Source organism: Caballeronia choica, assembly GCF_001544535.1.
GTDB classification, from domain to species: domain Bacteria; phylum Pseudomonadota; class Gammaproteobacteria; order Burkholderiales; family Burkholderiaceae; genus Caballeronia; species Caballeronia choica.
Window position 1 is genome coordinate 1 of the sequence record NZ_FCON02000037.1, and the last position, 57,671, is coordinate 57,671.

Sequence of the window (57,671 nt, forward strand, 5' to 3'; positions counted from 1 at the left end):
GCGCGCACGTCGCACCGCGACAGGGAGTGGAACAGCAGTCATTCATCCGTCTTGGCACTGCGTGCCCGACGACAGGTCTGCCAAGCGGTGAATTGAAGCATGCAGCAAGCACGAACATAGGATGTAGATATAGCGATGGGTTTCGGGTCTCGGTTTTGCCCGACGGGTGAGCGCGTTGCGCGAGGCTGGATGAATGACTGCTGGTCCACTCCGTATGGCGGTGCGATGCCCGTGCCTCTTCTACATGCCAACAACGAGGAAACCCCGCTAACGACACTCCCCCGGTTGGACCACTCCGACATAACGGGCTAGCGGCGCATGGCAAGGATTGGCGGTGGGAAGCTGCTTTCTTTGCTTACTTTCTTTGCAGCAGCAAAGAAAGTGAGTCCCGCCCCGGACAGGGGCAGAGCAAATAAACCACAAAGAAAACAAGTTCCACAGAAGCCCGAGCACATCAAACGGCGTAAACCCCACCCAACTTCCACCGAAGCCCGAGCACATCAAACGGCGTAAACCCCACCCAACCCGAGCGCCAGCGATGACCCCCTCCGATGTGCTGCAACGAGAAGACGAGCAGCGCCATCGCGGGCGCCTGAAGATCTTCTTCGGCGCGTCGGCGGGCGTCGGCAAGACGTATGCGATGCTGCAAGCCGCGCGCCGCCGCCACGACGAAGGCGACGACGTCGTGATCGGCACCGTTGAGACGCACGGCCGCAGCGAAACGGCAGCGCTACTCGCGGGCCTCGAAGTCCTGCCGCAAACGACCATCGAGTACCACAACCGCACGCTAAGCGAATTCGACCTCGACGCAGCGCTCGCGCGCCATCCGCAACTGATCCTCGTCGACGAACTCGCGCATTCGAACGCCCCCGGCGCGCGGCACCTGAAGCGCTGGCAGGACGTGCAAGAGTTCATCGACGCGGGCATCGACGTGTACACGACCGTCAACGTCCAGCATCTGGAAAGCCTCAACGACGTCATCGGTCAGATCACCGGCATCCGCGTATTCGAGACGCTCCCCGACCGCGTGCTCGATGGCGCCGACGAAGTGACGCTCGTCGACCTGCCGCCCGAGGAACTGCTCGAACGGCTGAGCCAGGGCAAGGTCTACATGCCGCAGCAGGCCGAGCACGCGGTGCGCAATTTCTTTCGCAAGGGCAACCTGATCGCGCTGCGCGAACTCGCGCTGAGACGCACGGCCGATCGCGTCGATGCGCAGATGCGCGAGTATCGCGCCGACCGTTCGATCGAGCGCATCTGGCAGGCGCGCGACCGGCTGCTGGTGTGCGTCGGCCCGGGCAGCGACGCGCCGGCGCTCGTCCGCGCGGCCGCGCGTCTTGCCACGAGTCTCAAGGCCGACTGGATCGCCGCGTACGTCGAGACGCCGCGTCTGCAAAAGCTCCCCGGCGCCCGTCGCGAACGCACGATGCAGGCGCTCAAGTTCGCCGCCGAACTCGGTGCGGAGACGGTGACGCTCGCGGGCGCGGACGCCGTCGCGACGCTGATCGGCTATGCGCAGGCGCGCAATGTGTCGACGCTGGTCGTGGGCGCTTCGTCACGGCGGGGCATGGCGCGGCTCCTGTTGCGGCCGTTCAGCGAACGACTCGCCGAGCGCGCCGGCGACCTCGATCTCACGCTGATCCGCGCCAGCGACGGCGCGCGCAGCGCGGGCGCCATGTCGCCGAATGTGCCCGATGCCGCCGCGCGCGCGTGGCGCGATGCGCTGTCCGCGGCGCGCGAGCAGCGCTCGCCGCCGCGTGCGTACGCCTATGCCGGCGCGATTTGCGCGGCGGTCACGATGGTCGCGAGCCTCGTGAGTGACCGCATCGATCTCGCCAATCTCGTGATGCTGTACTTGCTCGGCGTCGTGTTCACGGCGGTACGGCTCGGGCGCGGACCGGGCGTGATGCTGTCGTTCCTCTCCGTCGCGGCCTTCGATTTCTTCTTCGTGCCGCCGCGCATGTCGCTGTCGGTGGCGGATACGCAATACCTGCTGACGTTCGCCGGCATGCTGCTGACCTCGCTCGTGATCAGCCATCTCACGTCGAGCCTGCGGCGCGAGGCACGCATCGCCGAGAAGCGCGAGCGGCGCACGAGCGCGATGTACGCGATGGCCGGCGAACTGGGCGCGGCGCTCGCGACCGAGCAGATCGTCGGCATCGGCATGCGGCACGTGAGCGAAGTGTTCCGCGCGCAGGTCGCGATGCTCCTGCCCGACAGCGCCGATAAGGTGCGCCAGAAGCTCGACACGTTGGCCGACCGCGATTCGCAGGCGCCGCTGCTCGATGCGGGCGCGCTGGATCTCGACGTCGGCCAGTGGGTCTACGACCAGCAGAAGCCGGCCGGCCGCGGCACCGACACGCTGCCCGCCGCAGCCGCGCTCTACTTGCCGCTGAAGGCGCCGATGAGCACGCGCGGCGTGCTGGCCGTGCTCACGCGCGATCCCGCCGAACTCGACGTGCCCGAGCACAAGCGCATGCTCGACACCTTCGCCGCGCAGATCGCGCTCGCGCTGGAACGCGTGCATTACGTCGATATCGCCCGCGATGCGCTCGTCAGCATGGAGTCGGAGCGGCTGCGCAATGCGCTGCTGTCGGCGGTCTCGCACGACTTGCGCACGCCGCTCACGGCGATCGTCGGCTTCGCGTCGATGCTCGGCCGATCGAGCGGCGACACGCGTTCGCCCGCCAACGCCGAGCTGATCGAAGCGATCCACGACGAATCGCTGCGGATGGCGAGCATCGTCACCAACGTGCTCGACATGGCGCGCCTGCAGGCGGGCGGCTTGCGGCTGAACCGGCAATGGTCGCTGCTGGAGGAGACAGTCGGCGCGGCGCTCCGGGCGTGCCGGCGGACGCTCGGCGCGCGGGCCGTCGAGGTGCGCCTTCCCGCCGACTTGCCGCTCCTGCAACTCGACGCCGTGCTGATGGAGCGGCTCTTTTCGAACCTGCTGGAGAACGCCGCGAAATACACGCCCGCCGATTCGCGGCTCACGATCGGCGCGGAGCGTCTGGAAGCCGACGGCAAGCCTTTCGTGCGCGTCGATCTCGACGATACCGGTCCCGGACTGCCGCCCGGCATGGTCGACCGCGTGTTCGAGAAATTCACGCGCGGCGAGAAGGAGTCGGCGAAACCGGGCATCGGGCTCGGGCTCTCGATTTGCCGCGCGATCGTCGAGGCGCATGGCGGTACAATCGGCGCGGCCAACCGCGTGGACGAACACGGGCGCATCGAAGGCGCGCGCTTCTGGTTCACGCTGCCTGTCGATGCGCCGCCGCCCGCGCCGATCATCGAGGAAGACGAACGCGACACGGCGGCGCCTGAACCGCCGGCATCGAAAACCACGACATGAGTGAACCCACCGTTACCGTCGTCCTGATCGAAGACGAGAAGCAGATTCGACGCTTCGTGCGCGTGTCGCTGGAAGCGGAGGGCATTGCCGTGCACGAGGCGCCGACCGGCAAGCAGGGGCTCGTCGAAGCGGCGACGAGGAAGCCCGATCTCGTGATCGTCGATCTGGGCTTGCCGGACACCGACGGGATCGACGTGATTCGGGAGTTGCGAAGCTGGACCGAGTTGCCGGTGATCGTGCTGTCGGCGCGCACGCAGGAAGAGGAGAAGGTCGCCGCGCTCGATGCCGGTGCCGACGATTACCTGACGAAGCCCTTCGGCGTGTCGGAACTGATGGCGCGCATTCGCGCGCAACTGCGACGGCGCAATCAGGCGGCGGCGAGTGAGACGCCGCAGGTTTCTTTTGGGCCGGTCGTGGTGGATCTGGCGCTGCGGCAAGTGACGCGCGATGGCGCGCTCGTGCATCTGACGCCGATCGAATATCGACTGCTCGCGACGCTCGTGCGGCATGCCGGGCGGGTGCTCACGCACCGGCAATTGCTGCGCGAGGTGTGGGGGCCGTCGCATGTGGAAAGCCACCACTATTTGCGTATTTATATGGCGCATCTGCGGCAGAAACTGGAGCGCGATGCGGCGCAGCCCGAGCATATCGTGACGGAGACGGGCGTGGGGTATCGGCTGGTGGGGGCGGGTTAGGGCGCTGAAGTCATAGAAGCCGGAGCTTACGGCTCCTTTTGTTCCGATACCTTGATATACGGTTTTAGCTCTGGGTTAGTGATGGCTAGCAAGTTGAGCGTCGCACAGCCGAAACGGCGGGCGAACTCATCGTCGATCGTGTCGTTGTAGTCGGCTAGAGGAAGTTCCAGGGGGAACAAGCGTTGAGTGACCGCCAACACCTTCTGCACATCGATCGTGTATGACACCAGCGACTGGTTTTCTTCTGACCACATCACGACAACGCAGCGCCTTTCGGTATTAGCGGGCATTATTCGGGGCGCTTGATCGGTGCCCAGTCCATCGGCTCGGCCGTCGTGATTTGTAATTTTTCTCTTAGCCCAGGTTCACCCCCGGCGATCAACATGATGACGTACCCACCGATCTTGCGGGCGTCCTCGTCGGTAATTGCGTCATGCGAATCAAATGGCAAATCGACGCTTACGCGTTGCTGAATTACTGGCTCCAGCTTTGACAAGAAGGTGGCACATCCTTTGAGGACGCCAGTCTCGGCGTCGAAGTACACGATTACCGCTCTATCTTGTGGCTTCATTTTAGTCTCCGCGACCTTATCAGCCTTGCTGACTCCGCGCGACGCTATCTCTCTCATGTCATCTTAAGGCCTACGGCGTGGGCCTTATCAATCAAGATTCGAAAGGTGATTTCTTTCCGCCGGCTGTCAGGTCCATGAGATTTTGCCCCGCGCCATTCGTTATTCGTGCGAGCGCGCGCAGTTCGGGATATTGGGACACAAGCGACATTAGTACTGTCCCGCCGACACGATGCGCCAATTCGTCATCGAGCGGTGCGTCTGGGCCAACCGGGAACTGAAAGAAGGGACGCAACCGGCTTGCATTGATTGCATCTTCGGATAACCAAAACTGCTTGACCTGCTGGGTGTCCGGGTCGTAGCGCGTAATCAAATATTGCGTTTTCATCAATAGCCTCGGCAGGATTGGTAGTTGGAAAAGGCGTTCTGTCGACAAAGCGCGTAGGTGCGAGGATCGTTATACATTGCGCCGATAAAATTGCATTGCTCGAGTTCGAATTCGTATTCCGAAAGACACTCCGCTTCGTGCCCTTCGCTGACGCCGCGTGCTGCCATCTCCCTCACGTCGTCGGACACTGTGCTCTCGCCCAATTCGAACGGCTGTGCATCGCCAAGTGGCGTTCGGACGTCGACTTCGTCCGAGTCGCTGAATATGCTCAAGTCGGGCGTATTGCTGTCAGCGTCCGCATCAGCCTCTTGTCCCCAACGCGAAAGGTCCGGCAAACCATATTTGCTGATCCAGCCCGCGCGAGCGAACGTGGGCAGCATACCTAGAGGATCGATCAGAACCGCGGCGTGCATGAACTTCTGGTTGATGCTGTCGTTCATCGCCTCGATGTCGGACCACGGCGTTTCGTTCGCCTGCAGCTCCGCAATCTGAGCCAGATACCGTTCCTTTACGCTCGCGTAGCGTGGCGGATCGTAGTCTTCAACGCCCCAGAATGACGACGATGCGGGCTTCTTCGGCGGCCAGGCAATGCCGCCGCTGAGTATCGGCTTCTCGGGAATCACCACGACGCTGCCGCCGCGCACCATGTCCATCAGCGTCTGCACAACGGGTAGATCTCCGCCGCTCCTGGCAAGCCGATCGTGCCAGTGGAAATTCTCGCGGAGAAAAACGCGCACGCGCTTGACGAGTTCCGCATCCTTCGCCCATACATCGGCATAGGCCGACGCCGTGAATCTTTTGCCCGCTTCGACCGCTTCTTTTCGCTTCTCTTCGGGTTCGAACGTCATGTATCGCTCGCTGCTTCGATACAGCATATAGCGATGCCATGCGTCCGTTTTCAGTTCTGCCGCCATTGATGTTTCACCCCGATAAACGATGGCTTTGCGGATACAGAACGCTTGCAATCGGGATGACGATGGGCCTTGCGTTCGGTATCGGTTCAGACAATCAATGCCCGACGATACCGAACTTTCATCGGAAGAAATGTGAAGTTGTATGTTCCTTGGGTGCGATCGCGTCGAGACGGAATATCGCCTCTGCCGTTTTCGATGAGCGGTCTTGAAAGCGAAATAGGGCGTTCGTCGCGACTGTGGCAGGCCAGACGGAAGTGATAACAAGCCTGTCTGCGGGCGAGAAGGCCGGTGAACATTCGCTCCAGCCGACCCCCAAGTGCGTCCGACCGATTTCCACTCGACGTCCTCAGCAGATCGGCTCGGTACTCAAAACGCTGGTCAAAACCTCCTCGATCCCCCCATCCCCACCAACAAACCCGATCATCCGTTCCTTCAACCCGCGCTTCAAACTCTCCACCGCCAGGCGCGCCACGTCTTCCCGCGACACCGCCGGCGCATTCGCCACGCGTTCAGACGCCAGCGCGATCGTCCCGCGCGCGGGTTCATCCGAAAGCGGCCCCGGCCGCAGGATCACATACGGCACGCCGCGCCGCTGAACGTAGTCGTCGCTTTCGTGCTTCATTCTCGAATAGTGCCTGAGCGCGAGCGGAGTGGCATCGGGCCAATAAGCCGAGAGCGCGCTGATCACGACTAGCTGCTGCACGCGCCGGCGCTTCGCGTAATCGGCGGTGCGCTGCACGGCGTCGCGATCGATCAGGCGCTCCTCGTTCACCCCTTCCGATTCCGCCGACCCCGCGGCATAAATCACATGTGTGACATCGTCGAACGCGTGCGAGAAATCGTTCGTCAGGTCGCCGAGCACGATCTCCGCGCCGAGCGCGACGAACTCAGGCTTGTGCGCGGACTTGCGCAACAGCGCCCTGAACGGAATGCCTTCGCCTTGCAACTGCCGCGCGATATGGCGGCCGGTGCGGCCGTGTGCGCCGATCAGCAAAACTTTCATCGCTTTCATCAATCACGCTCCTCGGTCGAGAAAAATGGACTTCAACGTTAGGCGATTTTCGCGAATTCTGCCGCCGGCGGTTTGCGTCGCTTATTCGGTGACGCTGGCCGGCCGTGCTCCGCCACCCTTACGTGCCCGACGTGCCTCCGCCCGCACGCGGATGCGATCCATATAAAGATAGACCACCGGCGTCGTATAAAGCGTGAGCATCTGGCTCACGATCAGCCCGCCGACGATCGCGATGCCGAGCGGCGCGCGCATCTCCGAGCCTTCTCCCGAGCCGAACGCAAGCGGCAACGCGCCGAGCAACGCGGCCGCGGTCGTCATCATGATCGGCCGGAAGCGCAGCAGGCAGGCTTGCTCGATGGCCTCGCGCGAGGTCGTCGCGCCGTGCCGCGACGCCTCGATCGCGAAGTCGACCATCATGATCGCGTTCTTCTTCACGATGCCGATCAGCAGGATCACCGCGATCATCGCGATGATGCTGAACTCGGTCTTGAACAGCAGCAGCGCGAGCAGCGCGCCGACCCCGGCCGACGGCAGCGTCGAAAGAATCGTGATCGGGTGGATGTAGCTCTCGTACAGGATGCCGAGCACGATGTACACCGCCGCGAGCGCCGCGAGAATCAGGAGCGGCTGGTCGTTCATCGATTGCTGGAACGCCTGCGCCGTGCCCTGGAAACTGCCGTGGATCGTGCCGGGCACGCCGATCGTCGCCATCGTTTCGTAGATCGCGGCGGTCGCGTCCGACAGCGACTTGCCGGGCGGAAGGTTGAACGAGATCGTCGAGGCGACGAACTGGCTCTGGTGATTGACCGACAAGGGCGTGCTGCCCGGCCCGAACTTCGCGATGGCCGACAGCGGGATCATGGTCTCCTTCGCGGTGGAAACCGCCGCGCCCGACGACGATCCCGACTTGCCGCTCGCCGCGATCGCGTTGGTCGCGGAGTTGCGCACGGAGGCGAGCGAAAGCTGCGTCGCGGTGTCGGTGGCGGCACCCGCAGCCACGGCGGCCGCGGCGGACGAGTTCGACGTGGTGGTCGAATTGGTCGACGCCGCGCCGCTCGCGCTGCCGCCCGACGTGCTGATGTAGATCTGCTTGAGCATCTCCGGGTCCTGCCAGTACTTCGGCGCGAGTTCCATCACGACGTGATACTGCGAGAGTGCGTTGTAGATCGTCGATACCTGGCGCTGGCCGAACGCGTCGTAGAGCGTGTTGTCGATCTGCGCCGGCTTGATGTTGAAGCGCGCGGCCGTCGCGCGGTCGAACGTGACCATCGCTTCGAGGCCGCCCTGCTGCTGGTCGGAGTTCACGTCGGCGAGTTCGGGGCGCGACTGCAGCGCCTCGGTCAGCTTCGGCCCCCACTTGTAGAGATCGGCGGTGGAGTCCGAGAGCATCGTGAACTGGTACTGCGCATTCGATTGCCGGCCGCCCACGCGAATGTCCTGCACGGCCTGGAGGAACGTGCGCGCGCCCGCGACGTCGCCGAGCGGAGCGCGCAGGCGCTGGATCACGGTATCCGCCGACACCTTGCGCACGCTTTTCGGCTTCAGCGAGATGAACATGAAGCCCGAATTGGTCTGCCGCCCGCCGGTGAAACCCGCGACGCTGTCCACGGCCGGATCGGCCTGCACGATGCGCATCATCTCGGAGAACTTGCCCTTCATCGCCTGGAACGACGTGCTCTGGTCCGCCTGGATGCCGCCGACGATGCGCCCCGTGTCCTGCTGCGGGAAAAACCCCTTCGGCACGATGATGTACAGGTAGACGTTGAGGCCGATGGTCGCGAGCAGCACGAGGACGATCAGACGCGGATGCGCGAGCGCCCAGCCGAGGGTGCGCGCATAGCCGCGCTGCATCCGGTCGAACTGGCGTTCGAGCCAGCGCGCGATGCGTCCTTCTTCCGTCTTTTCGTGCGGCTCGCGCAAGAGGCGCGAGCACATCATCGGCGTGACGGTCAGCGAGACGACGAGCGACACGCCGATCGCAAGCGAAAGCGTCAGCGCGAACTCGCGGAAGAGCCGCCCGACGATGCCGCCCATCAGCAGGATCGGCAGGAACACGGCAACGAGCGACACGCTGATCGACAGCACCGTGAAGCCGACTTCCTTCGCGCCGAGAATCGCGGCCTTCATGCGCGGCACGCCGTTCTCGATGTGCCGTGAGATGTTTTCGAGCACGACGATCGCATCGTCGACGACAAAGCCTGTCGCGATGGTCAGCGCCATCAGCGAGAGGTTGTCGAGCGAGAAGCCGAGCAGGTACATTGCCGCGAACGTGCCGATGATCGAGATCGGCACGGCGACGCTCGGGATCAGCGTCGCGCGCCAGTTGCGCAGGAACAGGAACACGACCATCACGACGAGCGCCACCGCGATCATCAGCGTGAGTTCGGTGTCGTGCAGCGATGCGCGGATCGTGGTGGAACGGTCGGCGGTCGGCGTGATCTCGACGTCGGCGGGAAGGGCGGCCTGCAGTTGCGGCAGCATCGACTTCACGCGGTCGATGGTTTCGATGATGTTCGCGCCCGGCTGGCGATACAGGATCACGAGCACCGCGCGCTTGTTGTTGATCAGGCCGAGGTTGCGCAAGTCCTCGACCGAATCGACCACTTCGGCAACGTCCGAAAGCCGCACCGCCGAGCCGTTGCGGTACGCCACCACCAGATCGCGATACTGGTCGGCCTTGCTCGCCTGGTCGTTCGTGTAGAGCTGGAAGCGGTTGCCCTTGAATTCGATCGCGCCTTTCGGGCTGTTCGCGTTCGCGGAGGCGAGCGCCGCGCGCACGTCTTCCAGTCCGACGCCGTAGTGAAACAGCGCACCCGGTTCCAGTTCGACGCGCACGGCCGGATTCGCCGAACCGCTCACATCGACTTCGCCGACGCCCGGCACCGTCGAGAGCGTCTGCTGCAGCACGGTCGCGGCGGAATCGTAGAGCGAGCCGGCGGTGCGAGTCGGCGACGAGAGCGCGAGCACGAGGATCGGCGCGTCGGCGGGATTGACCTTGTGGTACGTCGGATTGCTTTTCAGGGCGGCCGGCAGGTCGGCGCGCGCCGCGTTGATCGCGGCCTGCACGTCGCGCGCGGCGCCGTCGATGTCGCGGTTCAGGCCGAATTGCAGCGTGATGCGGGTCGTGCCGACCGCGCTCTGCGACGTCATTTCGGTGACGTCGGCGATCGAGCCGAGGTGTCGTTCCAGCGGACTCGCGACGCTCGTCGCGACTGTCTCTGGGCTCGCGCCCGGAAGACTCGCCTGCACCGAGATGGTCGGGAAATCGACTTGCGGCAACGGCGCGACCGGCAGCTTCACGAACGCGAACATGCCGGCGAGCGCGACGCCGATGGCGAGCAGCGTCGTCGCGACCGGGCGGGCGATGAAGGGGCGCGAGAGGTTCATCGCGTTACTCCGCTTCGCTCACGGGACGCGGCGGCACGCCACGGTTGAAGCGGGCGCGCACGCGGCGGCCGAGCGAATCGAAGCCGAGATAGATCACCGGCGTCGTAAAGAGCGTGAGCAACTGCGAGACGATCAGTCCGCCGACGATCGCGATGCCAAGCGGATGGCGCAGTTCCGACCCCGCGCCCCAGCCGAGCATCAGCGGCAGGGCGCCGAGGAGCGCCGCCATCGTCGTCATCAGGATCGGGCGGAAGCGCAGGAGGCACGCCTGGAAGATCGCGTCGCGCGGCGACTTGCCTTCCTCGCGTTCGGCTTCGAGCGCGAAGTCGATCATCATGATCGCGTTCTTCTTCACGATACCGATCAAGAGCACGATGCCGATGATCCCGATGATGTCGAGATCGTGCCCGGTGATCATCAGCGAGAGCAGCGCACCGACGCCCGCCGACGGCAGCGTCGAGAGAATCGTGATCGGATGGATGAAGCTCTCGTACAGCACGCCGAGCACGATGTACATCGTGACGATCGCGGCGAGGATCAGGAACAGTTCGTTCGAGAGCGACGCCTGGAACGCGAGCGCCGCGCCCTGGAAGCGGATCTGGAACGATGCGGGCAGGCCGATGTCCTGCTTCGCCTGGTCGATCGCCTTCACCGCCGCGCCCAGCGACGCGCCCGGCGCGAGGTTGAACGAGACGGTCGTCGCGGGGAACTGGCCCAGGTGCGTGACGAGCAAGGGGGCCGCGCGTTCGTGGAACTTGGCGATCGAGGAAAGCGGCACCTGTCCGTTCGACGCGGTGGAAGAGGGCAGGTAGATGCCGTTCAGCGTTTCGCTGTAGTGCGCCTCGGTCGGCTCGGCTTCGAGGATCACGCGATACTGGTTCGACTGCGTGAAGATGGTGGAGATGATGCGCTGGCCGAAGGCGTCGTAGAGCGCGTTGTCCACGGTCGCAGGCGTGATGCCGAAACGCGCGGCAGTCGACCGGTCGATCTCCACGTACACCGATTGCCCGCTCTCCTGAAGGTCGGTCGCGACGTCGGCGAGTTCGGGCGCATGCTGCAGGCGGTCGATCAGCTTCGGCACCCACTCCGCGAATTCCGCCGCGTTCGGGTCGGTCAGCATGAACTGGTATTGCGTGGGACTGACGGTCGAATCGATCGTCAGGTCCTGCACCGGCTGCATGTAGAGCTTGATGCCCGGAATGTCCGCGACTTCGTTCTGCAAGGTGCGGATCACGTCGCTCGACGTGTTGCTGCGGTCGTCGCGCGGCTTCAGGTTGATCAGCATGCGGCCGCTGTTCAGCGTGATGTTCGTGCCGTCGACGCCGATGAATGACGTCAGGCTCTCGACATCGGGATTCTTCAGGATCTGCGCGGCGAGCGCCTGCTGCTGCGCGGCCACAGCCTGATAGGACGCGGCTTGCGGCGCCTGCGTGATCGCCTGGATCACGCCCGTGTCCTGCGTCGGGAAGAAGCCCTTCGGAATCACGACGTAGAGCACGGCGGTGAAAACCAGCGTGAGCAGCGCGACGAAGAGCGTCGCGTACTGGCGGTCGAGCACCCAGGTCAGCGCGACGGCATAGCGCCCGATCACGTAGTCGATGAACTGGTGCGCGCGCGCCTCGAAGCGCTTGCTTTCCTTCGGCGGCGTGTGGCGCAGAAGCTTGGCGCACAGCATCGGCACGAGCGTGAGCGACACCACCGCCGAAATCACGATCGTCACGGCGAGCGTGATCGCGAATTCATGGAACAGGCGCCCGACGACATCGCCCATGAACAGCAGCGGAATCAGCACGGCGATCAGCGACACCGTCAGCGAGATGATCGTGAAGCCGATCTGCTTCGAGCCTTTCAGCGCGGCTTCGAGCGGCGGGTCGCCGTCCTCCACGTAGCGCGCGATGTTCTCGATCATGACGATGGCGTCATCGACGACGAAGCCTGTCGCGATGGTCAGCGCCATCAGCGAGAGGTTGTCGAGCGAGAAGCCGCAGAGATACATCACGGCAAGTGTGCCGACGAGCGAGAGCGGCACCGACAAGCTCGGAATCAGCGTCGCCCAGACGTTCGCGAGGAACAGGTAGATCACGAGCACGACCAGCACGACCGAGAGCGCCAGTTCGAACTGCACGTCGCGCACGGAGGCGCGGATCGTGGTGGTGCGGTCGGTGACGACGCGCACGTCGAGCGCGGCGGGCAGCGACGACTGCAGGCCCGGCAACAGCTTCTTGATGCCGTCGACGACCTGGATCACGTTCGCGCCCGGCTGGCGCTGCACGTTCAGGATGATCGCGGGCGTCGAATCGACCCACGCGCCGAGCTTCGTATTCTCCGGCCCTTCGACGATCGTCGCGACATCGGTCAGCATCACCGGCCGGCCGTTCTTGTACGCGATGACGGCGCTCTGATACGCGTTCGCGTCGGTCAACTGGTCGTTGGCGTTGATCGTGTAGGAACGGGTCGGGCCGTCGAAATTGCCCTTCGGCGTGTTGACGTTGAGGTTCGAGATGGTGGTGCGCAGGTCGTCGATGTTGAGACCGTACGACGCGAGCGCGCGCGTGTTCGCCTGCACGCGCACGGCCGGGCGATTGCCGCCGCTCACCGAGACGAGGCCGACGCCCGCCACTTGCGAGATTTTCTGCGCGAGCCGCGTGTCGGCGAGATCCTGGACCTGCGTCATCGGCAGCGTCTTCGAACTGATCGCGAGCGTGATGATCGGCGCGTCGGCGGGGTTCACTTTTGCGTAGATCGGCGGCGCGGGCAGGTCGGACGGCAGCAGGTTGCCCGCCGCATTGATCGCGGCCTGCACTTCCTGCTCGGCGATGTCGAGCGGCAAATCGAGGCTGAACTGGAGCGTGATGACCGAGGCGCCCGCCGAACTCTGCGACGACATCTGGTTCAGGCTCGCCATCTGCCCGAACTGCTTTTCGAGCGGCGCGGTGACGGACGACGTCATCACATCGGGCGACGCGCCCGGATAAAAGGTCTGGACCTGGATGGTCGGGTAGTCGACGGCGGGCAGGGCCGAGAGCGGCAGGAAGCGCAGCGCGACGAGCCCGACCAGCATGATCGCCGCCATCAGGAGCGCCGTGCCGACCGGGCGCAGGATAAAAAGACGGGATGGGTTCATGCTTTACTTGCTCGCGCCGTTCATTGCTGCGGCTGCTGTCGGTGGCGTCCGCCATGATGCGCGCCGGATGCGCCCGAAGCAGCGCCGGCCGCGGAAGCGCCTGACGCGCCGGATGCCCCTTTGGGCTTGTCGGCCGGAATCGTGATCTTCGCGCCTTCCTTCAGGCGATCCGAGCCGTCGATCACCACGCGCTCGCCCACTTGCAGGCCCGTCTTGATGCTGGTGCGCTCGCCATCGACCGGTCCGATCTTCACGTTGCGCACGGTCACGGTGTTATCCGGTTTCACCACGTAGACGAACGCACCCGACGAGCCGTTCAGCACCGCGGAGGTCGGCACGATCGTCGCGTCCTTGATCACGTCGACGAGCAGCTTCGTGTTCACGAACTGGTTCGGGAACAGCATGGTCTCCTTGTTCGCGAACGTCGCGCGCAACTTGACGGTGCCGGTCGTGGTGTCGATCTGGTTGTCGACCGTTTCGAGGTAGCCGGCTTCGAGGGCCGTTGTGTTGGCGCGGTCGTACGCGGTCACCGACATCTTCGTGCCGGCGCGCATCGGCTTCAGGATCGCGGTGAGGTTGTCCTCGGAGGTCGTGAAGATCACGCTGATCGGCTGCAACTGCGTAATCACGACGACGCCGTTCGTATCGCCCGTGGTGACGTAGTTGCCCGGATCGACCTGCCGCAAGCCGACGCGCCCCGACACCGGCGCCGTGATGCGCGCGTAGGTCAGGTCGAGCCGGAAGGTATCGACGTTCGCCTGGTCCGATTTCACCGCGCCTTCATATTGCTTGACGAGCGACGCTTGCGTATCGACCTGCTGTTTCGCGATCGAATCCTGCGAGAGCAGCGTCTGGTAGCGCTGCAAGTCGAGCCGCGCGGTTTGCAGCAGCGCCTGGTCCTTCGCGAGCGTGCCCTGGGCATTGCGCAGCGAGATTTCATAAGGACGCGGGTCGATCTGCGCGAGCAGGTCGCCCTTCTTGACCATCTGCCCTTCCTGGAACGCGACGTCCATCAGCGTGCCGTTCAGTTGCGTCTTGACCGTGACGTTCGCGAGCGGCGTCACCGTGCCGAGCGAGTTGATCACGACGGGCATTTCGCCCTGCTTGACGGTCGCGACATGCACCGGTTGCGGCTGATTGGCAAGCCCCGCGCCGCCACGGCGCCCGCCCGCCGACGATCCCGCCTGCTGCGCCTTCGCCGGGTCGTTGCGGCTCCACGGATGCCACCACAGCAGCGCGCCGGCGATGATCAGGAGCGCGACGACGAGCCATCCGAAGCGGCGACGCCGCGCGGGAACGGGAGAGCTGGCGGAGGGCGGAGAGTCGGTCTTGTACGGCGGCGTGGGAGTTTTTGTGTGGTCGTCCATCGTTCGGTGGCTTGCGTGTTTCGGTGACTGTCGTTCGGTGCGCGGAGTTCGGAGCGGATGGCGGCGCGCCCGCTCCTGGATGCGGACGCCAGCGAGCGCGCGAGGTGTTCCAGGATGCATGGCGACTAATCCCGGGCGAGCCGGGGCGGTCCCTCTGGAAAGCTTTGAAAGCAACCGGTCCGCGCGAAGCATGATGCTACGTCCCGCGCTTCGTATGAGTCCAGCTAACTTTCTTTCGGATGATTACGAGTGTTACATCGTGGCTTCTTCACAGCGAGGCTTCATTCGGCGAGGCGCGCGGAAGGCGTGCCGCCGATCTCGTTGACGATTCTCGCGATGCAATCGAGCAGCGCGGGCGCCACGCTCTGGATCAGCGTCTCGCGCGGGCACTGGTGCGCGGCGCCGCCGCAATTCACGGCATAGCGCTGCCCCGACGGCCCGACGAACCCCGCCGCGACAGCGTTCAGCCCGTGATGCCATTCGCCGGTCGAGATCGCGAAGCCGAGCTGACGGACGTCATCGAGGCCGTTCTGCAATCCGCCGATGATGCTCGGCCAGTCGTCGCCGGATGCGGTCTGCACGCTCGCGATCAGCGTCTGTCGCTCCGTGGGCGGCAGCACTGCAAGATACGCACGCCCGACCGCCGTCCGGCACAGGTCGATCCGCCCGCCCACTTCCAGCCGTGACACAAGCACGGCGGAACGCGGACGAATCGCATCGATGACGACCATTTCCAGCCGGTCGCGCACCGCGAGATGCACGCTCAGGCCCGTCAGTTCCGCGAGTTCGATGAGAAAGGGCCGGGCGCGGGCGCGAATGTCGAAGTTGCGCAAGAAACCGTTGGAGAGCTCCAGCACCGACGCGGTCAGCACGAAGCGCTCGCTGTCCGGCAGGCGGAAGAGCAGGCCCGCGCCGACGAGCGTCGCAGTGATGCGCGATACCGTCGGTTTGGGAATGCCGGTCCATTCGGTCAATTCGCGGTTGCTCACCGGCGCGTCCGCGGCGGCGATCCGGCGCAACACGTCGAGTCCTCGGGCAAGCGCCGTGACTTCCTCGCCGTCCTTTTCCTTGCCCTTTTCCCGGCCGGCCGGTCGATTTTCGCTCTTGTTCATTGTATTTTTTAAAACGTCGTTTCGTTTCTCTGTTTCAACCTTGGATCGTACGCGAACTCTTCATTCAACTTTGCAGTGCATGCAAGCCTTGGGCAAAAAGGTGTAGATCCATGACACTTTTCCGTTCTCGGGCTTTGAAGGAAGAGCGTTGGGCAGATGCCCATGGCACGAAATTTTGCTTGACTTAAGCAGCGTTACCGGAAAAAATGGAACCCGATTTCGAAACCACGAAAGTGCGCCAGATGATGAGCGAACCGTGGAACATCGGATACAGGCTCTCAGGTTCTAGCACGGCCCTCGGAATGGCTAGAACTTTTAAGGCGCTGCGGCATCGCAGCGCCTTTTTTTTCGCCGGTTGTTCATGCGGCAAGTTTTGCTTGTGCTGTGAGACGCGGGCTCGCGCGAGACGATGTCGTCGTCATCGCTGGATTCGATGTGCGGGGAAATATTGTCTTAAGCACATTCTATCAAGAGGCTGACTGCGGCCACCGTGATCGTCGTGGCGCTGGGAACAGCGGGCGGGAGTAGCAGGGAACCAGCTTTGACGTGCACGAAAGGAGATTTCGTGATGCGGAGAAGCGTACGCAGCGCTGCTGCGACGGGCAGACGAGACCGGCGGCGTCACTTCAGTGAGCGAAGCCGGAATAGAGGCGCGCAGTCTGACCGACGAATGCGCCCGAAACAACTTTTTGGCTTAACGCCGTACGGCGAACATCCGCAGCGGCTTCATCAAGCGCTTGCCGCGCACGGCCCAATAAACGCTTGCAAGGATGAGCACGATCGCGGCGCCGAACACCAGCATCGGCGAGATGCGTTCGGGTGCGGGATGGCTCGTCGCCACCATCATTGCCGCCGCCAACGCGATGCCCGCCTGCATGTACGAGCGGCGCGCACGACTGCGGCGCGCCGAAAAGCGCATGGACCGGGAGACGGGCGCCCGCGTGAAGGGCTCGAACAGGATCATTGCGGCGACGAGGGCGACCACGAGATTCATGAGGCTCATAACGACACTTCTGGACAGGGCGGGAAAGTCCGCGACTATACGAAGTGCGTCAAGGGCCGATAACTGGAGATGTCTGAAAAACGTCACCGAATCGAAGAATTTCGTGGTCCGGGTGCCGCGCGGCGTCGAGCCAACGACCGCGGCACCCGCACGACACTCAAGACGACTCACAGAAATCGCTCAACCGAACGACGAAAAGCCATTCAAAGTTCGATCCGCGTGCCAAGCAGCGCCACGAATTGCTTCAGCCAGTCGGGATGCGCGGGCCAGGCCGGCGCGGTGACGAAATTGCCGTCGGTGATCGCGGCATCGACGGCGATGTCCGCGTATTCGCCGCCCGCAAGCCGCACTTCTGGCGCGCAAGCCGGATAGGCCGAGATGCGCCGTCCCTCGATCACGCCCGCCGCCGCCAGCAGTTGCGCTCCATGGCAGACGGCCGCGATCGGCTTCTTCGCTTCGGCGAAGTGGCGCACCACCTCGATCACGCGGGCGTTCAGCCGCAGGTATTCCGGCGCCCGGCCGCCCGCGATGGCGAGCGCGTCGTACTTGGACGGATCGATTTCATCGAACGTTGCGTTCAGTGCGAACAGGTGGCCGGGCTTTTCGGTGTAGGTCTGGTCGCCCTCGAAATCGTGGATCGCGGTCTTGATCCGCTCGCCGCTTTTCTTGCCCGGGCAGACCGCATCGACCGTGTGGCCGAGCATCTGCAGCGCCTGGAAGGGCACCATCGTTTCATAGTCCTCGGCGAAATCGCCGGTGAGGAAGAGAATCTTCTTTGCAGCCATCGATAACCTCCGGGAGTGATGAATCCGGCAGTGCCGGACGAGTCGAGCCGTCGATCAGTCTACACTCGCGGCCTTGACAGTTTCACGTCGGGGCGATGCCGTGGCTGCCGTGCCGCGCCCTCTTCGCGCGACGGCGTATGATTGGCGCGTTTTTGCGAATAGCGGAATGTCCGCTGGCGGCCTGGTCCGCCGGGACGAACCGGTTTGAACCGTGCGGCGGTGTTGCGCACGCTTAATGTGGATGGGCTTGATGATGCAAACGAATTCCTTGAAACGAATCGCGATTGTCCTCGCGGCGCTGGCCGTGCTCGCGGCCTGCGAAAAACATGACGCCACCGCCGGACAGGCCGCGGGCGCACTGAACAATCTCGCGAGCCAGACGAACCAGAAGTTCGATCAGGCGGCGAGCTACGTCGGCCAGCACGTCGATGCGGCGAAACAGGCGGCGCAGCAGAATCTCGATGCGGCCGGATCGATGCCGAGCATTTCGGCGAGCGGCGTCGCCGAGACGGCGCGGGCGAATCTCGAAGGCGCTGCCAGCGCGACCAATGCCGCGATGGCGAACGCGGCGAGCACGACGGGCGCCGGACTCGAAGTCGCGGGCAAGAGACTTCAGGACTGGGCGGCCAAGGACGGCACGACGACCCAGGGCGCGAGCGCCGGAGCCGCGACCGATTCGAGCGGCGCGCGCACCGAGATGGACAAATAGCGTTCAAAAATCGGTGGTGTGCGGCGTGTTTCGGAAACCGTCAGACGAAAGACGCCTAACCGCCGGCTAACATTCCGTTACGTCCGTTCGGCGCGTCGATCGGACCGAGCAGCTAAACTGGCGGTCTTTCGGATGTCCCGGACCGCTATGAATTCAAGTACTTGCGTGATCGCCGGCGCACTGGCGATCGTCGCGATCCTTTCGATGGCGTCGTTTGCGCGTGTGCGTCGAACGGTTTCCGGCACGCGTCGCGCTGTTCTTCGTGCGGCGCTCCTGCTGTGCGCCACTTTGCTTTGCGCGGGTCTCGCGCCGGCCGCCAGCGCCGCCGGTCCGGCGCTCGCGCTGCCGACGTTCCAGGAATTGCTGACCCCGCCGGCGCCGCCGGCATCGGCTCCGGCCGCCGCGTCCGCGCCCGCCGACGACGCCGACATGGTGCGCTCGCTCGACAACATCATTTCCACGCTCGACAGCGACAAGCAGCGCACTGCACTCGTCGCCCAGCTCAAGAAGCTGCGCGACGCCAAGCGCGAAGCCGACTCGGCGCAGGCCGCAAGCGGCACGGCAACCGGCGCCAGCAGCGCCGCGGGCGCGAGCGCGCCAGCCGTGGCGATGACCGGCGCGACGCAAGCGGCCGCATCGTCGGTAGTCGCGACGATCGCGCAGAACGCGGGTCTGCTGGGCGCCATCGCGTCGGCGCTGACGAACATCGAGGCCGACATCAAGCGCGGCAAGACACCATTCGCCTACTGGGGCGGGCGCTTCAACGCCGCGGGCAACGAACTCTTCACCATTGTCACGAGCCACAGCCGCGAGTCGTTCGGCCGCACGCTCGTCAACTTCTTCGCCACCTTCGCGGGCTGGGGCGTGTGCGCGTACCTGCTCGTCTACCTGCAGCGCCGCCTGCACGTGCGCTACGGCATCGCGGCGGGGCTGCATCCGAATCCGACCACGCGCGAGCTGATCATCTTCGCGTTGCGCCGCGTGGCGCCGTATCTCATCGCATTCATCGCCGCGCTCACATTTGTGCGCGTCATGCCGCAGTCGCTTGGACGCACGCTCGCGATGGTCATCGCCTACGCAATCGTCGCGGGCGCGGTGTTTTCGTCGATCTGCCTGATCATGTTCTCGCTGTTCGGCTCGGCGCACCGGCGCGTGGCCGTTCATATCCTGATCACGCACGCGCGGCGGCTGCTGTTCCTGATCGGCACGCTTGGCGCGCTCGGCGACGCCGCCGCGAACTACGACGTCGCCCAGCAACTCGGGACGAACCTGTCAGGGCTGATTTCGACGGTCGCGAACATGGGCGCGGCCGTGCTCACCGGGTACTTCGCGCTTGCGTTCCAGCGGCCGGTCGCGCACCTGATCAGAAGCCGCTCGTACGAGCAGCGGCACAACCGGCGCGCCGCGACGGAAACGTTCGAGATCGTCGCGTCGCTCTGGCAGTTGCCGATGCTGCTGCTCGCGGGCGCCTCGGTGGTCGCGACGCTCGCCGGCATCGGCACGTCCGAGAACGTGCTGCAAATGGCGATCGCGACCGCCGGGCTGCTCGTCGTCGCGTTCTTCCTCTCCGCGGTCGTCATCCGCATGACGCGCGCGCAGCCACACAGGCTGCGCCGCCAGTCGCCGTACGTGCGCCGGCTCGTGAAATTCGTCGGCACACTGTTCGTGCTCGCCATCTGGATCGCTTTCTTCGAGGTGTCGTCGCGCTTCTGGGGCTTCTCGCTCGCGAAACTCGCCGAGGAGAGCGTGGCGGCGCGCGGCATCACGCACGCGGTGAGCGCGATCATCCTGACGTTCTTCATTGTGTGGCTGATCTGGATCGTCATCGACACCGCGATCCAGGAAGCGCTCAACCCGAACGTTGCGCGCGGCAAGTCGCGCGGGCCGAGCATGCGCGCGCGCACGATGCTCCCGCTCGTGCGCAACGTCGTGTTCGTCGGGCTGTTGATGATCGCCGGCATCGTCACGGCCGCGAATCTCGGGCTGAACGTGACGCCGCTCCTTGCCGGCGCCGGCGTGATCGGACTGGCGGTCGGTTTCGGCGCGCAATCGCTCGTCGCCGATTTGATCACCGGGCTTTTCATCATCATCGAGGACACGATTTCAGTCGGCGATTCGATTGAAGTCGATGGCGGTCATGCGGGCATCGTCGAAAGCCTGACGATCCGCACCGTGCGCCTGCGCGACGGGCAGGGCGCGATCCACGCGATTCCGTTCTCGCAGATCAAGATCGTGAAGAACCTGTCGCGCGATTTCGCCTACGCGGTGTTCGAGGTGCGCGTGCCGTTCTCGGCGGACGTCGACAAGGTCACGCAGATGATCCGCGAAGTCGGCGCCGAACTGATGGCCGATTTCCGCTACCGGCGCGAGATGCTCGGGCCGATCGAGGTCTGGGGACTCGACCGGTTCGATCCGAACTGGATGGTCGTGAAAGGCCAGATCAAGACGCGGCCGTTGCAGCAATGGAGCGTCGCGCGGGCGTTCAACCTGCGGATCAAGCGCAAGATGGACGAGATCGGCATGGACGTGCCCGTGCCGCAGATGCAGGTGCAGATGTCGCGCGAGAAGACGGCGTTTGCGGAGCCGCAGTCGGAAGAGAACGAATTCGATGTCCTGCATGAGATGCAGGCGGCGCGCGCGAGCGAGGCCGAGCCGGCCGAGGAGCCCGCGCCCGAGCCTTTGTCTCCGGTCGTGAAAAGCGGGATGGCGAAGGCGCGCGACGTGTCGCACGAGCCGAGGCCGGCGCCGCCGCCGACGGATCAGTCAGTCCAGGTCCCGCCGCAAATTCCGACCGCGACCGAGCCTGGCAAGGGCTAGATCGTTCGGCCGCTTATTTGTCCGCTCGTTCGGCCGCTCAGACCGTGACCAGATCGTTGACGTGCGTTGCGATCTGCGTGGCCGCGACGCCGTAGACGTGCAGCGAAACCGCGCGCCGGCCCGAGCCCGGCGCGTTGCCCAACTGATGAATCGCGCCGCGCCCGGCGCCGACGAACGAAACCGAGCCCGATTCGCGCGCGTGAGTGCGCGTTTCGATTGCGCGGTTCGTGATCGGGTCCCAGCGAAAGAGGGTTTCCGCGAGCGTGCCCTCGATCACCGCGTAGGCGCACCAGGTCTGGTGCCCGTGGACCGGGCTCGCCTGACCCGGCTCCCAGACCAGTGCGGCAACGGCGTAACGGCCGTCGGGATCGGCGGCGAGCAGATGTCGCCGATAGGTCCCGGCGCCGCTCTCGCATTGTTCCGGCGACAGGAACCCGCACTCCTTGGAAGCCGCAAGAAGCGCCGCGCGCACCCGGCGCGGGAAATCGGCGGGCGTGGCGAGGGCGGCGTCGAGTTCGCCGGTCAGGCGCGCCAAGGCGTCCGCGTGACCAAGTGGCGCGTTCTGGCAAAGAGCGGGAAGGGGATCGCGGATCATGATTTCGGCGCGTTTTTTCGTTTTGACTGGGAAGCCCATTTATACCGGTTTGCATCCGGAAATAGTTTCCATATAATTCCGTACAAACACCCAAAAGTAGAATAATTTCCTATAAGGGGCGCAGTGTGGGAATGGACCTCATCGACCGCAAGCTGCTGGAACTACTGCAGACCGACGTCACGATGCCGATCGCGGAACTGGCGCAGCGCGTCAACCTTTCGCAGACGCCGTGCTGGAAGCGCGTGCAACGCCTGAAAGAGACCGGCGTGATTCGCGCGCAGGTGGCGCTGTGCGATCCGCGCAAGCTGGGCGTCGGCACGACGGTGTTCGTCGCGGTGCGCACGAACCAGCACACGCAGAGCTGGGCGGAGGATTTCACGCGCGCGGTGCGCGATATTCCGGAAGTGGTCGAGGTGTACCGGATGAGCGGGGAGACGGATTACCTGCTGCGCGTGGTGGTGTCGGATATCGACGATTACGACCGCGTCTATAAGGAATTGATCCGCGCCGTGCCGCTTTATGACGTGAGTTCGAGCTTCGCGATGGAACAGATCAAGTACTCGACTGCGTTGCCGGTGAGGCCGCCGCTTGGGGATTTGGGGCGGTAGGGCGGTTAAGGGGCCTTGTAGACCCGTGCAGTCGATACTTCAATGCCGCGGCCGTCCGTCTCGCACGCCCCCTGCAACCCTTCTGAAATCCCTCACAGGTAACATGGCGCCTTTATTCTCCGCGCCACGCCCGAGCCTCTCTCCATGTCCGAAGACCGCAGCAGGAAAAGCCCCCGCAAAAAGAATCCGACGTTCGCGATCAGCGTGTTCATCGTCGTGGTCGTGCTGATGGTGATCGGGACGCTTTTCTTCAACGCGATCCGCGAAAAGCGCGAGTTCGAGCGGGAGAACGCTCAGCCGTCGGCGGCGAGCGACGTGAGGCCTGCCGTGCCGGCCATCGGCGCGTCGCAATAACCAGCCGGCGAGCGCCGCTCACGCGGGCAGCCGGATCACGCTCGCGTCCTTGCGGATCAGGACCGACGCGCCGAGCATCTGCTTGCACTGGTGCGCGAGCAGCTTCAGGTCATGGATCGCGTCGCTCGGCATCGCCTCGGTGCGCTCGGCGGCGACCACCATCGAGTCGAGTTCGCGCCGAAGCTGCTTGATCTGTTCGCCCTGGTCGTCGGGTGCGGCGACGCCGCCTTGCGCCTGGGTGAGGCTGTCGCGGATCACGGCCAGCACGCGCTGCACCGGCTCGATCGCCTGACCCTCGACATTCGCGAGCGACTGCAACAGCGGCGCGGCCGCCGTGATCTGCGACGCGAGCACGTGCGACTGCACCAGCAGGTCGTTGAGCTCGGCGACGAACTTCTGGTGCGCCTTCGGTTCCAGCATCATCCGCTGGAACGCCTGTCCGAGATTGGCGAACGCGATGTGCACATTCTTGCGCGCGAGGCGGTAGCGGTAGTCGCGATCGAGCGCCGTCGCGGCGACCGTAGCGGCGGCCGACGCGCCCGCGCCCGTCGCCGCAGCCGTGCTTTCGCCGACGGCCACCGACGACAGCTTCGCCGCCGTCGCGTTGGCGGTCTTAACTGCGGGCGCTGGCTCGGTGATCGAGGTTTCGCTGGCGGTCTGAGGCGGGGCCGCGACGGCGACATCGCCCGATTCCGCGTCGTGCGAGGCCACGACAGCCGCGCTGGCGTTGTTGTCCGCGAAGACCGCGGCTTCGGCCTTCGGTTCGGCGAAAGCTTCAGCTTCGGCCTTCACCCCATTCACCCCGCGCTCCCCCTCACTCCCCCGCGCGACAGAATCCGCTTTCACCGGCGCCTTCGTCTTCGGATTCCACCACCAGCTTGCTTCGAGATAATGGCGCGTCGCCGCGATCATGTCGTTGACGAGCTTCCCCATCAACCGATATTCCCAGTAAGGAAACAGGTGGCTCGCGGCGATCGCGATCGCGCAACCGACGACCGTGTCGATCGCCCGCTCGCCGATGAGCCTCAGGCTCCCGGGCGCGAGCAGATGGAACATCAACAGCACGTACGACGACGTGAACACGACGCTCGCCGTGTAGTTGAAGAGCAGGAGGCTGTAACTCATCACCATCGAAGCGAACATCACGACCAGGAGCAGGCTCGGCTCCTTGACGAGCAGGATGAGCGCGACGCTCGCCGCGCAGCCGATCGCCGTGCCGATGATCCGCTGCGTGTTGCGCTGCTTGGTGAGCGAATACCCGGGCTTCAGGATGATGACGGTCGTCATCACGATCCAGTACGCGTTGGTGAGCGGCAGGAGCCGCCCGAGCCAGAACCCGGCGCCGACCGCGATCGTCACGCGCAGCGCATGCCGGAAGCTTGGCGAAGCCATCGTCAGGTTCGAGAAGATCTGCATAAGCGGCACGCGCCGGCTCGAGATGAACCGCGAGATCGAATGGTCGATGCGCATCTCGGTTTCGGTCACGTCGGTGTCGCTGCGCGTGTGGCGGCGCATCCTGTCGATGAGGCGCGTCCCGCTCCACAGGCGCCGGAACACGGCGGCCACCGCGGCGTAGGCTTCAGGGTTCTTGTCCGGCAGCCCGTGCTTGCGCATCAGTTCCAGTTCGTATTCGATCGCGCGCAGTTCCGCCTTCACGCTGATCTTCGAGCGCGCGGGCTCGTTCTGCAGCACTGCGAGACCGATCTCTTCGAGGTCGGTGGCGGCCTTGCGCATCAGGTCGCGGTAGAAAATCAGGAGGTCCGAGCCGCCGAAGGTGCTGCGCACGAGCGGGTAATCGGTATGCGCGCCGACGAAGAACTCGTGCAGATCGACCACGTTGATGAACAGGTTGAAAAGCCTCGCGCGGCGCGGCTGGAGCTTGCCCTTTTTCAGTTTCGGCAGGTTGCGCAGCACGATGTCCCGCGCGGCGTCCTGGCGCTCGACCGCCGCGATCTGCTTTTCGATCAGCTTGCGATAGCACTCGTCGAGATCGGCTTCGGGATCGTAGAAATCCGCGCGCGCCATCAGGTACTCGGCGCAACTGAAGATGCTTTCGGCGAGCGCCTGCTGTTCGATGCGGTAGACCAGCCAGTGGCTGATCAGCGTTGCCCAGTACGTGTACCAGAGGCCGCCCAGCAGGATCCACGACGCGTTGACGAGCGCCTGCATCGGCGTGAAATGCTCTTCCAGCGTGACGATCATCATGAAGAGCGTCGCGAAGCTGATCTGCGGCCAGCGGTTGCCGTACACCACGATCAGCGACAGCACGAACGTAAGCGGCACGACGGTGAGCCAGAGCGTGAGCACGTGCGCCGTGGCGATGCCGGTCAAGAGCGCGGCGAAGGTGCCGATCACCGTGCACGCCAGCATCTCGTTGTGCTTGTACTTGAGCGGGCCGGGCATGTCGACGACGCACGCGCCGAGCGCGCCCGTCGCGATCGTGAAGCCGAGATCGCGGTTATGGAAAACGATCAGCATCAGGACGGCGGGAAGCGAAACGCCGAACGCGATGCGCAAGCCGCCGAAAAAGTACTGGCTGTAGATGAATTTTCTGATTTCGATCGAGTAAGGCATCGACTTCCTGATTTGCCGCTTGATTGTGCGTTGTGTGTTGTGTGACTTGCACGACGACATTCCCAGATCCGGGAACGCGCGCCGAAAATTGGCTTCGAGTCTAACCCAACCGGAGACGGTTCTGACCTCGGCCGATCGGCCAGGTTCTGTGCGCGTTCGGCCTTTGTTATGCTGTCGCTTCACTTCGGATACGTCCGATTCACAGTCGGCGATTCCCATCAGGCCTTATGCTCGAACTCTTCTATTCGAACCGCCACGAAACGCTGTCGCAGGCGCTTTTCGACGACCTCGCCGCGTTCTCGATGGGCAGCGGCGACCCGTTCGCGAGCCAGCCCGTGATCGTGGCGAGCGCGGCCGTGCGGCGGCGTCTCGAGCTCGACATGGCCGAGCGCTTCGGCATCTGCGCTAACGTGGAGTTCGGCTATCTCGCGCAGTGGCTCTGGGCGCAGATCGGCCGCGTGATGACGGTGCCCGTGCATTCGCCGTTCGCGCCGGACCGGCTCGCGTGGCGCTGTTTCCGGCTGCTTTCCGGGCCGTCGTCGGGCGACTCGGCGCGGCTGCGTTCCTACCTCGACGCCGCCGACGATTCGATGCGCTACGAACTCGCGCGCCGCATCGCGACCGTGTTCGATCACTACCTGACCTATCGCCCGGAGTGGCTCACGCAATGGCAGCAGGGCGGCTCGATTCTCGCGACGCCGGGCGCGGGCGAACTCGATTTGCGCGGGCCGCGCCTGCCGGGCGCGAGCGAGATTCAGCGCGAGGACGAGCGCTGGCAAGCCGCTTTGTGGCGTGCGTTGCTCGCCGACCTTGCCGCGGGCGCCGATCAGGCCGGCTATGACCCGACGCCGCCCGCCTACCGTTTTCTCGCCGAGTCCGTGAAGCTCGATCTCGATGCCGTGATGCGCGCCGAATGGCCGGAGCGCATCAGCGTGTTCGCGCTGCCGACGATGCCGCCGTTGCACATCGCATTGTTGCGCGAGCTGTCGCGCTGGATCGACGTGCGCATCTACGCGATCAACCCGTGCCAGGAATTCTGGTTCGACATCGTGAGTGTCGCGCGGGTCGAGCAACTGGAGATGAAGGGCGAGCTCGACTACCAGGAAGTCGGCAATCCGCTGCTCGCCGAATGGGGACGCCAGACGCAGGCGCAACTGCACATGCTGCAGGAGTTGACGGAGAGCGCGGCGTCGCGTGAAGCGAGCCACTTCGAACGGAACCCGGCGCCGAGCTGGCTCGCGCGCGTGCAGAACGCGATTCTCGAACTGGGCGATCCGGCCGATGACTCCGATGACGCCACCGAACCCGGCATCGAAGTGCACGTGTGCCACAGTCTCTCGCGACAACTCGAAGCGCTGCACGATCGCCTGCTCGGCTGGTTCGATTCGATCGAAGGGCTGGAGCCGTCGGACGTGCTAGTCGCGTTCCCGGACCTGGCGGCGGCGGGCCCGCTGATCGACGGCGTGTTCGGCACCGCACCGGCGGGCGTCGCGAACGAGCGGCGGCGCATTCCCTATCGCATCACGGGCCTGCCTCCGTCGCAGGCGAATCCCGTCGCGCGCGTGCTGCTCGACTGGCTCGCGCTGCCCGAGCGCAGCGTCGGCGCGCCGGACCTGATCGAGTGGCTGCGCGTCGATGCGATCGCGGCGCGCTACGGCATCGACGCCGCCGCGCTCGAAACCGCGCAGGCGTGGCTCGCGGCGGCGGGTGCGCGGCGCGGCCTGACGCCGCCGGAAGTGTCCGCCGAGCATGTGCCGTCCGCGCGCCACACGTTCTCCGACGCGCTCACGCGCCTCTTTCTCGGCTATGCGTTGCCCGATGGCGGCGCGCCCGTCGACGAATGGCTGCCGGTGGAAGGCGCGAACGGCTCCGACGCGGAACTGCTCGGGCGCCTGACCCGTTTCATCGACGACATCGACGCCTTCGCCGAACGCGTCGCCATTCCGCGCACGCCGCGTGCGTGGGGCGAACTGATGCAGGACGCGCTCGAACGATTCTTCGATCCGGGTCTCGCGTTCAGCGATTCGATCGCGGACGTGCGCGGCACGCTCGACGCGCTGATCGTCGCGATGCGGGAGGGCGCGGGCGACGCCGAGGTCGCGGCCGCCGTGCTGCGCACCGCCTTCACCGACGCCCTCGACGATCCCGCGCGCGGCGGCGTGCCGTGGGGCGGCGTGACGTTCTCGTCGCTCACCAGCCTGCGCGGCCTGCCGTATCGCGTGATTTGCCTGCTCGGCATGGACGACGGCATGCTGCCAAGCCTCGCGCGCGCCGACGAGTTCGACCTGATGGCGAAGTTCGGCAAGCTGGGCGACCGGCAGCGCCGCGACGACGAACGCAACCTGTTTCTCGACCTGTTGCTTGCGGCGCGCGACCGGTTGCTGATCGCGTACACCGGCCGCAGCATTCGCGACAACGCCGCACTGCCGCCGGCAGCGCTGATCGATGAACTGCTCGACTATCTGGCCGAAGCGTCGGCGGGCGCGCATGCGTCGCCCGGCGAACTGGCCGACGCCCGCGCGCGCTTCGTCTTCGAGCATCCGCTGCAGCCGTTCGCGCCGGAGTACTTCGAGCCGGGCGCACCGCTCTTCACCTACGAGCCGGAGCGCGCGGAACTCGCGCGCACGCTCGCGCTCGGACGGCCCGAGGCGCCCGTCACGTTCTTCGCCGAGCCGCTTCCCCCCGAGGACGAAACCGAGCCCGTCGCTTTTGACGACTTCGTGCGCTTCTGGCGCCATCCGGCGCGCGCGCTGCTGCGCGACCGTCTTGGCATCGCGCTCTTCGATGCCGAAAGCGAACTCGACGACACCGAGCCGTTCGAGCTCGACTTCAGCGGCCGCGACGCGCTCGCCGAGCGCGTGCTGCCGGCACTGCTCGACATGACCGAAGACGGCGAGACTGCCGCGCGCGAACGCGCGCGGCGCGTCGCGCGGGCGAGTCCCGAAATGCCGGGCGGCGCGACGGGCGGCGTCTGGCAGTCGCAGGAACTGCACGCGCTGCATCAACTGGCGAACCGCGTGCGCGTCGCGACGGAGGAGGGCACGACACGTTTGCCATTCACGCTCGACATTGCGCCGCGCTGGCCCGACACGGCGGGCGTCGCGCTGTTCGGCGCGCACGACGACCGACTGTCCGGTGATGCCGCGAAGCCGCTGCAATTGCACGGCACGTTGAACCTGCTGACGCCGCAAGGCCAGGTGATTTATCGCTATGACGCGCCGCGCGCCCGCGACTACCTGTCCGCGTGGCTCGCCCATCTCGCGTATTGCGCGGCGCTGCCGGACGGTCCGCGTCGCACGGTGTGGCACGGTCGCGGCGCGCAATCGTCGAATTTCGAGCTGACGCCGGTCGACGATCCTGGAAGGCATCTCGCGATGCTCGCCGCGCTCTATCGTGCGGGACGCCGCATGCCGCTGCGTTTCTTCCCGAAAAGCGCGTGGCTCAAGATGACTGAAGGCGATTCGAAGGCCGAAGACGCGTGGCTTTCGGAGCGCAAGCGCAGCGAATCGGACGATGCCGCACTGCGCATCGCGTTTCGTGGCGCGGACCTGAGCCTCGACGAAACCTTCGCGGCGCTCGCGAAACTTGTCTTCGAGCCGCTGATCCAGCACTTGCGGAGCGACGCATGAACCACGCTCCGAACCCCGGCGTCCAGGAACTCGACGTCTTCGCGTGCCCGCTCGACGGCGTCAACCAGATCGAGGCGTCGGCGGGAACGGGCAAGACGTGGAACATCTGCGCGCTTTACGTGCGGCTCTTGCTCGAAAAGAAACTCGCCGCCGACCAGATCCTCGTCGTCACCTTCACGAAGGCTGCGACCGCCGAGCTTCACGAGCGGATTCGCGCGCGGCTCGCCGAACTCGCGCATGCGATCGAAAACGGCGACGCCGCCGGCGATCCGTTCATCGAGCGCTTTTTCGAAACGACGCTCGCCGAAGTCGATCATGACGAGGCGCTGAAGCGCATCCACATCGCGCTGCACACGTTCGACCAGGCCGCGATCCACACGATCCACGCGTTCTGCCAGCGCGCGCTGCAGGAAGCGCCGTTCGCCGCCGCGATGCCGTTCGCGATGGAGATGGAAGCCGACGACAGCGCGCTGCGCTTCGAACTGGCCGCCGACTTCTGGCGCGAGCGCGTCGAGCCCGAGGCGGCGCGCGAGCGCTCGTTCGCGTCGTGGCTCGTGGCGAAGGGCGCGGGGCCGGCATCGCTCGATGCGCAACTGGCGCGGCGCCTGAAAAAGCCGCTCGCGGCGTTGCGCTGGGGCGACCTGGACGCGGCGGCGTCGGCGGACGCGCAAGCGATCTTCGATACCGCGTGCGCGCTCTGGCACGCCGAGCGCGACGGGATCGCGAAGCTGCTGGTCGAGGCGGAAGCGAAGCTCAACCAGACGAGCCACAAGCGCACATTGATAGATAACGCGATTGGCGCATGGGCCGAGTATTTCGCGAATGCCGATTGTTACGCGCCGCCGCCGCAGGCCGCGCTCAAGTTGACCGCGACGGCGCTCAAGAAGGGCACGAAGGGCAAGCACGAACCGCCGGACCATCCGTTTTTCGATCACGCCGATACGCTCGCCGCCGCCGCGCAGGCGGCCGAGGCCGCGCAGCGCGCACTGTGGCTGAACATCGTGCGCGAGTGGCTCGACTACGCGCCGCAAGAACTCGCGGCGCGCAAACGCACGCGGCGCGTCGTGTCGTTCAACGACCTGCTCTCGAACCTGTATCACGCGCTGACCAAGCACGCATGGCTCGCCGATGCATTGCGCGCACGCTATCCGGCGGCCTTGATCGACGAGTTCCAGGACACCGATCCCTTGCAGTTTGCGATCTTCGATCGCGTGTTCGCGCCGGCCGGGCCGCTCTTTCTCGTCGGCGACCCGAAGCAGGCGATCTACAGCTTCCGCGCCGCCGACCTGCATACGTATCTCGCGGCGCGCGCGTCGGCGTCGGCGCGCTATACGCTCGCGGTCAACCAGCGCTCGACGGCGCCGATCATCGATGCCTGCAACCGCGTCTTCAGCGCGAATCCTGCGGCCTTCATCCTGGACGGACTCGACTATCAGCCGGTGCGCGCGGGCACCCGACAGCGCGCGCCGTTCATCGACAACACGCCCGCTGCGGCGTATTCCGATACCGCCGACTTCTGCGTGTGGATGCTGCCGCATGGCGAATCGGTGCGCTCGAAGTCGGGCGCGCAGCAGGACGCGGCCGAAGCATGCGCCGCCGAAATCGTCCGGCTGCTGCGCGGTGCAGAGCGCGGTGAAGTGACGATCGGCGCCGAGCCGCTTTCGCCCGGACGGATCGCCGTGCTCGTGCAGACGCACAAGCAGGGCAGCCTCGTGAAGCGCGTGCTCGCGGCGTGGGGCGTCGGCAGCGTGGAACTGGCGCAGGCGTCGGTGTTCGGCACGCTCGACGCCGAGCAGATCGAGCGCGTGCTCGCCGCCATCGATACGCCGGGCGATTTGCGCCGCCTGCGCGCGGCGCTTTCGACCGACTGGCTCGGGCTCGACGCCGCCGCGCTGTGGCGCCTGGAACACGCCGATTCCGCCGACGCCGCAAGCGACGCGATGAGCTGGGTCGAACGTTTCTCGCGCTACCGGACGCTGTGGCACGAGCGCGGCTTCGCGGTGATGTGGCGCACGCTCGCGCGCGAATTGCGCATCGCGGAGCGCCTCGTCGCCGGGGTCGACGGCGAGCGGCGGCTGACCAACGTGAATCATCTCGCCGAGTTGTTGCAGGCGCGCGGCGCGGCGCAGCCAGGCATCGCGCCGACGCTGCGCTGGCTCGCGGCCCAGCGCGCCGAGGAAGGCACGGCAGAGGAAGCGCAGTTGCGGCTCGAATCGGACCGCAATCTCGTGCAGATCGTGACCGTCCACAAGTCGAAGGGACTGGAGTACGCGGTCGTGTTCTGCCCGTTTCTCAACGATGGCTCGCTGCGCGAAGCGCCGTCGTCGGGTCTGCCGGACGCGAAGGAATATCACGACGACGCCGGCGACGCCGTGCTCCATTACGGCATCGACGACGAAGCGGCCGGGCGCGCGAAGGCGAGCATCGCACGGGAGCAGGCCGCCGAACGCGCGCGGCTCGTGTACGTGGCGCTCACGCGCGCGGTGTACCGGTGCTATGTGGTCGGCGGCGTCTACCTTGTCGGCCGGAATTCGACGAAGGAAGCGCGCCGCAGCGTGCTGAACTGGCTCGTCGCGGGCAGGGGACACGATTTCGGCGCATGGCTTGCCGAGCCGCCCGCGGAAGATGTCGTGCTGGCCGGCTGGCGGGCGCTCGCGGCGGATTCAGGCGGCTCGGTTTCGCTGGAGCCGCTGCCCGTGATCGAGTCGCGCGAGCCGCTTGTCAGCCGCCACGCTTTCACGCACGAACTCGCGGCGCGCACGAGCCGGCGTGTGCTGCGTGACCGCTGGCGGATGGCGAGCTTCAGTTCGCTGATCGCGGCGGGCGCGCGCGACGAATCGAACCAGCCGCAGCCGGTCGACGCGCGGCCCGACCACGACGAACTCGTGGACGCGATCGACGCACAGCAACCGGCCGCTGTGCCGTCGCGCGAGAAAGCCGCTCTTGCCGACGATGACATCCTCGCATTCCCGCGCGGCCCGGCGGCGGGCGAATGTTTGCATCGAATGTATGAACTCGCGGATTTCACGTTGCCCGATACGTGGCCCAAGGCGATCGAACGCGCGTTGCGCGAGCATCCGACGCCCGCGCCTGAACCCATCGCGCGACACTTGCCCGCGATGATGGCGCGCCTGCTCGCCGATACAGTCGCGACCGAACTCGTGCCCGGCATGCGGCTGAACAGCATCGGGCCGAAGCGCCGCATGAACGAGCTGGAGTTCCTGTTCCCGGCGCAAGCACTGGACTTCGCCGCGTTGCGGCGCCTGCTCGCCGCGCACGGTTTCCCGGACGTCGCGCTCGAAGCGGGCACCTTGCGCGGCTTCGTCAAAGGATTCATCGACATGATCGTCGAACACGGCGGGCGCTTCTGGATCATCGACTGGAAGTCGAATCACCTCGGCGACACACCGGCCGACTACGACGCCGCGCCGCTCGATCAAGCGATGGCATCGCACGCCTATCATTTGCAGGCGTTGTTTTACGTGGTCGCGCTGCATCGGTATTTGCGCACGCGCCTTGCCGGCTATGCGTATGAAAAGCACGTCGGCGGGTATCTGTATCTGTTCGTGCGCGGTGTGCGGCCCGATTGGCGTCACGGCGAAAAGGCGGCGGGCGTGCATGCCGGACGTCCCGAGCGGGCACTCGTCGACGCGCTCGACCGGCTGATGTCGGGAGGAACGGCATGAACGCGCGCGCCACGCCTTCCACCGTTGCCGCCGATGAAGGCGTCGCGCTCGCCGAAGGCTTCGCGCGCCGGATCGGCGCGCTCGCCCGGCGCCTGCAAAGCGATCCGCACGGCGTCCGCTGGGCCGAGCGCGCCGCGTTCGCCGTGAGTCGTGCGACGGCGCACGGTCACGTGTGCGTGTCGCTGGCCGCGCTCGCGGAACGTTACGGCGAGAGCGTCGCGGCGGCGCGCGCCGCGTTGCTCGCGAGCGGCGTCGGCTGCGACGGCGAGTGCGCGGCGGCCGATCTGTTGCCGCTCGTCATCGACGAAGGGCAACGCGTTTATCTCGCGCGGTACTTCGATTACGAGGGGCGGCTCGCTCAGGCGCTCGTCGGGCGTGCGGGTCATGAGGCCGGTGCCGCGAGTGTCTTTGATGCACCGGGCACGGCTGCCGCACTGCGCGAGCGCATCACGCGGTTTTTCGGCGCTTCGCAGGACGACGATATCGACTGGCAACGCGTCGCGGCGCTGGTCGCGCTGTCGGGGCGGCTCACCATCGTCAGCGGCGGGCCGGGCACAGGCAAAACGACGACGGTCGTCGGCGTGCTCGCGTGTCTGCTCGACGAGAATCCGACCCTGCGCATCGCGCTCGCAGCGCCCACCGGCAAGGCCGCGCAACGCATGCAGGAAGCGCTGATCGAGCGTGCCGGCCAGTTGCCGCCGGAACTGGCAGAGCGCCTGCCGCGCACGTCGTTCACGTTGCAGCGACTGCTCGGCACGCAGGCGAACGGCCGCTTCCGGCATCATCGCGACAACCCGCTGCCTTACGACGTGATCGTCGTCGACGAAGCATCGATGATCGACGTCGCGCTCGCCGCGCATCTGCTCGAAGCCGTGGCACCGGACGCGCGGCTCGTGATGCTCGGCGACAAGGACCAGCTTGCCGCCGTCGAGGCGGGCGCGGTGTTCGCGGAACTGAGCGCGCGGCCCGTGTTCAGCGAAGCGGGCGCGGCGCGGATCGCGGCGCCGTTGTCCGTCGCGCCGGCTCGGCTGATGGCGGCGTTGCCGCGCGAGGAGGACGAGGGAGCCGGGCCGTCGGCCGGCAGCGCCGCGCAGGAAGCCGACTCCGACTATCTGCTGATCGACGATAGCGAAGGCTATGCCGCCTTGCATCATGAAGCCATGCACGAACCGTGGCATCCGGCGGCCTCGGCCGAGGAGATTAAAGGACCGGCGGCCAACCCGCTGACCGACTGCGTCGTCTGGCTCGAACGCAACTACCGCTTCGGGCTCGATTCGGCGATCGGACGCCTTTCGATCGCGATCCGGCGCGGTTTGCCGCAGGCCGCGCTCGATGTGCTCGAAGGCGGCGGGAACGATGAGCCGTCGAGCGCGGCGGTTCTCATCGACGACAGCGCGCCAAGGCTTTCCGAGCGTACGTTCGCCCGGCTCACGGCGGGTTTTGCGCCGTACGCCGAAGCGCTCGCCGCCGCGCTCGAAGGCAAGTCCGATCCCGCCGCGCTCTTCGACGCCCTCAACCGCTTTCGCGTGCTGTGCGCAACGCGTGAGGGCGCGCGCGGCGTCGATGAGATCAATGCGCGCGTCGCGGCGAAAGTGCGTGAACGGGTCGGCACCGCGCTCGCGCTCGGCGCGCAGTGGTTCGCGGGACGGCCGGTCATCGTCACGCGCAATGACTATGCGCTCGGGCTCTTCAACGGCGATATCGGCATTGCGATGCCCGCTGCGGATGGCGCGTTGCGCGTCGCGTTCCGAATGTCCGACGCAACGTTGCGCTACGTTTCGCCGGCCGCGCTGCCGCCGCACGATACGGCGTTCGCGCTGACGGTCCACAAGTCGCAGGGCTCGGAGTTCGATCACGCGGCGCTCGTGCTGCCGGCCTCGTTCAATCGCGTTCTGTCGCGCGAACTCGTCTATACGGCGATCACGCGCGCCAAAAAGCGCATCGACGTGATCGGCGCGCCGGCGATCCTGACGCAAGCGGTCGCCACGCCCACGCGACGCGATTCCGGGCTGGCGGCGCGGATTGCCCGGATCACCCGGACCGCACGGTCGCACGCATAGCGGAGAAGCGCCGATGACGCACAGTTACGTGATCCCGCCGAACGAAGTCGAGCTGACGGCCGTGCGCGCGCAGGGCGCGGGCGGGCAGAACGTCAACAAGGTATCGAGCGCGATCCACTTGCGGTTCGACATCCAGGCGTCGTCGCTGCCCGAGGCGATCAAGATGCGCCTGCTCGCGCTCGCCGACAGCCGCGTCACCCGCGATGGCGTCATCGTCATCAAGGCGCAGGAATATCGCACGCAGGACATGAACCGCGCGGCGGCGCTCGCGCGTCTCGACGAGATGATCCGGGCCGTCAGCGTGACGCGCCGCGCGCGCGTCGCGACAAAGCCGACGCGGGCATCGCAGAAGCGCCGCGTCGAGGGCAAGGTGCGGCGCGGCGCGATCAAGGCCGGGCGCGGCAAGGTGGAAGGCGAATAGCCCGGCGGGGCACGCTGTTCAAGCCGCGCTTCGCCGTTGCATTGCCTCACACCCGAAACTACCGTCAGCCGCGTCAGTGATGCCGGCGCCGGCATGCCAATCGAACCCCGCATTGAATTTCCGTCACGCGGAATCAATGCCCGTTCAAACCATTCCTCCTCGTTTTCTTCAAGAACCCGTTTCCTCTTGAGCCGGCGCGTGTGCGCATACCACAAGTCGCCGCAGTTAAGAGGAATCGTATGGTTGTTCGAGTCGGTCATATCTATTCTCCCGCCCCGGGTGCAAAGGAAATGGGCGACCAGTTGCCTCATTCGGGTTGCATCTGTTTGCGGAGATGAAGGTTCGGTTCCGCATGTCTTCACCCTCACCAAACACGCAATGCAAAAACTAAAGAAGTGGATCGCGCCGTTCGTCCTCGTGGCGGCCGGTGTTGCGCACGCTCAGGCGAGCGACTTTGCAGGTCCCTACGCGGGCATCAAATTCGGCGTGGACTTTTCGCATGCGACGGGCGTCTATTCAGGCGACAAGACCGTCCCGTTCCTCGGGCTATTAGGCGGCTACAACTGGGACGTCAATAATTTCGTGGTCGGTGCCGAGGTATTCGGCGACTTTCATAACCAGGCAGCTACAAAGAAGGACGGCGGCATCGACGCGAAGGTCGGCATTCCGTTCAACCACGTCATGCCGTACGCGCGTCTCGGCATCACGACGTTCTGGCCGAACACGCGGCTGCATTACGGCCTGGGCGTCGAATACAAGTTCGCGAAGAACTTCAGCGTGGCGGGCGAGTGGACGGCCGATACGGCAAATACCGACGGGACGAAGCGCTCCAACAACAGCCTTACCATCGGTCTGCATTACTACTTCTTCTGAGCGAATCGGGCCTCCAGACGATCGTCCGCTGGCCGGACATCCGCGAGCGCCATTCGACGCCAGAGATCTTGAAGCTGAAAAGCCCCGTGACGCGTTCGCGCCACGGGGCTTCCTATTTGCGACGCGCCCAGCGCGCCTACCGCGCCCACCGCTCACTCGCAACGCGCCGGCGCGCGCCGCCGCCAGCCCGGCACGCGCTTAAGCACGCCGGTCGCGAGCGCGGTGCCCGCCAGCACCACCGCGCATCCTCCCAGCATCGCGAGCGACACCTGCTCGCCAATGAACAGCGCGCCCCAGAGAATGCCGAAGACCGGGATCACGAACGTGACCGTCATCGCGCGTGCCGGGCCGGCCACCGCGACAAGGTGGAAGTACACGAAGTAGGCAACACCCGTGCACGCGATGCCGAGCGCCAGCACCGCTTCCCACGCCGTCGCCGAGACCGGTGCGGCGGGCCACGTCGCGACGGCGATCGGCAGCAGTACGAGCGTCGCGCCGATCATGCTGCCCGTCGCGACCGTGAGCGCGTCGACGCCCGTCAGGTATTTCTTCGTGAAGTTGCCCGCAACGCCATACAGCGCCGATGCTGCAAGCGCGGCCGCGGCGGCGAGGAGGCCCGCCGCCGGGTCGCCTGCCTGCGGCGTCGCGATCTGGTTCCACACCAGGATCATCACGCCCGCGAAGCCGATCGCCATGCCGATGGTGCGCGGCGTCGTCAACCGGTCGCGCAGCCAGATGAACGCGACGAGGGCGCCAAAGAGCGGCGTCGTCGCATTGATGACGGAAGTGACGCCCGCCGAGAGCGTCAGTTCGGCGTAGGCGAACAGGCAGAACGGCGCCGCCGAATTCAGAATGCCGACGATCAAAAGCGCGAACGCGCGCTCGCGCAGCGTCGCGATCGAATCGCGCACGGGACGCCGCGCGATCAGCATCGCGATGAGAAAGAGCGCACCGATGCCCACGCGCAACGCCATCAACGGCGCCACGCCGAATTCGGGCACGCCGACGCGGATGAAGAGGAACGAAGCGCCCCAAAGGGCGGCGAGCACGAGCAGTTGAACCAGATTGGCGGGAGACATGATGGGCGCGAATGACATCCGCTGGCGGAAGGTTCGCGAATCTTAGCACCGGGTTTCCCGATATCGACGGTCGGGAGGAAGAGACCGCAAGAAGCGGGAGAGCCACGCCCGCTCAAGCCCGCTTGTGGCCGCTTGCGCCCGCTCTCCGCCATCGCCATCGCCGCATCAATGCGGCGGAATCATCCACGTCAGCACGTTTTGCTGGAGCCACACGAGCACGCCGAGCAGCACCGTGAGCAGGATCGAATGCTTGAAGGTGCGCGCGAACACGACGCCTTCCTTGCCCTTCAGGTTGGTCGTCGCGACACCCGTCGAGATGTTCTGCGGCGAGATCATCTTGCCCATCACGCCGCCCGACGAATTGGTCGCCGCCATCAGCACCGGATCGAGATTCAACTGCCGCGCGGCCACCACCTGCAGGTTGCCGAACAGCGCGTTGCCCGATGTGTCGCTGCCCGACAGGAACACCGCGACCCATCCGAGGAACGCCGACACGAGCGGAAAGAACGCGCCCACCGACGCGACGCCCAGCCCGAGCGTGTAGTTCATCCCCGAGTAGTTCATCAGGTAGGCGAGGCCGACGATCGTTGCCACGGTCAGGATGGCGATGCGCGTCTGCACCCAGGTGTCGACGATCGCCGCGCCATATTCCGACGCCGGCAACCGCACGAGCAACGCAGTGATGATCGAGGCGACCAGGATCGCGGTGCCCGTCGCGAGCGGCTGGAAGTCCCAGATCGCACCGTACGGCGCGTTGTAGAGCGTGATGAAGACGGCTCGGTCGAGGCCGGGCCACGGAACCTTCACGTCGCCGATCAGGAAGATCTTGAGCACCGTCCAGACGATCACGACCGCCGACACCACGATCCACGGCAGCCAGCCCTGGCCGCCGGAAATCTCGCCGCGCACCTGGTCGGCCCGGTCGACGTTCACGGCGAAGGCCTCATCGGGCGCGGGCTTCCACACGCGCAGGAAGGCGATCGTCACGATCAGCGACACGAGCGACGAAAGCACGTCGGTGAGCGAATAGCTGATGTAGTTCGACGTGACGAACTGCGTGAGCGAGAATGCGCCGCCCGACACGAGCAGCACTGGCCAGACCCGCAGCATGTTGCGAAAGCCCGCGTAGATGCCGATCACGTAGAACGGCAGCAAGAGCGCGAAGAACGGCAACTGGCGGCCGACCATCTTGGCGAGGGCGTCGGTCGGCAGGTGCGTGACCGCGCCGAGCACGGTGATCGGCACGCCGAGCGCGCCGAACGCGACCGGCGCGGTGTTGAAGATCAGCGTGAAGGTCAGTGCCTCGAGCGGCGGGAAGCCGAGCAGGATCAGGAGCGAACTCGTGATCGCGATCGGTGTGCCGAAACCGGAGATGCCTTCCAGCAGCGCGCCGAACGAAAAGCCGATCACGACGAGCACGATGCGCCGGTCGTTCGGCAGGTTGTCGATCATCCAGAGGCGGAAGGCGTCGAAGCGGCCCGAGCGCTGCGCGACGTTGTAGAGCAGGATCGCGGCGAACACGATCCACATCACGGGCCACAGCGCGAATACGGCCCCGGCGGCAACGGAGTCGAGCGCGAGCCGGACGGGAAACTGCCAGCCGGTGACGGCGATGATGAAGCCGGTGACGAGCCCCGCGAGCGACGCCTGCCACGCGGGCCGTCGCGCCCAGCCGAGCAGGACGAGCACGACGACGATCGGCAGCGCGGCAACCAGGAACGAAAGACCGAGCGAGTTCGCGATGGGCGTGAGTAGCTGATGAAACATGTCGCCTCCATTTTTATCGTGCGAGCGAGTGCCGATACATGCCGATGCATGCGCGGCAACCAGGGTGCGCGTGGAGTTCGAATGTGTTCAATGCCCGGCTGTCGGGCGCCCGCCGATAAAGTGAAGCCGGCTTAAGCGGTTGCATAACGCGCACGATGTAAGCATAGAGCCAGTATCGTGCCCGTCAAGATCAGAACGCCGGCAATGTGCGAGCCTGCACCTCCGCGAGTTCGCGGTGCCCGAGGGTGAAATGCTGTGTCGCCAGTGCTCAGCTCTTCGCCGCTTCCGCCGTATCGCGTTCGGCAGCGGACAAAGCGGGCAGCGTGCCGCGGAAAACCCAGACGGTCAGCAGGCCAAGGGAAGCGAGCATCCACAACAGGAAAAACGCAAAGGCCATCATCTCGGTTCCCCTTCAGGTGGTGCGCGACGGTCGAATGCCATCGCGGCACGTGAAGGGAAACTGTAAGCCAGAAGCGTGCCCGAATGATCGATGGACCGGGCGGAGCCTTGTCGGCAAAGGGAAAGGTCTGGTGAATCCGGCGTGAGTGACCAGCGTTTTTAATCTGACTGCGAAAAAACGTTACATCGACGATACACGCGGCGCGTTGAACGCAGCGTTCACGGCAAAAATCGATCGCCGATGAATCCGTTTCTAGTGGCTGTGTCCGCCGCCGCCGTGCCAGCCACTGCCGCCGCCGTGCCACCCGCCGCCATGCCATCCGCCGCCATGCCAGCCGCCGTGCCCGCCCCAGCAGCAGCCACCGCCGCCCCAGTAGCCGAAGCCGACCGAAATCGACGGATAGCCATACCCGTACCCGTAGTAAGGATAGCCGGCGTAGGGATAAGCATAGGGATAGGCCGGGTAGTACGGATAAGCGGGATAAGCCGGATAAGAGGAGTACGCGACGGGCGGTTGCGCGACGGTGTATTGGTCGCCGGTGGTCGTCGCGGAAGACGAGGTGCCTTGGGTGCCGACTGGAACTTCCTGCTGTGTATAAGCTGCCCCGACTGTCGGATAGGCCGGATAACCAGGGTAACCAGGGTACCCGTAGCCGTACGGGACGTAATAGCATCCGCTCAATACCGCGACGCTCGCGAGAGCCGTCAACGTGAGTTTCGGATTCATGATGCTGCTCCTTTCTTGCAACTGCCTGGGCTGCTGCTGTGTTCGCGCGATGCATCGAACGGGTAGGCGAAAAGAGCTTAGCGCATCGTCGGTCGCTTGAGTGAAGCGCGGCCGCCTGAAGCTGAATTCGGATGTTTCGATGTATTTCAAAGGCTGCGGATCAGACGCCAAAGCGCGATCCGCAGCGCAACAACACAGGCTTATTTCCCGACCTGATTGCCGATCACCCCGCCGACGGCGGCGCCGCCGAGCGTCGAAAGTGCACTGCCGCCGAGCACGGCACCGGCCGCGCCGCCGACGCCCGCGCCGACTGCCGTATCGCGTTGCCGTGTGGTCATGCTGTCGCAGGCGGTGAGGCCGCCGAGCAGTGCAACGACGAGTGCAGCAGCCCCGATGTGTTTGATATTTTTCATTTCGACTCTCCAATACGATGATGAGGTGACGCGGCCCAGCCGAAGCGGCTTTGTGTCTCCATCGAGTGCCGGGCCGAAGCTCACCGCACATGCGTCGATACGTAGTTAAGGCTTTGACAGCGACGGAACGTTTTTGCCGGTTCATTCCTGATCAAGCAGGAAAGGTGCCTGCTTCCCGCAACGGTTGCTGTGAATGGCGGGGAAGCGTTGTGTACGTTCGTGCGGAGCGGGTTGCGCCCAACGAAAAACGGCCTGTCGCGCGGGCAGCGCGACAGGCCGTTTGTCAGCCAGGCTGGTAAATTTCGCAGCGCCGAAGCGCTGCTCCTGCTCAGATGAACTCAGGTGCGCTGGTAAATCTCCGCGCCCTTCTTCACGAACTCGATCGCCTTCGTCTGCATGCCTTGCGTGAGCGCCTCGGCGTCGCTCACGCCTTGCTTCGCCGCGTAGTCGCGCACGTCCTGCGTGATCTTCATCGAGCAGAAGTGCGGCCCGCACATCGAACAGAAATGCGCGACCTTCGCCGAATCCTTCGGCAGCGTTTCGTCGTGGAATTCGCGCGCCTTGTCCGGGTCGAGGCCGAGGTTGAACTGGTCTTCCCAGCGGAACTCGAAGCGCGCCTTCGAGAGCGCGTTGTCACGCACCTGCGCGCCCGGATGGCCCTTCGCCAGATCGGCGGCGTGCGCGGCGAGCTTGTACGTGATGATGCCGGTCTTCACGTCGTCCTTGTTCGGCAGGCCGAGGTGTTCCTTCGGCGTCACGTAGCAGAGCATCGCCGTGCCGAACCAGCCGATCATCGCAGCGCCGATGCCCGACGTGATGTGGTCGTAGCCCGGCGCGATGTCGGTGGTGAGCGGTCCGAGCGTGTAGAAGGGCGCTTCGTCGCACCAGTCGAGCTGCAGGTCCATGTTCTCCTTGATGAGCTGCATCGGCACGTGGCCCGGGCCTTCGATCATCACCTGCACGTCGTGCTTCCACGCGATCTGCGTGAGCTCGCCGAGCGTCTTCAGCTCGCCGAGCTGGGCTTCGTCGTTGGCGTCGTAGATCGAGCCGGGGCGCAGGCCGTCGCCGAGCGAAAAGCTCACGTCGTAGGCCTTCATGATTTCGCAGATGTCCTCGAAATGCTCGTAGAGGAAGCTCTCCTTGTGATGCGCGAGACACCATTTCGCCATGATCGAGCCGCCGCGCGAGACGATGCCCGTCATGCGGTTGGCCGTCAGCGGCACGTATTGCAGGCGCACGCCGGCGTGGATCGTGAAGTAATCGACGCCTTGCTCCGCCTGTTCGATCAGCGTGTCGCGGAAGATTTCCCAGGTCAGGTCCTCCGCCTTCCCGTTGACCTTTTCCAGCGCCTGGTAGATCGGCACCGTGCCGATCGGCACCGGCGAATTGCGGATGATCCACTCGCGCGTCTCGTGGATGTGCTTGCCGGTCGAGAGGTCCATCACCGTGTCGCCGCCCCAGCGGATCGCCCAGGTCATCTTGTCGACTTCCTCGCCGATCGAGGACGTCACCGCCGAGTTGCCGATGTTCGCGTTGATCTTCACGAGGAAGTTGCGGCCGATGATCATCGGCTCCGTTTCCGGGTGATTGATGTTCGCCGGGATGATCGCGCGGCCGCGCGCCACTTCCTCGCGCACGAACTCGGGCGTGATCGCCTTGAGCGCGTTTTCAGCGAAGGCCACGGCGCCGAACGACTGGCCCGGGTGCTGGCGTCCCATCATCTTCGCGAGCTTTTCGCCGTTCGGGCCGCTCGTCCGCAGGCTTTCGAGGTATTCGGCGCGGCGCTGGTTCTCGCGGATCGCGATGTATTCCATTTCCGGCGTGACGATGCCTTGCCGCGCGTAGTGCATCTGCGAGACGTTCTTGCCGGCCAGCGCGCGGCGCGGCGTGCGATGCAGGCCCTGGAAGCGCAGTTCGGCGGTGGCGGAGTCGGCGGCGCGCTCGCGGCCGTAGTCGCTCGTGAGGCCGGGCAGGCTTTCCGTGTCGCCGCGCGCCTCGATCCAGCGCTGGCGCAGCGCGGGCAGGCCCGAGCGGATGTCGATCTGCGCTTCGGGATCGGTGTACGGACCCGACGTATCGTAGACGTAGACCGGCGGATTCTTCTCGCCGCCGAAGCTGTCGGGCGTATCGGACTGGGTGATTTCGCGCATCGGCACGCGGATATCGGGCTGCGAGCCCGTCACGTAGACCTTGCGCGAATTCGGCAGCGGGGCGATGGCGGCCGCGTCGACGACGGCGTCGGCGGACAGGAACTTCGGGTTGGCATTCATGTGCTGTCTCTCCTGTGGGAAGGGTTTTATCCAGCACGCCGACGGACGAACGAACGCCATCGGCGACTGATTCAGGAGCTAAACAGGGAGGAACGAGACGGAAGGAGTGCGGGCTTAGGAGGTGGCGAAAGAGTGAGAGGAACCCTAGCGCGGAAAAGCCCGAACGCTTCCCTGCGCTGGCATTATCCAGATCAGGTTCAAAGGGTATTTCTCACCCACGACGCACGGGCAATCCAGTTCGACGGATTACGATGCGCGGCGCAGGACCCCCGCGTTAGCAGCCGCTACGTTACACCGCGGCGTGGCGTCTTGGCAACCATGTGTAACACGGCGGGTCGGGTGTGCAGCGCTTACTGCATAATGGCGGGCACCGCGTTTTCCGTACTTACCCTAGTGCGCGCGGCGTCCGGTTTTTCGCCCCATCTCCCTCTTCTGCGCTCCGTCATGTTGTCCTGTCTTGCCCGTTTTGCCGCAACGCGCCGGTCTCTGCGTTGCCGGGGTTCGTTGAGTCTCCGTTCCGACGGCGTTCCCGCGTTTCTGGCCGCAGCGGAGTAATGGATGTCCGCTCCACAGCCGCCGAAGTTGCCGTCCAGCCTTCCGTTCAATATTCCCGACCGCTTTCCGTTCCGCCTGCCGCAGACGCAGAAGGGCCGCGTCGCGCTCGCGCTCGCTGTCGTCTATGTCGTCTGGGGTTCGACGTACATGGCCGTGCATTTGTCGCTCGCGTCGTTTCCGCCGCTGATGCTGTCGGGGTTGCGTAATCTTTTCGCCGGTATGGGGCTGTTTGTTTTCGCGGCGCGCAAGAAGCCGATCTGGCCGACCGGCGCCGAGATTCGCAATGCGGCGATCGTCGGCACGTTGCTCGTCGGGTTGTCGAGCGGGATGCTGGCGTTCGGCATGCGCACCGTCGAAACCGGCACGGCCGCCGTGATGGTCGCGACGGTGCCGCTGTTCGCGACGATCATCGCCGCGCTCGCCGGGCGCAAGATCGCCAGGGGCGAGTGGGTCGCGGTGGCGCTCGGGCTGGTGGGCATCGGGCTCTTGAATCATGGCGATACGTCGTCGGGTTCGACGGCTGGCAGTCTCGCGATTCTGTGCGGCGCGATTTTCTGGGCCGGCGGCGCGCATCTTGCCGGGCGGCTCAAGCTGCCTTCCGACTTGTTCGTTTCGACGGCGCTGCAAATCGGACTTGGCGGTTCGATCTCGACGGCGGTCGCGTGGCTCTCGGGCGAACGCATCGAGAGCATCGGGCTGGTGCCGGCGGCGTCGTTTCTTTATCTGATGCTGGTCGGGACGATGGCGGCCTATGTCGCTTATGGCTATCTGATCCGGCATACCAGTCCGATCATCGCCAGCAGTTGCATGTACGTGAATCCGGTCGTGGCGGTGGCGCTCGGCGCGCTTTTACTCGGCGAAGTCGTGACGCGGTGGACCGTCATTGCGACGGTGATCATTTTGATCAGCGTCGGGTTGTCGTTCTGGTTTGATTACCGGCGTAAGGGCTTGGTCTAGGGTGTGTAAGAGTTGCGCTCCGAAGCGATTCCCGGCGCACGCATCCTTCCCTTCGAGCAATCCTTCTAAACATTCCCAGGCCCAGGTGCGGCCGAACTCTCCTCGTCGACGCGATAGCGCTCGCCCTCCCAGCGGCACGTCAGTTGCTAAACGCAGAACACCCATAAGGCGCCGCACGACGACGCATCCGTCAAACGGCCCCACGGGGACACAAACGAGCCTCGCCATCAACATGCCGATCGAAAGTCGCGCACATTGGCGCGTTCCACAAGAACGCCAGGCAGCCTCGAACAACGACTAATGTTCAATCGATAAAAAAGGTGGAACCATGAAGCTCATCCGCACCGTGGCAGCGCTCGTCAGCGTCGCGTCGATTCTTTCCGCTTGCGGCGGAGGCTCCGACGATGTCGGCAAGGAACTCGGCCTCACGCCGCCCGAAGTCCATTTCATCCACGCAATCCCGAGTGGGCCGAACGTCGACTTCTATAACAACGGCAAGATCCTGCAGGCGAACCTCGGATACAAGACCGTCACGAACTTCGCGACCATCAACACCGGTGCGCAGACCTTCTCCTACGCGGCCGTCAACACGACGGCTCAACTCGCCTCCGACTCGAGCATCAACAACGCGGCGAAGGGCCATGAGTACACCGTGATCGCGCTGCCGGACGCGGGCTTCCTCCCGTCGATCGCGGTCATCGACGATCCCTTCGACAAGGGCCTGCTCTCGAACAGCGCGCGCGTGCGCGGCTTCAATGCGTCGGCGAACGCGCAGAATCTCGACCTCTACCTCGTCGCGCCAGGGACCAACATCAACACCGTCAGCCCGACGATGGCAGGCGTCGCGTTCAAGAACGCCGTGCCGGCAACGACGCAGGATTCCATCTACTTGTCGGGCGGGACGTATCAGTTGATCGCGACGCTGCCGGGATCGAAGACGGCGGTGTACACGTCGGCGTCATTCAATCTCGGCAATAACGCGGACTGGCTCGTCACGACGCTCCCCGCGGGCAGTGCGCTTTCGCAGGTGGTGCCGAACAAGATCCGCTTGCTCGTCGCGCAGGGCGGCAACACGCAGACGCCAGCCATCGAATTGCCGGACACGCAGTAAGCAAAACAAGGCGGGACGCGGGTGGTATAGCCCGCGATTCCATGGAAGGGCGGCGGGCTTCGTTCAGGCGATGCCCGCCGTTTTTTTATCCTCCGATTGAACACAACTTGACGCTTGGGGCGGCAGCGCTCGCAAAAAAAAAAGCCCATCGCGTGAGCGACGGGCCGACAGGGAACTTGCGGCTTATGTTGCGAAGGAAGCGCTGAAACGCCGAAGCCCCACGAATCAATTCGCGCGGGCGATATCGGCGTTCTGCTTCTTACTTGTGTTCCTCGGCCGAATTCGAGATGGCCTGACCACCCTTCGAGATGTCCTGGCCGGCGCCGGAAACGGTGTTGCAGGCCGCGAGCGCAGTCGTGCCAGCGAGCAGCAGCAAAGCGATGAGTCGAGTCATGAATATTCCCCTAGAAGTTGAAATGCGTGAGTGGAATCGGGTTCGCGCATCGTGTTTGGACCAGCCCGGCGCAACGCGCTCGGGTGTTGGGTTGGATCGGCCCCAACGGCCTCGATCGACCACCGGTCTGAACCATCATAAAAAAAGCGTCGTGGCGAGGCTGTAGGTGCGCCCGTGTTTTTCGTGTCGGCTGGCTCCGCAATCGATGTCGGCGGCGTCCTACACGATCGGGAACGTCGCATCGAGCGGGGCATCGTTCGCATCGGCGCTGCGCTCGCGCGGCATCGTCGCGCGGATGCGCGTGCCGTGCGGCACGCGCCGCTCGATCTCGATGCGCCCGCCGCGCGCACTGACGCGCTGGCGCATCCCGAGCAGGCCGTGCGTGTGGGTGCGCTGCAGATCCTGCGGCCTAATGCCGACGCCGTCATCGGCGAGTTGCAGCGACACGCTTTCGTCATCGAGCGTGAGCGCAATCGACATGCTCGCGGCGCGGGCGTACTTCGCCGCGTTGGTGAGCGACTCCTGCGCAACGCGAAAGAGCGCGATCTCGATGTCGCCGCCGAGCTTCACGTCGTTCTCCGGCAGCGCGAGTTCGAGCGTCCAGCCGTTGCGCTGGGCGGCCTCGTCGGCGAGCGTGCGCAACGCGGTGACGAGCCCGAAGTTGGCGAGCACCGTCGGACGCATGTCCTCGATGATCCGGCGCTTGAGGGCAATGCCCTGATCGAGGTTCGCGAGCGCGCGGGCCAGCTTCTCGGCCATCGCGGGCTCGCTTTGCCTGAGCCTGCCGTTGACCCACGCGACATCCATCTTGCTCGCGGTCAGGATCGAGCCGAGCTCGTCATGAAGCTCGCGCGCGAGTTCGGTCTTCTCGTTTTCGCTGACCGATTGCAGGTGCCACGCGAGCGCTTCGAGCTGGCGCGTGCGCTCGAAGACAAGCCGGTCGAGTTCTTCCTGCTGCGTGATCAGCTTCTTCTGCACACGATCCTGCTTGTCGAGCTGGATGCCGAGATTGCGGAACAAAAGCAGGAACAGCACGATGTTCAGCGCGCACAACGCGCCGACGCAGAACGTCGAGATGCGCTGGTCGGCGCGGCTCGCATCGAGCGCGTGCTGCGCGCGCCGTTCCTCGTTCAGTCGCAGCAGCGCGAGCGTGCTGTCGAGGATGTCGGCGCCGTCGGGCGGCGTCAACGTGCGCGCGCGGACCGTATCGGGCGCGCCGGGACCGGACAGCGTCGCTTCACCCGACGCGATGCGCGCATCGACCGCGCCACTCACCTGCGCGAAGCTGGCGAGCGCGGTGTCGTCGGCCTTGCGGTGGTAGTAGCCATCGAGCGAGGCGACCGTCCGACGAATCCGCGCCGCGCTCTGCCTGAAATGCCCGGCGTAAGCGCCGCGCATGGCGTCCGGCGCGAGCACGTAGGCGCGTTCGTCGGCGGAGAGCGTGGCGATGTCGGCGGCGAGAGCGGTGAGTTGCGTGGTCGCGCCCTTGGCGTCGAGCGCGACTTCGTATTCGGCGGCGATGCGCATTCGCCCCGACTCCAGGATCACGAGCCCGCCGACCGTGATGACGATCGCGACCGTCATCGCGACGGCCCAGCTCCAGCGGCGCATGAAATCGTTGATGCGGGACGCGCGTCCGGTGCGTTTCACCGATGGGGACGCCTCGCGATCCGCGGAGACGGGTAATGCCTTGGTCATGGTTGTAGTCGTGATTCGCTCGATGCTGGTCTCGAATGCACGCGCTTCCCGCCCGCGTCGCCCTATGCCAGCGGCCTCCGGAAGCCCGAAGGACGCTGAAAGCGACATTGAAAGCGCGTGTCAGTCGATTCCCACAGCAAAAAAGGAGCCAGCCCGAGTGTTTTGTCTCGTGGCGCCCACTAACATCGTCTAACCAGTCCAGACCTTTACCGGGGAACGATCATGTTGAGATGGGCATTGTTTTTCGCGATCGTGGCCGTGATCGCCGGGCTTCTCGGTTTTACCGGCATCGCGGCGGGCGCCGCGAGTATCGCGAAGTTCCTGTTCGTGCTGTTCCTGATCCTGTGCGTGGTGTTCCTCGTGCTGGGATTCGTCGTCACGAAAAAAATAGTCGATTAGCGACGCGCTGCGTCGCTGCACACGAAGTTTGAAGTTTCCTTCTTTTCGAGCCATCGGGATCGTGGCCTGGCCGTAACACCGGCAATGGCGTCCGGCCGGGCGCTCGCGCAGGCCGGACCCGCTGCCGTCATCGGTCGAGCTGGCTCCGGAGCCACCCATCAAGCAAGGAGAGCCGCCATGCTTCACTACGCCGTCGTTTTCTTCATCATCGCGATCATCGCGGCCGTGTTCGGATTCACCGGCATCGCCGCGGGCGCGGCTGAAATTGCGAAGATCCTGTTTTATATTTTTCTCGTGGTGTTCGTGGTCACGCTGCTGCTCGGCGTCTTCAGGACCTGACGCCACGCATGGACAGAACGCCGCGCGCCGCGCAACATCGGACAGGCCGCGGCTCTTGCCGTTGAACACGTGCAGGAGCGGGCACGTTCCGTGCTCAAGTGGCGGCGATTGAACGCGGGGCGGCGCGAGACGCGGCCCCGCACACGATTAGCGCCTCTGCCAACCCTTTCCCCAGGAGCAAATCAATGTCGAAATCGTCTGCTGCAAAAGCCGAGCCGGTCCATTCGAAGGACCCGTTCGTCCTGGATGTCGAGAAAATCCGCACCGATGCGCGCCAGCATATGGACGACGGTTCCGTCACCGCCGGCTACGGCGCCGATCGCGAGGTCGTGCTGAAGCTGCTGAATGACTCGCTGGCGACCGAAATCGTCTGCGTGCTGCGCTACAAGCGCCACTATTTCATGGCGAAGGGCATTCACTCGGAAGGCGTCGCGGCCGAATTCGCGCAGCACGCGACGGAAGAACAGGAACACGCCGACACGATCGCCGAGCGCATCGTCCAGCTCGGCGGCGAGCCGAACTTCGCGCCCGACAGCCTGAAGTCGCGCTCGCATTCGGAGTACAAGGAGGGCGCGGACCTGATCGACATGATTCGCGAAAACCTGATCGCCGAGCGGATCGCCATCGACACCTATCGCGAGATCATTCGCTATCTCGGCGACAAGGACGTCACGACCCGGCGCCTGTTCGAGGAAATCCTCGCGGTCGAAGAGGAACACGCCGACGACATGGCCGACCTGCTCGCCGGCCGCAACGGATGATGTGGCGGTCTTGCGCGGCGCGCGGGGCGTCGCGTGCCGTGTGCCGTGTGCCGTATCAGTGTGAAGATGAAGAGCCCTTGAGCGCGGGAAGGCGCAGATGATTCGAGTGTTGATAGCGGATGATCACGCGATCGTCCGGAGCGGGTTCAGGCAAGTCGTCGCCGACGAGCCCGACATGGAGGTCGCGGCGGAGGCCGCGACCGGCGACGAAACGATCGCGCTCGTGCGAGCTGGCGCCTTCGACGTCGTCTTGCTCGACATCGCGATGCCCGACAAGAACGGCATCGATACATTGCGCGTGATCAAGCAGATCCGGCCGGAGCAGGGCGTGCTGATGCTGTCGGGCTTTCCGGAGAGCCAGTACGCGGTCAACCTGCTGCGCGCCGGCGCCAACGGTTACTTGAACAAGGACGCCGCGCCCGACGAGATCGTGCGCGCGATCCGCACGGTGGCGCGCGGGCACCGGTACTTGTCGGAGTTCGTCGCCGATGCGCTTGCCGACAAGCTTGAACGACCGGCGTCCGAGCGGCCGCACGAGACGCTTTCCGAGCGCGAGTTCCAGATTTTCTGCAAGTTGGCTGGCGGCCGGATTCCGACGGAGATCGCCGAGGAACTGCATTTGTCGGTGAAGACGATCAGCACGTATCGGGCGCGCGTGCTCGAAAAAATGCGCCTGTCGAACAACGCCGATCTCACGTATTACGCGATCAAGAACGGGTTGATCGAGTAGCGGGTCAGGTACGGGAAGGCCAACAGGAGGCGCCCGCCGTGGGCAACCAGACGATCGACGATGCACGCTCCGACACCGCCAAGCGGCCGCTGCGGGTGCTTCTGATCGAGGACTCGCCGTTGATCCGGCGCAGCCTTGTCGAGGCGATCGATGCTTCCGGGCAGTTGCGGGTGACGGCGTTTGCCGATTCGCCGGGGGACGCGATTGCGCTGCTCGCGGCGGAAACGTTTGACGCCGTGATTGTCGATCTGCAATTGAAGCGCGGGTCGGGCATTGAGGTGCTTGCTTACTTGCAGGAGAAGGGGCTTGTTGACTCGTCGTTTGCCGCTGTGCTGACGAATCATGCGCTGCCCGCGTATCGGGAGCGTTGCCTGCAGTATGGCGTGCGGCATTTCTTCGACAAGTCGCTGGAGTTTGATCGCGTTATTGATGCGCTGCATGATTACGCGCGGGAGCGGGTTTAGGGGAGGGGCGCTGGCGCTTCGGGGGTTAGGTGTTGGGGTTACACCGTTTGATGCGCTTGTGCTCCCATGGAACTTGTTTTGTTTTTGGTTTATTTGCTCTGCCCCTGTCCGGGGCGGGACTCACTTTCTTTGCTGCTGCAAAGAAAGTAAGCAAAGAAAGCAGCTTCACAACGCCAATCCTTGCCAGTCGCCGCCAGCCCGTTATGTCGGAGTGGTCCAACCGGGGGAGTGTCGTTAGCGAGGTTTCCCCGTTGTTGGCATGTAGAAGAGGTACGGGCGTTGCACCGCTATACGAAGTGGACCAGCAGTCATCCATCCAGCCTCGCGCTACGCGCTCACCCGTCAGGCTAAATTGAAACCGAAACCCATCGCGACATCACCATCCTACGTTCGTGCTTGCTGCATGCTTCAATTCACCGCTAGCAGACCTGTCGTCGGGCACGAAGTGCCAAGACGGATGAATGACTGCTGATCCACTCCGTATGGGGGTGCGACGTGCGCGCCTCTTCTACATGCCAACAACGATGAAACCCCGCTAACGACACTCCCCCGGTTGGACCACTCCGAGGGAACGGGCTAGCGGCGCATGGCAAGGATTTGCGTTGGGAAGCTGCTTTCTTTGCTTACTTTCTTTGCAGCAGCAAAGAAAGTGAGTCCCGCCCCGGACAGGGGCAGAGCAAATAAACCAAAAACAAAACAAGTTCCACAGAAGCCCAAGCGCATCCAACGGTGTAGACAACACCCACCCCCATCCCGAGCGCCAGCGATAACCTCACCCCACTTGCGTCGCCGCCCCGACGCGCCCCCGCCGGTGGCTGATCGCAGCCAGCCCCACCGCGGCCAGCCCCGCAAGACAAACCCCCGTCCACCCGAACGCGTGCCACGCAAGCGACGCCACCACCGACCCCAGCGCTCCGCCGATGAAATACGCAACCATATAGACCGTGTTCACCCGGCTTCGCGCTTCGGGCGCGAGCGCGTAGATGCGCGTCTGGTTCGAAATCTGCGCGGCCTGCACGCCGACATCGAGCACGATCACGCCGATCACCAGCCCCGCGATGCTGCGTCCGGAGAACGCAAACACCACGAACGCGACGGCGACGAGCGCGATCGAAAGCGAGATCACGGCGCGCGGTCCGCGACGGTCGGCTGACTTGCCGGCAAGCGGCGCCGCAAGCGCGCCCGCCGCGCCGACGATGCCGAACAACCCCGCCGCCTGCGGTCCCAGGTGAAACGGTTCGCCCGCAAGCAGCAGCGTAAGCACCGACCAGAAGATGCTGAACGCCGCGAACATCGCGCCGCCGGTGAGCGACGCTTCGCGCAGGCCCGGGTTCTCGAGCGCGAGATGCCACATCGATACGAGCAGCTTGCCGTAGGGCAGCGTCGAGGTCGGCCGGCTCTTCGGCAAGCGCATGATGACGACGACGGCAAGCAGGATCGTCGCCACGACGGACGCCCCGAATACCGCTCGCCAGCCGAAATATTCGGCGACGAAGCCCGACACCGTGCGCGCGAGCAGGATGCCGAGCAACAGACCGCTCATCACCGTGCCGACGGCGTGTCCGCGTTGCGCGGCAGGTGCGAGTTCCGCCGAGAACGGCACGGCCTGCTGCGCGATCGTCGCGACGACGCCGATCGCGAGGCTCGCCGCGATCAGCACCACAAGCGTCGGGGCGGCCGCCGCCGCGACGAGCGCGGCCCCAAGCGCGGCGAGCTGCATCAGGATCAGAAGCCGACGGTCGAAGCGGTCGCCGAGCGGCGCGAGAAAGAACATGCCGAACGCATAGCCGAGTTGCGTCGCCGCGGGCACGGCGCCGATTAGCCACGCACTGTCGGGAAACGACGCGCGGAAGTCGTCGAGGAGCGGCTGATTGAAGTAGATGTTCGCGACTGAGACGCCCGCGATGGTGGCGAGCAGCCACAGCGTGGCGCGCGAGTAATGCGGATGCTGTCCGGGTGTCGGCGGGATTGATGACATGACTGTGTGCGTTTCGCGTCGCGATGCGTCGGGCTTCGGGAGGCGCGCGGCGTCGCGAGTGTTGTGGATCGGTGAAACAAGAAAGCGGCCAAGGGCGAGCGGCTGGAGGGGGCGAGCCGCCGATGGTCAACGGCTAGGCGTCACGGCCCACGCCAAGCCGCCGATCATACTGGAGACGCGCTACTCCTGCTCGTCGAAGCCTTGCGGGCCTCCGCCCTGGTCGACGCTCACGTCATGCGTGACCAGACCGCTCTCGGCCGTGTAGAGATGTAGCGCGAAGCCGGGCGGTTCCATCACGTACGCTGCGGGGCCGTCTTCGCGGAGTTCGAGCGCGACCTGATGCGCGGTCGATGGCGCGCTCCACGCGATCGTGCCGCCGAAGCGCGCGACGATCGCCCGGTGCACATGCCCGCAGATCACGCGCTCCACGTTCGGATGCTGGCGCACGAGCGCTTCGAGGCGCGCGCCGTCGGCGGGATCGAGCCGGATGTCGTCCATGAAGCGAATGCCGCTCACGAACGGCGGATGATGCAGCGCGATCACGACCGGCATGGAGCGCGCAGCGTCGAGTTGTTCCGCGAGCCATGCAAGGCGCGTCGCGCACAGGTTGCCGCCATCGTTGCCCGGGCTCAGCGTGTCGAGGGCGATCACGCGCAGATTCCCGGCATCGAACGCGTACTGCACGAACTCGCCGCACGCGGACAATTCGGGGCGATCGTCGAAGACGCCGCGAAGGGCGGCGCGGTCGTCGTGATTGCCGACCATCAGGTACCAGGGCGCGTCGAGTGGCGCGAGCAGCGCGCGCAGATGGCGGTAGGCGTCGGGATGCCCGTTGTCGACCAGGTCGCCGGTGACGAGCACGGCATCCGGACGCCGGTCGAGCCGGTTGAGCGCGTCGACACAGCGCGAGAGATAGTGAGCGGTATCGATCCGGCCATAGGCGAGCGAGCCGGGCGCCAGGATATGCAGGTCACTGATTTGCGCGAGCAGCATGGCGAGGTCTCCGGATTGGCGGGCGTAGCTGCAAGCTTACCCAAATCGCGGTAAGCCGGAGGCGCGTGCGCCACGATTACATCTGGCCCGCGACCGATGGCGCATCCACGAATCGGGGGTAGGCGCTTCCCGCGGATAGGGGGTACTCGCGCACGGGGCGCCTGCCTACACTTTCCGCACGATGAAGTCGCCGATTCAGGAGGTCACCGTGACACCCGTTGCGCTTTACATTACCCCGAACTACATCGCTTCTGTCCGCACGGGCCGTGGCCGAGCCTGCTTCGAAGGCACGGTGCGGTTCATCGACGTCGAAGCGTTGCCGTTCAATATCGAACATGTCTGCGTGCTCGACCGGGACACGGCGATCGAAGCCCTGTTCGATGCCGTCCGGGATGCCGAGCGGCTGCTCAGGGCCGTTTGATTCGTGGGGCGCGGTGCGATACCGCGTGCCCAGGGCGCAGCCTTTACTCGGCGTCCTGATCCTTCGGCGCCGTCGTGCTCACCATCTTCGGCGGCGCGAGCCACTGGAACCCGGTCATCCGCTCACCATCGAAGACGCATTCCACCGCGGCGGGCGCAGGGGCCGTCCTCGGCTTGACGATGGTCTTCAGCGGGCCCGTGTTCGGCACCCGATAGGTCGCTTCGACAACGACGCGCGATCCGCGGTTGGCGACAGCGGTGCGCTCGAAGCTCAATGCCGGGCCCGACTGGGGATACGTCGCCACCATCTGCTGCTTGCACTGCCGGGCGTTCTGGAACGCGGTCGTGCAGCCGGAGACCCCGACGACGAGCGAAGCGGCAATGGCGATCAGCATGGAGCGAGTCGGGAGGCGAGTCGACATTCGGGTCTCTTGTCGGATGGAGCCCGCGCGTTGAGCGGGAAAGAGAAGTGGCGGAAGTGGTGAGAGCGGCGCGGCCGGCTTGACGCCGCAATTCAGGACTCGCCGGGCTTCGGTCGTCTATGGTGCCGGGGACCGGACTTGAACCGGCAAGCCGTGAGGCGGCGGATTTTAAGTCCTGATCCACTGTGAATAAAAACAGTTATCGGGTGGGCATTTTACGACAGATCAAGAGTTTGCGGGCTGCATGGATACTGTTCGGTTCGGTGGCAGAAAAATGCACACCCCCTATGCGTGCCCCGGGGGAGTCGCGTCGAACATGCTAAAGGTGCGAAAGGATAACCGACAGGGCACTTCGGCCCTCGTTGTTGAAAATGCCCGCGTGCATCGCTGCCTGCACCTCGGATAACCGTAACCATAAGAACGGGTCGTCGTCTGCGGGCGCCGTGATCTCGACGATCCGGTAGTCATTCGTCGTGCGATAGAACCTGCCGCCTTCATCCGACTGGCGCACGCGCGCCTGAATGAGACCCGACGTTGCCGGCTCGGTCGGTCGACGAAAAAAGGTTGGCCCTAGTTCTGCTCCCTTGACGAGGCCCGCTTCCCAACGCGGACAGAACCCGAACTCAAGGATTCCGTCCCGGCTCCGGCACAACAGTTCGACAACCTGCTCCTCCAGCGTATGGAGCGTCGGCTGATCCCATTCGGGCGTCTCGCGCGTTGCACAATGGACCCGAACATGGCGCAGCGCAAGCTTGCCATTGGTCATGGTCACAGAATCGTTTGCGTCAAAGGCCCATCCGTCCAGATGCTCCACGGGTCGGCGCTCCGTCGTGGGCGCTCCTTGCTTCACACTGTCGAGCCGGGCGTCTGCTTCCTGAAGGATCAGCGGCCTCGCCTCGCTATCGAGGGACTGCCGGACAGCCCGACTAAAATCACCCCGACCAGCGCCTCCGTGCGTCGGCAGTGTGCGCCAATCCAAACAGCAAAGAACGGATCGCGCGTCTGTATTGACCAGGAAATCGACTGAAAGAAGTTCCTTGAAGAGTTCGAGCGAAATCCAGCGATGCAGGGGGTCACCGACATCAACGTCATCGACGACGAAGATGTTCCGATTGAGCTTGCCCAAGAAGCGGCTACCCTGTTCGCTTTGCAGCGTGTCGCATAGAACGTCGCCAGCCACATCATCGAAATAGCCGGAAAAGGGGGGTAAATCGCCACCATGCACCCGGTCCCGGTTGCTGGCCGTCGCCTGGCAGGTTGGTGCCAGCTGGACGATGCCGACATTGCCCGGCTCTGCCTTGGCGTGTACAAGCAGATCCAGGGTGTCACCGCGCGGACGCGCGATGAAGCCAAGTGTTCCGATCTCGCGTTGTTCAATAAAGGGCTGACGTTGCAACACGCCGTCATGCGCCCATTCCAGCCCCACGACATTGAAAAAGCGCCCGGAAGCATGCCGGATGCGTCCGTCGGTCAATGCCCATGCCGAGGACCTTGCAAGAGAGCCGGGCACGACCCGCGTGCGGTCGGCGACCCGGATATCCTCGACCCAGTTCTGCACGGCTTCGACGGAGGTCAGCAGGGCACCGTCCTTCAGCATTCGCGATGTCCGCTGTCTTGCTGTACGAAAGCCGGGTCGCCTCGGCGCGCCAGGAATTCGTGGATAAATCCAGTGCCGTGCTCGGCAACGGCATCGGCCCGCTCAAGTGGATCTTCGAGCACCCCGGCAATCGCGCGATCCGCAAACGACGCCCCTGCGCTTCCGCGCCCGAGCGCTCGTTGAGCAAGCGCGATCTTTCGACCGCCAGTGGAACTGGCTTTGGAAACGTCGCCAAAAATTTTGTCGAACATGGCGAGAAGCGGCTTTTCCAGATAGCGCTCCAAAACGACCGCGTGCTCCAGCTGAGAGCGTCTCATGGTGCATGGATTGGGGGCGCTGAGATTAGCATTGGCCACGACCCGCATACGGGTCAGAGCCTCTGGCAGCAGTCGGAATTGACCGAGTGCCGCCAAACGAATCCAAAGGTCGAAGTCGCCGAGTTGGACGAGGCTTGCCCTAAACCCGCCAATTGCGACAAGCTGAGCACGCCGCACGACGGCGGACGGCAGGAGAAGACAATTGCCAATATCAAAAAAGTGCCTGAGCCAACCGGCCTGCAACCGTTCCTCGGTGGTGAACAGTCCATCGGCCCACGTTCCAGTCGCGGGTTGCCCGGCTTCGTCAATAAGCTCCCCGGCTGTGAAGCATGCCGATAAAGTCGAAGTTCCTTCCATTGCGCGAACTTGCAACGCTAGTTTTGTCGGCTGCCACTCGTCGTCCGAATTTTGGAATGCAATATAGCGTCCGCGTGCATGGGTCAAGGCCAGATTGCGCGGATGCACGGCCCGATTGGCGGGCAGTCGTATAAGCCTTATGCGCGAGTCATTGATGGAAGCCACGACGTCCGGCGTGCCGTCGCTCGAGCCATCATCGACCACGATCAGTTCCAGATCCCCGAACGTCTGATCAAGAACCGTTGAAACCGCCGACGCCACGAATGGCTGGTGATTGTAGGCGGCCATGACAACAGAGACCGCCGGACGGCGAGAGAAGAAATGCAAAGGTCGACCTCGAAATGCGTCGCACCCGCGGCGTTTGAGCCGGGCGAACCGAATTGACGAGCGCTTCAATACTTTTAAATTCAGGAGAATGGGGCGATTGTAGCGGAACCGCCCGGTGAATCCCCGCAGACCGTCTTGTTTAAAGCGCCAAGTAGGATGGTCGGTCGTGTTGCCTCGCGGGGCGACGTTAATCCCCGGGTTGTGGATTCACCAGGACTTCATCGTGATGCAATCGGGCCGCGCTGCCTCAGGTCGATGTTGCATCGGCGGGGCGACCACGCGAATTTCTGCACTCGACCCACAAGCGACGGCAGAGTATCTTGATTCCGGACACTGAAACCAATTGTGAGACGCTGGACCAGGATGCTTGCCCAAGCTGGGACGTCATTCCGTCCGACAACCAGTAAAGGCCCCTTTGGAGCCTTTACTGGTGCTGCCATTCCTCGAAGCACTGGCTCAGGGCTTCTCAATCGCGCCGATGTCTACTAGAGCCTGTCGTATCGCTGACGATAGACGCGGAGCTAACAGCCTCACGCCGTCTTGTGTCAGATGGTCGGTGTCCTTGTATAGCCCAACTCCGTCCTTGACCGTAAAGCACGTCTGCTGATCGCAAAGCGCATCGAAAGGGTCGACCAGCGTTACATTGCCAACCTGCCTGGCGATGGCGGCAATCTGTTTGCCCCGTTCAACGATATCCGCCTGCTCCGATCGGGGAATGGTCATGTCCGGTATCTCGTGACCGGCCGCAACCTGCATGCGCGCCCACACGCGCGGCAAATCGCCCCGAGGATTCGGCACCGCTGTAACGAGCACCATCTTCCCACCTCGCCCCGCAAGGACGGTGGCGATATTCTTCAGCACGTTCCCTTCGTAGGTCGGCTCATATCTTTGCCAGTCGCCGGCCACCACCACGAGCTTGATCGAAGGGGTACGGTTGAAATGGTCAAAGGCGAAATTCGCGTATCGCTCACACCCCGGAAAAACTTCTGCCCCGGAACCCGGAAATACCTTTCCCCTGAACGGAGGACACCCACCGAGCGTAGCAACTATGCCGGGAACATGCGTCTCAGCCGAGACGCCGTCTACAACCGGCTGCACCATGTTGGAGAACGAGTCGCCCCACAGCATCATCGTTGGGCTCGCGCTCGATGCCATGCCGCCCAA

General features: G+C 64.8%; 46 protein-coding genes and 1 riboswitch (1 of these 47 running past the window's edge). Of the genes, 19 read left to right on the forward strand and 27 right to left on the reverse strand.

The features are described 5' to 3' along the window. Positions 1-538: 538 nt before the first annotated feature. Together AWB68_RS17870 and kdpE are read left to right on the forward strand one after the other, a co-directional pair. A complete protein-coding gene (locus AWB68_RS17870; RefSeq protein WP_087645683.1) occupies positions 539-3,352 on the forward strand; it encodes a DUF4118 domain-containing protein in 2,814 nt (937 codons plus the stop codon). Beyond that, entirely contained in the window at positions 3,349-4,047 is a 699-nt protein-coding gene (kdpE, locus tag AWB68_RS17875; RefSeq protein ID WP_087645684.1) for a two-component system response regulator KdpE, read from the forward strand. The genes AWB68_RS17870 and kdpE overlap by 4 nt, the downstream gene beginning before the upstream one ends. A 26-nt stretch (positions 4,048-4,073) precedes the next feature. Here kdpE and AWB68_RS17880 read toward each other — a convergent pair whose 3' ends face one another. From AWB68_RS17880 to AWB68_RS17930, 11 genes are all read right to left on the reverse strand, one after another. Next, positions 4,074-4,337: a hypothetical protein gene (locus AWB68_RS17880; protein ID WP_087645685.1), complete on the reverse strand. Its 264-nt coding sequence runs from the start codon at positions 4,335-4,337 to the stop codon at positions 4,074-4,076. Next, the gene (locus AWB68_RS17885) at positions 4,337-4,618 is read right to left on the reverse strand and encodes a hypothetical protein (protein WP_125482960.1); all 282 of its coding nucleotides are present in this window, start codon (positions 4,616-4,618) and stop codon (positions 4,337-4,339) included. Before AWB68_RS17885 ends, AWB68_RS17880 begins: the two co-directional genes overlap by 1 nt. A 91-nt stretch (positions 4,619-4,709) precedes the next feature. Beyond that, positions 4,710-5,003, reverse strand: a complete 294-nt coding sequence (locus AWB68_RS17890; RefSeq protein ID WP_087645687.1) for a hypothetical protein — start codon at positions 5,001-5,003, stop codon at positions 4,710-4,712. Next, complete coding sequence (locus tag AWB68_RS17895) at positions 5,003-5,851, reverse strand: hypothetical protein (RefSeq protein ID WP_125482961.1); 849 nt, start codon at positions 5,849-5,851, stop codon at positions 5,003-5,005. Before AWB68_RS17895 ends, AWB68_RS17890 begins: the two co-directional genes overlap by 1 nt. Positions 5,852-6,263: 412 nt before the next feature. Continuing rightward, complete coding sequence (locus AWB68_RS17900; protein WP_087645689.1) at positions 6,264-6,929, reverse strand: SDR family oxidoreductase; 666 nt, start codon at positions 6,927-6,929, stop codon at positions 6,264-6,266. Between the two features lie 81 nt (positions 6,930-7,010). After that, positions 7,011-10,316 carry an efflux RND transporter permease subunit gene (locus tag AWB68_RS17905; protein WP_087645690.1) on the reverse strand — a complete coding sequence of 1,102 codons (3,306 nt, stop codon included), beginning with the start codon at positions 10,314-10,316 and terminating at the stop codon, positions 7,011-7,013. A 4-nt stretch (positions 10,317-10,320) separates the two neighbouring features. Then, positions 10,321-13,440: an MdtB/MuxB family multidrug efflux RND transporter permease subunit gene (locus AWB68_RS17910; RefSeq protein ID WP_087645691.1), complete on the reverse strand. Its 3,120-nt coding sequence runs from the start codon at positions 13,438-13,440 to the stop codon at positions 10,321-10,323. Positions 13,441-13,460: 20 nt separating this feature from the next. Then, a complete protein-coding gene (locus AWB68_RS17915) occupies positions 13,461-14,807 on the reverse strand; it encodes an MdtA/MuxA family multidrug efflux RND transporter periplasmic adaptor subunit (RefSeq protein ID WP_087645692.1) in 1,347 nt (448 codons plus the stop codon). A gap of 281 nt (positions 14,808-15,088) precedes the next feature. Beyond that, complete coding sequence (locus AWB68_RS17920) at positions 15,089-15,919, reverse strand: IclR family transcriptional regulator (protein WP_087645693.1); 831 nt, start codon at positions 15,917-15,919, stop codon at positions 15,089-15,091. Between the two features lie 694 nt (positions 15,920-16,613). Then, positions 16,614-16,922, reverse strand: coding sequence for a hypothetical protein (locus tag AWB68_RS17925; RefSeq protein WP_087645694.1), 309 nt, complete (start codon positions 16,920-16,922; stop codon positions 16,614-16,616). 203 nt (positions 16,923-17,125) lie between these two features. Beyond that, entirely contained in the window at positions 17,126-17,707 is a 582-nt protein-coding gene (locus AWB68_RS17930; RefSeq protein WP_087645695.1) for a DJ-1/PfpI family protein, read from the reverse strand. 253 nt (positions 17,708-17,960) lie between these two features. On the opposite strand from AWB68_RS17930, the gene AWB68_RS17935 reads away from it, so the two are divergent. Then, positions 17,961-18,416, forward strand: coding sequence for a BCAL1086 family glycoprotein (locus AWB68_RS17935; protein ID WP_087645726.1), 456 nt, complete (start codon positions 17,961-17,963; stop codon positions 18,414-18,416). A gap of 147 nt (positions 18,417-18,563) precedes the next feature. Next, entirely contained in the window at positions 18,564-21,233 is a 2,670-nt protein-coding gene (locus AWB68_RS17940) for a mechanosensitive ion channel family protein (RefSeq protein ID WP_235028395.1), read from the forward strand. 37 nt (positions 21,234-21,270) lie between these two features. On the opposite strand, the gene AWB68_RS17945 is transcribed toward AWB68_RS17940, so the two are convergent. Beyond that, positions 21,271-21,828, reverse strand: a complete 558-nt coding sequence (locus tag AWB68_RS17945; RefSeq protein ID WP_087645727.1) for a cysteine dioxygenase family protein — start codon at positions 21,826-21,828, stop codon at positions 21,271-21,273. Positions 21,829-21,959: 131 nt separating this feature from the next. Here AWB68_RS17945 and AWB68_RS17950 point away from each other — a divergent pair, with 131 nt between their 5' ends. After that, complete coding sequence (locus AWB68_RS17950) at positions 21,960-22,436, forward strand: Lrp/AsnC family transcriptional regulator (RefSeq protein WP_087645697.1); 477 nt, start codon at positions 21,960-21,962, stop codon at positions 22,434-22,436. Between the two features lie 144 nt (positions 22,437-22,580). After that, entirely contained in the window at positions 22,581-22,790 is a 210-nt protein-coding gene (locus AWB68_RS17955) for a hypothetical protein (protein ID WP_087645698.1), read from the forward strand. An 18-nt stretch (positions 22,791-22,808) separates the two neighbouring features. On the opposite strand, the gene AWB68_RS17960 is transcribed toward AWB68_RS17955, so the two are convergent. Continuing rightward, entirely contained in the window at positions 22,809-25,364 is a 2,556-nt protein-coding gene (locus AWB68_RS17960; RefSeq protein WP_087645699.1) for an FUSC family protein, read from the reverse strand. A gap of 227 nt (positions 25,365-25,591) precedes the next feature. Between AWB68_RS17960 and recC the strand changes: the two genes are divergently transcribed. The 5 genes from recC (at position 25,592) to AWB68_RS17985 (ending at position 36,033) form a co-directional block, all read left to right on the forward strand. Continuing rightward, entirely contained in the window at positions 25,592-28,993 is a 3,402-nt protein-coding gene (gene recC, locus AWB68_RS17965) for an exodeoxyribonuclease V subunit gamma (RefSeq protein WP_087645700.1), read from the forward strand. Further along, a complete protein-coding gene (recB, locus tag AWB68_RS17970; protein ID WP_087645701.1) occupies positions 28,990-32,679 on the forward strand; it encodes an exodeoxyribonuclease V subunit beta in 3,690 nt (1,229 codons plus the stop codon). Before recC ends, recB begins: the two co-directional genes overlap by 4 nt. Then, a complete protein-coding gene (locus tag AWB68_RS17975) occupies positions 32,676-34,739 on the forward strand; it encodes an AAA family ATPase (RefSeq protein ID WP_087645702.1) in 2,064 nt (687 codons plus the stop codon). The genes recB and AWB68_RS17975 overlap by 4 nt, the downstream gene beginning before the upstream one ends. A 13-nt stretch (positions 34,740-34,752) precedes the next feature. Further along, complete coding sequence (arfB, locus tag AWB68_RS17980; protein WP_087645703.1) at positions 34,753-35,160, forward strand: alternative ribosome rescue aminoacyl-tRNA hydrolase ArfB; 408 nt, start codon at positions 34,753-34,755, stop codon at positions 35,158-35,160. Between the two features lie 378 nt (positions 35,161-35,538). Continuing rightward, on the forward strand, positions 35,539-36,033 hold the full coding sequence (locus tag AWB68_RS17985) for an outer membrane protein (protein WP_087645704.1): 495 nt from the start codon (positions 35,539-35,541) through the stop codon (positions 36,031-36,033). Between the two features lie 152 nt (positions 36,034-36,185). Here AWB68_RS17985 and AWB68_RS17990 read toward each other — a convergent pair whose 3' ends face one another. The 6 genes from AWB68_RS17990 to thiC form a co-directional block, all read right to left on the reverse strand. Then, entirely contained in the window at positions 36,186-37,112 is a 927-nt protein-coding gene (locus AWB68_RS17990) for a DMT family transporter (RefSeq protein ID WP_087645728.1), read from the reverse strand. A 165-nt stretch (positions 37,113-37,277) separates the two neighbouring features. Beyond that, complete coding sequence (locus tag AWB68_RS17995) at positions 37,278-38,879, reverse strand: L-lactate permease (protein WP_087645705.1); 1,602 nt, start codon at positions 38,877-38,879, stop codon at positions 37,278-37,280. A 268-nt stretch (positions 38,880-39,147) separates the two neighbouring features. Beyond that, entirely contained in the window at positions 39,148-39,276 is a 129-nt protein-coding gene (locus AWB68_RS50810) for a hypothetical protein (protein WP_268810932.1), read from the reverse strand. Between the two features lie 255 nt (positions 39,277-39,531). Further along, on the reverse strand, positions 39,532-40,005 hold the full coding sequence (locus AWB68_RS18000; RefSeq protein ID WP_087645706.1) for a hypothetical protein: 474 nt from the start codon (positions 40,003-40,005) through the stop codon (positions 39,532-39,534). Positions 40,006-40,205: 200 nt separating this feature from the next. Next, positions 40,206-40,418 carry a YMGG-like glycine zipper-containing protein gene (locus AWB68_RS18005; RefSeq protein ID WP_087645707.1) on the reverse strand — a complete coding sequence of 71 codons (213 nt, stop codon included), beginning with the start codon at positions 40,416-40,418 and terminating at the stop codon, positions 40,206-40,208. 338 nt (positions 40,419-40,756) lie between these two features. Continuing rightward, positions 40,757-42,688: a phosphomethylpyrimidine synthase ThiC gene (gene thiC, locus AWB68_RS18010; protein WP_087645708.1), complete on the reverse strand. Its 1,932-nt coding sequence runs from the start codon at positions 42,686-42,688 to the stop codon at positions 40,757-40,759. A 150-nt stretch (positions 42,689-42,838) separates the two neighbouring features. Next, positions 42,839-42,969, reverse strand: a riboswitch (TPP riboswitch). Between the two features lie 277 nt (positions 42,970-43,246). Between thiC and AWB68_RS18015 the strand changes: the two genes are divergently transcribed. Together AWB68_RS18015 and AWB68_RS18020 are read left to right on the forward strand one after the other, a co-directional pair. Then, positions 43,247-44,200 (forward strand): EamA family transporter, encoded by a 954-nt coding sequence (locus tag AWB68_RS18015; protein ID WP_087645709.1) that lies wholly within the window; start codon positions 43,247-43,249, stop codon positions 44,198-44,200. Between the two features lie 328 nt (positions 44,201-44,528). After that, positions 44,529-45,311 (forward strand): DUF4397 domain-containing protein, encoded by a 783-nt coding sequence (locus AWB68_RS18020; protein WP_087645710.1) that lies wholly within the window; start codon positions 44,529-44,531, stop codon positions 45,309-45,311. Positions 45,312-45,570: 259 nt separating this feature from the next. On the opposite strand, the gene AWB68_RS18025 is transcribed toward AWB68_RS18020, so the two are convergent. After that, on the reverse strand, positions 45,571-45,705 hold the full coding sequence (locus AWB68_RS18025; RefSeq protein WP_087645711.1) for an entericidin A/B family lipoprotein: 135 nt from the start codon (positions 45,703-45,705) through the stop codon (positions 45,571-45,573). Positions 45,706-45,924: 219 nt separating this feature from the next. Continuing rightward, positions 45,925-47,403, reverse strand: a complete 1,479-nt coding sequence (locus AWB68_RS18030) for a sensor histidine kinase (protein WP_087645712.1) — start codon at positions 47,401-47,403, stop codon at positions 45,925-45,927. Positions 47,404-47,625: 222 nt separating this feature from the next. Between AWB68_RS18030 and AWB68_RS18035 the strand changes: the two genes are divergently transcribed. The 5 genes from AWB68_RS18035 (at position 47,626) to AWB68_RS18055 (ending at position 50,096) form a co-directional block, all read left to right on the forward strand. Next, complete coding sequence (locus AWB68_RS18035) at positions 47,626-47,802, forward strand: DUF1328 domain-containing protein (protein WP_087645713.1); 177 nt, start codon at positions 47,626-47,628, stop codon at positions 47,800-47,802. 177 nt (positions 47,803-47,979) lie between these two features. Beyond that, entirely contained in the window at positions 47,980-48,141 is a 162-nt protein-coding gene (locus tag AWB68_RS18040) for a DUF1328 domain-containing protein (RefSeq protein WP_074264073.1), read from the forward strand. Between the two features lie 185 nt (positions 48,142-48,326). Next, entirely contained in the window at positions 48,327-48,902 is a 576-nt protein-coding gene (locus AWB68_RS18045; protein ID WP_087645714.1) for a ferritin-like domain-containing protein, read from the forward strand. Between the two features lie 97 nt (positions 48,903-48,999). After that, positions 49,000-49,632 (forward strand): response regulator, encoded by a 633-nt coding sequence (locus tag AWB68_RS18050; RefSeq protein WP_087645715.1) that lies wholly within the window; start codon positions 49,000-49,002, stop codon positions 49,630-49,632. A 38-nt stretch (positions 49,633-49,670) separates the two neighbouring features. After that, positions 49,671-50,096 (forward strand): response regulator, encoded by a 426-nt coding sequence (locus AWB68_RS18055; RefSeq protein WP_200828727.1) that lies wholly within the window; start codon positions 49,671-49,673, stop codon positions 50,094-50,096. Between the two features lie 772 nt (positions 50,097-50,868). On the opposite strand, the gene AWB68_RS18060 is transcribed toward AWB68_RS18055, so the two are convergent. Together AWB68_RS18060 and AWB68_RS18065 are read right to left on the reverse strand one after the other, a co-directional pair. After that, a complete protein-coding gene (locus AWB68_RS18060) occupies positions 50,869-52,074 on the reverse strand; it encodes an MFS transporter (protein WP_087645716.1) in 1,206 nt (401 codons plus the stop codon). A gap of 180 nt (positions 52,075-52,254) precedes the next feature. After that, positions 52,255-53,067, reverse strand: coding sequence for a phosphodiesterase (locus AWB68_RS18065; RefSeq protein ID WP_087645717.1), 813 nt, complete (start codon positions 53,065-53,067; stop codon positions 52,255-52,257). A 208-nt stretch (positions 53,068-53,275) separates the two neighbouring features. Between AWB68_RS18065 and AWB68_RS18070 the strand changes: the two genes are divergently transcribed. After that, complete coding sequence (locus AWB68_RS18070; protein ID WP_087645730.1) at positions 53,276-53,488, forward strand: hypothetical protein; 213 nt, start codon at positions 53,276-53,278, stop codon at positions 53,486-53,488. Positions 53,489-53,531: 43 nt separating this feature from the next. On the opposite strand, the gene AWB68_RS18075 is transcribed toward AWB68_RS18070, so the two are convergent. From AWB68_RS18075 to AWB68_RS18090, 4 genes are all read right to left on the reverse strand, one after another. After that, positions 53,532-53,882: a hypothetical protein gene (locus tag AWB68_RS18075; RefSeq protein ID WP_087645718.1), complete on the reverse strand. Its 351-nt coding sequence runs from the start codon at positions 53,880-53,882 to the stop codon at positions 53,532-53,534. Between the two features lie 346 nt (positions 53,883-54,228). Then, the gene (locus AWB68_RS18080; protein ID WP_087645719.1) at positions 54,229-55,506 is read right to left on the reverse strand and encodes an NDP-hexose 2,3-dehydratase family protein; all 1,278 of its coding nucleotides are present in this window, start codon (positions 55,504-55,506) and stop codon (positions 54,229-54,231) included. After that, complete coding sequence (locus AWB68_RS18085; protein WP_327382795.1) at positions 55,500-56,576, reverse strand: glycosyltransferase family 2 protein; 1,077 nt, start codon at positions 56,574-56,576, stop codon at positions 55,500-55,502. Before AWB68_RS18085 ends, AWB68_RS18080 begins: the two co-directional genes overlap by 7 nt. Positions 56,577-56,963: 387 nt before the next feature. Next, positions 56,964-57,671, reverse strand: partial view of an acyltransferase family protein gene (locus tag AWB68_RS18090; RefSeq protein WP_087645721.1) — the 3' portion only. 1,224 nt of this gene lie beyond the right edge of the window; the window shows 708 of its 1,932 coding nt (coding positions 1,225-1,932); its start codon lies beyond the right edge, outside the window; the stop codon is at positions 56,964-56,966.

What these genes read in the sequence shown, in the direction of transcription:
- AWB68_RS17870 (WP_087645683.1), top strand. Translation starts at nt 539, where the DNA reads ATGACCCCCTCCGATGTGCTGCAACGAGAAGACGAGCAGCGCCATCGC.
- kdpE (WP_087645684.1), top strand. Translation starts at nt 3,349, where the DNA reads ATGAGTGAACCCACCGTTACCGTCGTCCTGATCGAAGACGAGAAGCAG.
- AWB68_RS17880 (WP_087645685.1), bottom strand. Translation starts at nt 4,337, where the DNA reads ATGCCCGCTAATACCGAAAGGCGCTGCGTTGTCGTGATGTGGTCAGAA.
- AWB68_RS17885 (WP_125482960.1), bottom strand. Translation starts at nt 4,618, where the DNA reads ATGAAGCCACAAGATAGAGCGGTAATCGTGTACTTCGACGCCGAGACT.
- AWB68_RS17890 (WP_087645687.1), bottom strand. Translation starts at nt 5,003, where the DNA reads ATGAAAACGCAATATTTGATTACGCGCTACGACCCGGACACCCAGCAG.
- AWB68_RS17895 (WP_125482961.1), bottom strand. Translation starts at nt 5,851, where the DNA reads ATGACGTTCGAACCCGAAGAGAAGCGAAAAGAAGCGGTCGAAGCGGGC.
- AWB68_RS17900 (WP_087645689.1), bottom strand. Translation starts at nt 6,929, where the DNA reads ATGAAAGCGATGAAAGTTTTGCTGATCGGCGCACACGGCCGCACCGGC.
- AWB68_RS17905 (WP_087645690.1), bottom strand. Translation starts at nt 10,316, where the DNA reads ATGAACCTCTCGCGCCCCTTCATCGCCCGCCCGGTCGCGACGACGCTG.
- AWB68_RS17910 (WP_087645691.1), bottom strand. Translation starts at nt 13,440, where the DNA reads ATGAACCCATCCCGTCTTTTTATCCTGCGCCCGGTCGGCACGGCGCTC.
- AWB68_RS17915 (WP_087645692.1), bottom strand. Translation starts at nt 14,807, where the DNA reads ATGGACGACCACACAAAAACTCCCACGCCGCCGTACAAGACCGACTCT.
- AWB68_RS17920 (WP_087645693.1), bottom strand. Translation starts at nt 15,919, where the DNA reads ATGAACAAGAGCGAAAATCGACCGGCCGGCCGGGAAAAGGGCAAGGAA.
- AWB68_RS17925 (WP_087645694.1), bottom strand. Translation starts at nt 16,922, where the DNA reads ATGAGCCTCATGAATCTCGTGGTCGCCCTCGTCGCCGCAATGATCCTG.
- AWB68_RS17930 (WP_087645695.1), bottom strand. Translation starts at nt 17,707, where the DNA reads ATGGCTGCAAAGAAGATTCTCTTCCTCACCGGCGATTTCGCCGAGGAC.
- AWB68_RS17935 (WP_087645726.1), top strand. Translation starts at nt 17,961, where the DNA reads ATGCAAACGAATTCCTTGAAACGAATCGCGATTGTCCTCGCGGCGCTG.
- AWB68_RS17940 (WP_235028395.1), top strand. Translation starts at nt 18,564, where the DNA reads ATGAATTCAAGTACTTGCGTGATCGCCGGCGCACTGGCGATCGTCGCG.
- AWB68_RS17945 (WP_087645727.1), bottom strand. Translation starts at nt 21,828, where the DNA reads ATGATCCGCGATCCCCTTCCCGCTCTTTGCCAGAACGCGCCACTTGGT.
- AWB68_RS17950 (WP_087645697.1), top strand. Translation starts at nt 21,960, where the DNA reads ATGGACCTCATCGACCGCAAGCTGCTGGAACTACTGCAGACCGACGTC.
- AWB68_RS17955 (WP_087645698.1), top strand. Translation starts at nt 22,581, where the DNA reads ATGTCCGAAGACCGCAGCAGGAAAAGCCCCCGCAAAAAGAATCCGACG.
- AWB68_RS17960 (WP_087645699.1), bottom strand. Translation starts at nt 25,364, where the DNA reads ATGCCTTACTCGATCGAAATCAGAAAATTCATCTACAGCCAGTACTTT.
- recC (WP_087645700.1), top strand. Translation starts at nt 25,592, where the DNA reads ATGCTCGAACTCTTCTATTCGAACCGCCACGAAACGCTGTCGCAGGCG.
- recB (WP_087645701.1), top strand. Translation starts at nt 28,990, where the DNA reads ATGAACCACGCTCCGAACCCCGGCGTCCAGGAACTCGACGTCTTCGCG.
- AWB68_RS17975 (WP_087645702.1), top strand. Translation starts at nt 32,676, where the DNA reads ATGAACGCGCGCGCCACGCCTTCCACCGTTGCCGCCGATGAAGGCGTC.
- arfB (WP_087645703.1), top strand. Translation starts at nt 34,753, where the DNA reads ATGACGCACAGTTACGTGATCCCGCCGAACGAAGTCGAGCTGACGGCC.
- AWB68_RS17985 (WP_087645704.1), top strand. Translation starts at nt 35,539, where the DNA reads ATGCAAAAACTAAAGAAGTGGATCGCGCCGTTCGTCCTCGTGGCGGCC.
- AWB68_RS17990 (WP_087645728.1), bottom strand. Translation starts at nt 37,112, where the DNA reads ATGTCTCCCGCCAATCTGGTTCAACTGCTCGTGCTCGCCGCCCTTTGG.
- AWB68_RS17995 (WP_087645705.1), bottom strand. Translation starts at nt 38,879, where the DNA reads ATGTTTCATCAGCTACTCACGCCCATCGCGAACTCGCTCGGTCTTTCG.
- AWB68_RS50810 (WP_268810932.1), bottom strand. Translation starts at nt 39,276, where the DNA reads ATGGCCTTTGCGTTTTTCCTGTTGTGGATGCTCGCTTCCCTTGGCCTG.
- AWB68_RS18000 (WP_087645706.1), bottom strand. Translation starts at nt 40,005, where the DNA reads ATGAATCCGAAACTCACGTTGACGGCTCTCGCGAGCGTCGCGGTATTG.
- AWB68_RS18005 (WP_087645707.1), bottom strand. Translation starts at nt 40,418, where the DNA reads ATGAAAAATATCAAACACATCGGGGCTGCTGCACTCGTCGTTGCACTG.
- thiC (WP_087645708.1), bottom strand. Translation starts at nt 42,688, where the DNA reads ATGAATGCCAACCCGAAGTTCCTGTCCGCCGACGCCGTCGTCGACGCG.
- AWB68_RS18015 (WP_087645709.1), top strand. Translation starts at nt 43,247, where the DNA reads ATGTCCGCTCCACAGCCGCCGAAGTTGCCGTCCAGCCTTCCGTTCAAT.
- AWB68_RS18020 (WP_087645710.1), top strand. Translation starts at nt 44,529, where the DNA reads ATGAAGCTCATCCGCACCGTGGCAGCGCTCGTCAGCGTCGCGTCGATT.
- AWB68_RS18025 (WP_087645711.1), bottom strand. Translation starts at nt 45,705, where the DNA reads ATGACTCGACTCATCGCTTTGCTGCTGCTCGCTGGCACGACTGCGCTC.
- AWB68_RS18030 (WP_087645712.1), bottom strand. Translation starts at nt 47,403, where the DNA reads ATGACCAAGGCATTACCCGTCTCCGCGGATCGCGAGGCGTCCCCATCG.
- AWB68_RS18035 (WP_087645713.1), top strand. Translation starts at nt 47,626, where the DNA reads ATGTTGAGATGGGCATTGTTTTTCGCGATCGTGGCCGTGATCGCCGGG.
- AWB68_RS18040 (WP_074264073.1), top strand. Translation starts at nt 47,980, where the DNA reads ATGCTTCACTACGCCGTCGTTTTCTTCATCATCGCGATCATCGCGGCC.
- AWB68_RS18045 (WP_087645714.1), top strand. Translation starts at nt 48,327, where the DNA reads ATGTCGAAATCGTCTGCTGCAAAAGCCGAGCCGGTCCATTCGAAGGAC.
- AWB68_RS18050 (WP_087645715.1), top strand. Translation starts at nt 49,000, where the DNA reads ATGATTCGAGTGTTGATAGCGGATGATCACGCGATCGTCCGGAGCGGG.
- AWB68_RS18060 (WP_087645716.1), bottom strand. Translation starts at nt 52,074, where the DNA reads ATGTCATCAATCCCGCCGACACCCGGACAGCATCCGCATTACTCGCGC.
- AWB68_RS18065 (WP_087645717.1), bottom strand. Translation starts at nt 53,067, where the DNA reads ATGCTGCTCGCGCAAATCAGTGACCTGCATATCCTGGCGCCCGGCTCG.
- AWB68_RS18075 (WP_087645718.1), bottom strand. Translation starts at nt 53,882, where the DNA reads ATGCTGATCGCCATTGCCGCTTCGCTCGTCGTCGGGGTCTCCGGCTGC.
- AWB68_RS18080 (WP_087645719.1), bottom strand. Translation starts at nt 55,506, where the DNA reads ATGCTGAAGGACGGTGCCCTGCTGACCTCCGTCGAAGCCGTGCAGAAC.